This window comes from Paenibacillus aurantiacus (genome assembly GCF_042431225.1).
In the GTDB taxonomy this organism is placed as follows: Bacteria; Bacillota; Bacilli; order Paenibacillales; family Paenibacillaceae; genus Paenibacillus_Z; species Paenibacillus_Z aurantiacus.
Genome location: NZ_JBHMDO010000044.1, coordinates 169,665 through 227,335, shown reverse-complemented (window position 1 = coordinate 227,335; position 57,671 = coordinate 169,665). Strand labels below are relative to the sequence as shown.

Annotated in this window: 52 protein-coding genes (2 of these 52 cut by a window edge); 1 reads left to right on the top strand and 51 read right to left on the bottom strand. The window is 55.1% G+C overall.

Annotation, left to right across the window (positions count from 1 at the left end; genetic code table 11):
• The 6 genes from ACFFSY_RS27940 to ACFFSY_RS27915 all read right to left on the bottom strand — a co-directional run.
• Positions 1–1,299, bottom strand: the 5' portion of a protein-coding gene (locus ACFFSY_RS27940) for a PAS domain S-box protein (RefSeq protein WP_377500349.1). Its footprint begins 243 nt before the window's first position; the window shows 1,299 of its 1,542 coding nt (coding positions 1–1,299); its start codon is at positions 1,297–1,299; the stop codon falls past the left edge of the window.
• A 195-nt stretch (positions 1,300–1,494) separates the two neighbouring features.
• Positions 1,495–3,690 carry a heavy metal translocating P-type ATPase gene (locus ACFFSY_RS27935; RefSeq protein WP_377500347.1) on the bottom strand — a complete coding sequence of 732 codons (2,196 nt, stop codon included), beginning with the start codon at positions 3,688–3,690 and terminating at the stop codon, positions 1,495–1,497.
• 164 nt (positions 3,691–3,854) lie between these two features.
• Positions 3,855–4,166, bottom strand: coding sequence for a rhodanese-like domain-containing protein (locus tag ACFFSY_RS27930; RefSeq protein ID WP_377500345.1), 312 nt, complete (start codon positions 4,164–4,166; stop codon positions 3,855–3,857).
• On the bottom strand, positions 4,163–4,549 hold the full coding sequence (locus tag ACFFSY_RS27925; RefSeq protein WP_377500343.1) for a DnaJ family domain-containing protein: 387 nt from the start codon (positions 4,547–4,549) through the stop codon (positions 4,163–4,165). The genes ACFFSY_RS27930 and ACFFSY_RS27925 overlap by 4 nt, the downstream gene beginning before the upstream one ends.
• A gap of 231 nt (positions 4,550–4,780) precedes the next feature.
• Positions 4,781–5,092 (bottom strand): YbjQ family protein, encoded by a 312-nt coding sequence (locus ACFFSY_RS27920; protein WP_148928073.1) that lies wholly within the window; start codon positions 5,090–5,092, stop codon positions 4,781–4,783.
• 56 nt (positions 5,093–5,148) lie between these two features.
• Complete coding sequence (locus ACFFSY_RS27915; protein WP_377500341.1) at positions 5,149–5,511, bottom strand: DUF3889 domain-containing protein; 363 nt, start codon at positions 5,509–5,511, stop codon at positions 5,149–5,151.
• A gap of 163 nt (positions 5,512–5,674) precedes the next feature.
• On the opposite strand from ACFFSY_RS27915, the gene ACFFSY_RS27910 reads away from it, so the two are divergent.
• A complete protein-coding gene (locus tag ACFFSY_RS27910; RefSeq protein WP_377500339.1) occupies positions 5,675–6,898 on the top strand; it encodes an MFS transporter in 1,224 nt (407 codons plus the stop codon).
• Between the two features lie 442 nt (positions 6,899–7,340).
• On the opposite strand, the gene ACFFSY_RS27905 is transcribed toward ACFFSY_RS27910, so the two are convergent.
• From ACFFSY_RS27905 to ACFFSY_RS27685, 45 genes are all read right to left on the bottom strand, one after another.
• Complete coding sequence (locus ACFFSY_RS27905) at positions 7,341–7,841, bottom strand: YlbF/YmcA family competence regulator (RefSeq protein WP_377500337.1); 501 nt, start codon at positions 7,839–7,841, stop codon at positions 7,341–7,343.
• Between the two features lie 18 nt (positions 7,842–7,859).
• Complete coding sequence (gene miaB, locus ACFFSY_RS27900; protein ID WP_377500335.1) at positions 7,860–9,455, bottom strand: tRNA (N6-isopentenyl adenosine(37)-C2)-methylthiotransferase MiaB; 1,596 nt, start codon at positions 9,453–9,455, stop codon at positions 7,860–7,862.
• 254 nt (positions 9,456–9,709) lie between these two features.
• Positions 9,710–10,279: a phosphate propanoyltransferase gene (pduL, locus tag ACFFSY_RS27895; protein WP_377500333.1), complete on the bottom strand. Its 570-nt coding sequence runs from the start codon at positions 10,277–10,279 to the stop codon at positions 9,710–9,712.
• Between the two features lie 201 nt (positions 10,280–10,480).
• Positions 10,481–11,347, bottom strand: coding sequence for a 2-oxoacid:ferredoxin oxidoreductase subunit beta (locus tag ACFFSY_RS27890; RefSeq protein WP_377500331.1), 867 nt, complete (start codon positions 11,345–11,347; stop codon positions 10,481–10,483).
• Positions 11,348–13,087: a 2-oxoacid:acceptor oxidoreductase subunit alpha gene (locus tag ACFFSY_RS27885; RefSeq protein ID WP_377500329.1), complete on the bottom strand. Its 1,740-nt coding sequence runs from the start codon at positions 13,085–13,087 to the stop codon at positions 11,348–11,350. It abuts the gene before it with no gap.
• A 183-nt stretch (positions 13,088–13,270) separates the two neighbouring features.
• Positions 13,271–14,218 (bottom strand): dipeptidase, encoded by a 948-nt coding sequence (locus ACFFSY_RS27880; RefSeq protein WP_377500327.1) that lies wholly within the window; start codon positions 14,216–14,218, stop codon positions 13,271–13,273.
• A 120-nt stretch (positions 14,219–14,338) separates the two neighbouring features.
• Entirely contained in the window at positions 14,339–14,599 is a 261-nt protein-coding gene (locus ACFFSY_RS27875) for a stage V sporulation protein S (protein ID WP_006286829.1), read from the bottom strand.
• Positions 14,600–14,755: 156 nt separating this feature from the next.
• Positions 14,756–15,550, bottom strand: coding sequence for a TIGR00282 family metallophosphoesterase (locus ACFFSY_RS27870; protein WP_377500322.1), 795 nt, complete (start codon positions 15,548–15,550; stop codon positions 14,756–14,758).
• Between the two features lie 99 nt (positions 15,551–15,649).
• A complete protein-coding gene (rny, locus tag ACFFSY_RS27865) occupies positions 15,650–17,191 on the bottom strand; it encodes a ribonuclease Y (protein ID WP_377500320.1) in 1,542 nt (513 codons plus the stop codon).
• A gap of 204 nt (positions 17,192–17,395) precedes the next feature.
• Positions 17,396–18,097 carry a RecX family transcriptional regulator gene (locus tag ACFFSY_RS27860; RefSeq protein WP_377500318.1) on the bottom strand — a complete coding sequence of 234 codons (702 nt, stop codon included), beginning with the start codon at positions 18,095–18,097 and terminating at the stop codon, positions 17,396–17,398.
• A 101-nt stretch (positions 18,098–18,198) separates the two neighbouring features.
• Positions 18,199–19,257: a recombinase RecA gene (gene recA / locus ACFFSY_RS27855; RefSeq protein ID WP_377500316.1), complete on the bottom strand. Its 1,059-nt coding sequence runs from the start codon at positions 19,255–19,257 to the stop codon at positions 18,199–18,201.
• A gap of 243 nt (positions 19,258–19,500) precedes the next feature.
• Positions 19,501–20,754 (bottom strand): competence/damage-inducible protein A, encoded by a 1,254-nt coding sequence (locus ACFFSY_RS27850; protein WP_377500314.1) that lies wholly within the window; start codon positions 20,752–20,754, stop codon positions 19,501–19,503.
• 75 nt (positions 20,755–20,829) lie between these two features.
• Complete coding sequence (gene pgsA, locus ACFFSY_RS27845) at positions 20,830–21,408, bottom strand: CDP-diacylglycerol--glycerol-3-phosphate 3-phosphatidyltransferase (RefSeq protein ID WP_377500312.1); 579 nt, start codon at positions 21,406–21,408, stop codon at positions 20,830–20,832.
• A complete protein-coding gene (gene rimO / locus ACFFSY_RS27840) occupies positions 21,405–22,733 on the bottom strand; it encodes a 30S ribosomal protein S12 methylthiotransferase RimO (RefSeq protein ID WP_377500310.1) in 1,329 nt (442 codons plus the stop codon). The genes pgsA and rimO overlap by 4 nt, the downstream gene beginning before the upstream one ends.
• Before the next feature lie 139 nt (positions 22,734–22,872).
• Positions 22,873–23,364: a YajQ family cyclic di-GMP-binding protein gene (locus tag ACFFSY_RS27835; RefSeq protein WP_377500308.1), complete on the bottom strand. Its 492-nt coding sequence runs from the start codon at positions 23,362–23,364 to the stop codon at positions 22,873–22,875.
• Positions 23,365–23,482: 118 nt separating this feature from the next.
• Entirely contained in the window at positions 23,483–24,454 is a 972-nt protein-coding gene (locus ACFFSY_RS27830) for a helix-turn-helix domain-containing protein (protein WP_377500306.1), read from the bottom strand.
• Between the two features lie 18 nt (positions 24,455–24,472).
• Positions 24,473–25,237, bottom strand: coding sequence for a DUF3388 domain-containing protein (locus ACFFSY_RS27825; RefSeq protein ID WP_377500304.1), 765 nt, complete (start codon positions 25,235–25,237; stop codon positions 24,473–24,475).
• 159 nt (positions 25,238–25,396) lie between these two features.
• Entirely contained in the window at positions 25,397–25,642 is a 246-nt protein-coding gene (locus ACFFSY_RS27820; RefSeq protein ID WP_148928091.1) for a DUF3243 domain-containing protein, read from the bottom strand.
• Between the two features lie 135 nt (positions 25,643–25,777).
• A complete protein-coding gene (ymfI, locus tag ACFFSY_RS27815) occupies positions 25,778–26,509 on the bottom strand; it encodes an elongation factor P 5-aminopentanone reductase (protein ID WP_377500457.1) in 732 nt (243 codons plus the stop codon).
• A gap of 14 nt (positions 26,510–26,523) precedes the next feature.
• The gene (gene yfmH / locus ACFFSY_RS27810) at positions 26,524–27,810 is read right to left on the bottom strand and encodes an EF-P 5-aminopentanol modification-associated protein YfmH (protein WP_377500302.1); all 1,287 of its coding nucleotides are present in this window, start codon (positions 27,808–27,810) and stop codon (positions 26,524–26,526) included.
• A 2-nt stretch (positions 27,811–27,812) separates the two neighbouring features.
• The gene (yfmF, locus tag ACFFSY_RS27805) at positions 27,813–29,093 is read right to left on the bottom strand and encodes an EF-P 5-aminopentanol modification-associated protein YfmF (protein ID WP_377500300.1); all 1,281 of its coding nucleotides are present in this window, start codon (positions 29,091–29,093) and stop codon (positions 27,813–27,815) included.
• 138 nt (positions 29,094–29,231) lie between these two features.
• Entirely contained in the window at positions 29,232–30,047 is an 816-nt protein-coding gene (gene sleB / locus ACFFSY_RS27800) for a spore cortex-lytic enzyme (protein WP_377500298.1), read from the bottom strand.
• A gap of 99 nt (positions 30,048–30,146) precedes the next feature.
• Positions 30,147–32,834, bottom strand: coding sequence for an FtsK/SpoIIIE family DNA translocase (locus ACFFSY_RS27795; RefSeq protein WP_377500296.1), 2,688 nt, complete (start codon positions 32,832–32,834; stop codon positions 30,147–30,149).
• Between the two features lie 67 nt (positions 32,835–32,901).
• On the bottom strand, positions 32,902–33,126 hold the full coding sequence (locus ACFFSY_RS27790) for a YlzJ-like family protein (protein WP_377500294.1): 225 nt from the start codon (positions 33,124–33,126) through the stop codon (positions 32,902–32,904).
• On the bottom strand, positions 33,123–33,875 hold the full coding sequence (locus ACFFSY_RS27785; protein ID WP_377500292.1) for a ClpP family protease: 753 nt from the start codon (positions 33,873–33,875) through the stop codon (positions 33,123–33,125). The genes ACFFSY_RS27790 and ACFFSY_RS27785 overlap by 4 nt, the downstream gene beginning before the upstream one ends.
• Positions 33,876–34,005: 130 nt before the next feature.
• The gene (locus ACFFSY_RS27780) at positions 34,006–35,685 is read right to left on the bottom strand and encodes a ribonuclease J (protein ID WP_377500290.1); all 1,680 of its coding nucleotides are present in this window, start codon (positions 35,683–35,685) and stop codon (positions 34,006–34,008) included.
• 478 nt (positions 35,686–36,163) lie between these two features.
• Positions 36,164–37,027 (bottom strand): 4-hydroxy-tetrahydrodipicolinate synthase, encoded by an 864-nt coding sequence (dapA, locus tag ACFFSY_RS27775; RefSeq protein WP_377500288.1) that lies wholly within the window; start codon positions 37,025–37,027, stop codon positions 36,164–36,166.
• 101 nt (positions 37,028–37,128) lie between these two features.
• A complete protein-coding gene (dapG, locus tag ACFFSY_RS27770) occupies positions 37,129–38,343 on the bottom strand; it encodes an aspartate kinase (protein WP_377500286.1) in 1,215 nt (404 codons plus the stop codon).
• 494 nt (positions 38,344–38,837) lie between these two features.
• Complete coding sequence (locus ACFFSY_RS27765) at positions 38,838–39,431, bottom strand: dipicolinate synthase subunit B (protein ID WP_377500284.1); 594 nt, start codon at positions 39,429–39,431, stop codon at positions 38,838–38,840.
• The gene (gene dpsA, locus ACFFSY_RS27760; RefSeq protein ID WP_377500282.1) at positions 39,428–40,327 is read right to left on the bottom strand and encodes a dipicolinate synthase subunit DpsA; all 900 of its coding nucleotides are present in this window, start codon (positions 40,325–40,327) and stop codon (positions 39,428–39,430) included. The genes ACFFSY_RS27765 and dpsA overlap by 4 nt, the downstream gene beginning before the upstream one ends.
• Before the next feature lie 525 nt (positions 40,328–40,852).
• Positions 40,853–41,296: a dUTP diphosphatase gene (gene dut / locus ACFFSY_RS27755; protein WP_377500280.1), complete on the bottom strand. Its 444-nt coding sequence runs from the start codon at positions 41,294–41,296 to the stop codon at positions 40,853–40,855.
• A complete protein-coding gene (locus ACFFSY_RS27750; RefSeq protein ID WP_377500278.1) occupies positions 41,289–42,542 on the bottom strand; it encodes a M16 family metallopeptidase in 1,254 nt (417 codons plus the stop codon). The genes dut and ACFFSY_RS27750 overlap by 8 nt, the downstream gene beginning before the upstream one ends.
• 93 nt (positions 42,543–42,635) lie before the next feature.
• Entirely contained in the window at positions 42,636–43,631 is a 996-nt protein-coding gene (locus tag ACFFSY_RS27745; RefSeq protein WP_377500276.1) for a polysaccharide deacetylase family protein, read from the bottom strand.
• A 141-nt stretch (positions 43,632–43,772) separates the two neighbouring features.
• Positions 43,773–45,881 (bottom strand): polyribonucleotide nucleotidyltransferase, encoded by a 2,109-nt coding sequence (gene pnp, locus ACFFSY_RS27740; protein WP_377500274.1) that lies wholly within the window; start codon positions 45,879–45,881, stop codon positions 43,773–43,775.
• Positions 45,882–46,166: 285 nt separating this feature from the next.
• Positions 46,167–46,436, bottom strand: coding sequence for a 30S ribosomal protein S15 (gene rpsO / locus ACFFSY_RS27735; protein WP_090574209.1), 270 nt, complete (start codon positions 46,434–46,436; stop codon positions 46,167–46,169).
• 170 nt (positions 46,437–46,606) lie between these two features.
• A complete protein-coding gene (locus tag ACFFSY_RS27730; protein WP_377500272.1) occupies positions 46,607–47,557 on the bottom strand; it encodes a bifunctional riboflavin kinase/FAD synthetase in 951 nt (316 codons plus the stop codon).
• Positions 47,558–47,629: 72 nt separating this feature from the next.
• Positions 47,630–48,550 carry a tRNA pseudouridine(55) synthase TruB gene (gene truB, locus ACFFSY_RS27725; RefSeq protein ID WP_377500270.1) on the bottom strand — a complete coding sequence of 307 codons (921 nt, stop codon included), beginning with the start codon at positions 48,548–48,550 and terminating at the stop codon, positions 47,630–47,632.
• On the bottom strand, positions 48,547–49,551 hold the full coding sequence (locus ACFFSY_RS27720) for a DHH family phosphoesterase (RefSeq protein WP_377500268.1): 1,005 nt from the start codon (positions 49,549–49,551) through the stop codon (positions 48,547–48,549). Before ACFFSY_RS27720 ends, truB begins: the two co-directional genes overlap by 4 nt.
• Positions 49,548–49,904: a 30S ribosome-binding factor RbfA gene (gene rbfA, locus ACFFSY_RS27715; protein WP_377500266.1), complete on the bottom strand. Its 357-nt coding sequence runs from the start codon at positions 49,902–49,904 to the stop codon at positions 49,548–49,550. The genes ACFFSY_RS27720 and rbfA overlap by 4 nt, the downstream gene beginning before the upstream one ends.
• A 7-nt stretch (positions 49,905–49,911) precedes the next feature.
• Complete coding sequence (infB, locus tag ACFFSY_RS27710; protein ID WP_446686138.1) at positions 49,912–52,884, bottom strand: translation initiation factor IF-2; 2,973 nt, start codon at positions 52,882–52,884, stop codon at positions 49,912–49,914.
• Positions 52,877–53,206, bottom strand: a complete 330-nt coding sequence (locus ACFFSY_RS27705; protein WP_377500264.1) for a L7Ae/L30e/S12e/Gadd45 family ribosomal protein — start codon at positions 53,204–53,206, stop codon at positions 52,877–52,879. The genes infB and ACFFSY_RS27705 overlap by 8 nt, the downstream gene beginning before the upstream one ends.
• Entirely contained in the window at positions 53,193–53,504 is a 312-nt protein-coding gene (gene rnpM / locus ACFFSY_RS27700; protein ID WP_148928113.1) for an RNase P modulator RnpM, read from the bottom strand. Before rnpM ends, ACFFSY_RS27705 begins: the two co-directional genes overlap by 14 nt.
• 47 nt (positions 53,505–53,551) lie before the next feature.
• On the bottom strand, positions 53,552–54,649 hold the full coding sequence (nusA, locus tag ACFFSY_RS27695) for a transcription termination factor NusA (protein WP_377500262.1): 1,098 nt from the start codon (positions 54,647–54,649) through the stop codon (positions 53,552–53,554).
• 60 nt (positions 54,650–54,709) lie between these two features.
• Positions 54,710–55,171, bottom strand: coding sequence for a ribosome maturation factor RimP (gene rimP / locus ACFFSY_RS27690; protein WP_377500260.1), 462 nt, complete (start codon positions 55,169–55,171; stop codon positions 54,710–54,712).
• Positions 55,172–55,613: 442 nt separating this feature from the next.
• Positions 55,614–57,671, bottom strand: the 3' portion of a protein-coding gene (locus ACFFSY_RS27685) for a PolC-type DNA polymerase III (RefSeq protein ID WP_377500258.1). 2,274 nt of this gene lie beyond the right edge of the window; 2,058 of the gene's 4,332 nt are visible here — the last part of the coding sequence; its start codon lies off the right edge, out of view; the stop codon is at positions 55,614–55,616.

Genomic DNA, 57,671 nt, shown 5'->3' with positions numbered 1-57,671 from the left:
TTTGATCAGAATCGTCACCTCGCCGTCGCGCAGCGCGCGCAGCTCGATCTCAATCCGTCCGCCGGCCGGCATCGCCTCGATTGCGTTCTTGAGCAAGTTGATGAACACCTGCTTGATTTGATTCTCGTCGCAATAGATACTTGTCTCCCCCGCTTCGCTCATATTGAGGCAAAGCTCGACGTTGTTCATGATCGCCTGCGTCTCGAGCAGCGTCATGACCGCATGGAAGATGCGGATGAGGTCGTAATGGCCGAACAGCTGATTCGCCTGCGGCTTAGCCAGCGCCATGAATTCCTGGACGATCTCGTTGATCCGGTCCAGCTCCGCAAGCATAATATCGAAGTAATCGTGATGCTTGTCGAACTTCTTCTTCAGCAGCTGCGAGAATCCCTTGAGCGATGCGAGCGGATTGCGGATCTCATGCGCGATGCCTGCGGCCATCTGACCGGCGACCGACAGCTTCTCGGAGTTGACGAGCGCCTCCTCGGCCCTTTTGCGCTCCCGAATGTCCCGGTACACGGTCTGCACGACGATCCGTCGCCCCAAGAAATTGTGGATGCGAATGCTGGACGCTTCGACGTCGATCGTCTCCCCGTCCAGGCCGATCAACTTGCTCTCCACGAAGTCGAGCGGATCATCGGACTGCATGACCTTCGAGACACGCTCCGCGGCGGCTAAACGGTCGTCCGGGTGCACGAGCGAGCCTACGCATTGATACAGCAGCTGTTCCTGCGTATCCGCTCCCAGCAGCTTCATCGCCGCATTATTAATATAGATAATGGTTTCGCCGTCCTGCACGATGATCGGCTCCGGCAAATATTTGATCAGCCGCTGATAACGCACGTCATTCTCGGTAGAGAAATCATCTGCCTGCTTCATGCTTGTCGTATCCATGAGCGTTCCCATGAGCGCGGGCTTGCCTCGATAGGTGATCATGTCCGCCTGCGTCTCGAAGTAGAATACGCTCCCATCCTTTCGCAGTCCCCGAATCCACTGCATCGTACTCCGCTCGCCGCTCAGCCGTCTGCGGGTCTCTTCGCGGAATTTCGTCATGTCTTCCGGGTGTACGAGCTCAGGCGCGGTTAACTGCAGCATTTCTTGCCGAGTGTAGCCAAACATCTCCGCGAGCCGACCGTTCACGTAGAGCAGCCGATCGTCGCTCGCCAAGAATACGCCCGTCAAGTAATTGTCAACTAATCCGTTAATATTGCTAGTCAAAATCGCATGAGGACTAAATAGCCCTCGTTGTTTTAATTGGGCGGCTTGCTGTCCGTTAAAAAAAGTGACACGACTTCTCATCGTCCATCCTCCGCTGTTTTGGGCAACCATGTTTATTACCATTCGCTGCCTTCTTGCCGAAAACCTTCGGCCCTTTTGGCTTATTTTGCCGCCAACGGCCACCGAAAGGCCCACTCGCCCATGTCGATAATGTGCGATTGGCGTCAAACACGGGCGTTCCTTGGCGACATTGGTTTGCATGGCTTTTTGCCGCGCTTAATCCGCGATCTTTCGTAGCTGACGGTTCAGCCGCAAAGCGTTGCCGACAACGGACACGGAGCTGAATGCCATCGCGGTGCCCGCCATCCACGGCTCCAGCCCGCCGAATGCGGCGAAAGGAATGACGCAAGCGTTGTATACGAAGGCGAAACCCAAGTTCTGCCGGATATTGCGTAGGGTTAGCCGGCTAATCGCGACCGCGTCGGCGATGCCGGTCAGCCTCGCGCGGATGAGCGCCATATGACCGGCTGCGAGCGCCGCATCGGTCCCGTTGCCCATGGCGATACCGACGTCCGCTGCAGCCAGCGCCGGCGCGTCGTTCCAGCCGTCGCCCGCCATCGCGGCACGACGGTTCTCACGCCGCAGCCGCTCGATCAGCATTTGCTTATCGGCCGGCAGCAGCGAGGCGTACACCCGCTCGATCCCCGCTTCCTGGGCAGCCGCCCAAGCGGGAGCCGGATGGTCGCCGGTTGCGAGGATCGGCTCGATGCCGGCCTTCCTCAGCCGCTGCACGGCGTCACGCGAGGTGCGCTTGATCGGGTCCACGAACGCCAGCGCGCCTGCCGCTTGGCCGCCCACGTAGACATAGAGCACGCTGCGGCCCGCCTGCTCCGAACGCCGGGCGAATGCTTCGATCGCAGCGGTCGGCACAAGCCCGCGCTCTTCGGCGAACACGGCGCTGCCCACCTCCACGCGACGACCGTCCACGACGGCTTCGACGCCCTTGCCGGCAATCTCGCGGAATTGCCTCTCGGCCGGCAGTTCCACCCCGGCTGCAGCCGCTTGCTCGAGCAGCGCCTGCCCGAACGGATGCTTCGCGCCTTGCTCCGCGGATGCGGCATCGCGCAGAAGCGCCCGCTTCGTCATTCCCGGCGCGAGCTGCATATCGACAAGCTGCGGTCTCCCTTCCGTCAAGGTGCCCGTCTTATCCAGGACGACCGTATCGAGTCCCGCCAAACGCTCGAGCACGCCGGCTTCTTTCATGACGATGCCCCGGCGCGCCAATCGTCCCGACGCGATGACGAGCGAGATCGGCGCAGCTAGCCCAAGCGCGCACGGACATGCCGCAAGCAGCACCGCCAGCGCGTGAAGCGAGGCATTGCCGAGATTGCCCGGATCCAGGAAGAGGAGCCAGATGAGCAGCGTCGCGGTCGCGAGCAGCAGCATCGCGGGCACGAAGATGGCGGAGAGCGCATCGACCCGGCGGCCGATCGACGATTTGGACGATTGCGCCTGCCTGGTCAGAGCGGCGATCCGGCTTAACATGGTGCCGTCGCCCACCGCTTGCGCGCGGACCGCAATCTCGCCGCCGACGACGATCGTGCCGGCGAAGACGGCATCCCCCTCGCCTTTGGCAGCTGGCATACTCTCGCCCGTCAGGAAGGATTCGTCGACCGAAGCTTGCCCGCGCACAACGATGCCGTCGGCCGCGAGCGGCTGCCCTTGCTCGGGCAGCATCGTCTCGGAGACGCGCAGCTCCTGTACGGGTATTTTCACTCTCGAGCCGCCGCGCAGCACCCATGTCTCCGTCAGCTGGAGCCGGCCAAGATGAATCGCGGCCTGCAGCGCCCGGTCAGAAATCGCCGCTTCGAGCCACTTGCCGAGCAGCACCGCGGTGATGACGACCGCCGACGTCTCGAAATAGAGCGGCCAGCCCGCAAGCATGGCGTAGTAGCTGTATCCGAAGGCCGCCGTTGTCCCGACCGCAACCAGAACGTCCATATTGGCCGTCCGCTCGCGCAGCGCGTAATAGGCATTGAAGTAGAATGGCATTCCAATGCCGAACTGCACGACCGCCGCCAGCACGAACTGCAGCAGCGGCTCCTGCACGAAGGCGGGGATCGGCACGGCCGACAGCCATTCATAATGATGGAGCATCGCGACCAGAAGCGGCAAGGAGAGCACGACGGAGAGCAGCAGCCGCAGCAGCAGCTTATCCCGTTCCGCCCCATCGTCATCCGTGCCGTAAGGCGCTGCCCGGAACCCCAGCTCGCTGACGCGCTCGATTATCCGCTGCGGTTCGATTACGCCGCTCGCATAGCGTATGCTCCCGGATTTGCCCGCATAGTGAACGGACACGGCATCCACGCCGGCAAGCTTGCCGAGTCCCTTCTCGATTCTGGCGGCGCAAGCCGTGCAGCTCATCCCGTGAATGGCAATGTCGAGCACCGCGTGCGGGTGTTGCTCCTTCATCTACCTTTCCTCCTTCCCGGATCCATCCTAGTTACTTACTATATGGCGCAGCGCGTTCGGACATGACCGATTGATAGAGGACTTGTTGCATTAGAATTGCGGCGTAAACCAAAAAGGACGCATGCACGGTAATCCGTACACGCGTCCTTCTCCTTATGATCGACCTATTCGCCAGTGACGACGTCGCCGCTCCAAGCCAGCATGCCGCCTTGGATGTTGACCACGTTATAGCCTTGCGGCGCCAAATAGCTGCACACTTTGCCGCTGCGACCGCCGCTGCGGCATATGACGTAGATCGGCTGATCGTTCTTCTCGATCTCATCCAGCCGTTCCGTAAACTCGGAGAGCGGAATGAGCTTCGCTTCGGCGATATGGCCATCCTGCCATTCGTCCACCTCGCGCACGTCGATCAAATTCAGCTTCTCGCCCGCTTCCAGACGTTCACGCAGCTCCGCCGCCGTAATTTCCTGATTCACTGCCGGTCATCTCCTTCTAATTTGCCCTTGATCAAATGCTCGTATTGCGCGAAAGCGGCATTGTCGTATAGCCCTTTCGCTTCCGCCATCATGCGGTAACGCAGCCGTTTCTCATTCAGCTGACTGCGCACCGGTTCGCGCTCTTCTTCGCTTGTGCACAGCGCAAGCAGCTCCTGCAGCGATACGATCTCCTTGGTCAGCTGCATCTCGGGCGGCAAGTAGCCGGAATTGCGCAAGATCTTGTAGCTCATCCGCAGCTCTTCGGGAACATGCGACAGATCCTCCAGCATCAGCGGCTTGCCTTTGCCATCGAAATGCTCGAAATCTCCATTCTTCATGGCTTCCCTTATCCGTTCCTCCGCGATAAGCCGGAATATATCCATTCGGAAGGCCTCCTTCGATTCGCCAATCTAGCGCGCGCCGACTGCGGCTAACGTCCTCTTCATATGCATTGTAAACCCGGTCCTGCCGCGTGTCCAGTCGAAAAGCCGTGCAGCTTGGCCCCGCATGCGAGCGACTGAACAGATACGAAGAGAAGCTTGTCCGCAATCGCCGCGCCGCATAAAAAAACACCCGCCTCAATAGCGAGTGTTCCTGCTGCCCTGGTCTTGCGCCTACAAACGTACGGCCGTGCCGCTAACCGCAACCATCAGCATGCCGTCGCGAATGACTTCGTAATCGATGTCGATCCCGACGACCGCGTTCGCGCCGAGCCGTGACGCATGGCTGCCCATTTCGTTGAACGCAAGATCTCTTGCTTCCTTCAGCTTCGTCTCATAAGCGCCGGAGCGGCCGCCTACGATGTCGGTAATCGAGGCGAACAAGTCCCGGACGATGTTCGCCCCCATGATCGCTTCCCCGGTTACGACGCCGAGATAGTCTTGCACCGGACGCCCTTCAATTGTTGCCGTTGTCGAAAATAACATTTCCTATCCCTCCCAGGCCATAATAGCATACGATACGTGGGCGAACGGCTGCCGTTTCATACGATTCGGTAAATCGGCGGCCGCATGCCGCCAACCGACTTGCCATCCTCCGTGAATTGAAGCCGGATGACTTGCTCCGTTTGACGGTCGAACCAGATTTGAACGGTCACCTCGAATTGGCGGCGATCTTTGTTCAACGTCAGTTTGAACGTCTCCGATACGACGCCGTCCGAACCGATCTGGCGCCCCACATGCTTGTAATCCACGATGTCGGCGTGATAGCGCTTGAACGTCTCCTTCACCGCCATCCTGCCCCACTTGGCATAAGGCGGCTCCGCGCCGGCTGTCTCCGGCTGCACAATCCCCAGGACTAACCATAGCCCGGTTACGGCCAGTATCGCCCAACGATACGCGTTCATGCGCATCCCTCCTCCGATAGAACTCCTTGGTAGTTTGCCCCAATCCTTGTTGCGCATACCGCCATTCCAACCGTTCACGTTCAAAAAAGGATTGTCACGATTGCCGCCATCCGATACAGTTAGGGGGATTATCGCCCTTACATGGGAAGGAGAGGTGCGACACGTGCAAGCCCCATTATCACGGCTGGACGACCGTCCTGCGATTGCCGCCAGCCGCATGGACCATCTTGTCTTCATCGCCGTTACGCTGCTGTATTGGTCTACGCTCTACGTCTACGTACCGATTCTTCCGCCATTCCTGAGTGACCGCGGCTATTCGGGGGCCATCATTGGCGTCGTGCTTGGCAGTTATGGCTTCACGCAGCTGTTGATCCGTTTCCCGCTTGGGCTATACTCCGACAAGCTTCACAAGCGCAAGCCGTTCCTGCTGCTGGGCATGATATCCGGCGCGCTCAGCTGCCTGCTGTTCATGGTGCCGGGCTCCTGGGTATGGCCGCTGGCCGGCCGGATCATCTCCGGCGTGTGCGCATCTGTCTGGGCCGCCTTCACGGTTCTCTATGCAGCCTACTTTAGTTCGTCGGAATCCACGAAGGCGATGAGCAACATCAGCTTCATGACTGCCGCCGGCCAGCTCATCGGGATGATCCTCAGCGGCCAATTGGCCGGCGCGCGCGGCTGGAACGCGGCATTCGCCGCAGGCATCGGCTTTGGCATCGTCGGCTTGGCGCTGGCTTGCTTCGTCAAGGAACCGAAAGAAGGCGTGGAACGGGAACCGATCTCGCTTCATATGCTGCGCAGCGTCGTGCGCACGCGCTTGCTCGTGCACGTATCCGTTCTCTCGATTCTCGCCCATAGCGTTCTGTTCATCACGATGTTCGGCTTTACGCCGCTGCACGCGACGGCCCTCGGCGCCACGAAGAGCGAGTTGACCTGGATCGTCGTCGCGTTCATGGTTCCGCATGCGCTCACGACGTTCGTAACGGGGCGCTACCTGGCGCCCAAGTTCGGCATCTGGAACGTCATTGCCGCCGGATTCGCGCTGAGCGCCGTCTTCACGCTCGCGATTCCGCTCTCGGAGTCGCTCGGGATGTTAGCCGTCACCCAAGCGTTCAACGGTATCGCGCAAGGGCTGCATCTCCCGCTATTTCTGGCGCTGGTCCTTACGCCGTTCGAGACAGCCAAACGAGCGACGGCCATGGGCTTCTATCAAGCCGTATACAGCGCAGGCATGTTCGCCGGCCCGTTCGTCGCGGGCTTCATGAACGAGCAGTATGGCCTGGCGAGCGGGTTCTGGTTGGGTGGCGCGATCGCGCTGCTGTCGGTTGGGCTTACCTTATGGTGGAGGACGGCGCCAGCCGCCTCCGCCAATCGCACACTCTCCGGCTAGCCAGATGCGGTCGCTGACCACTCGCGCAAAAAGAGCGGCTTCTCCGATTCGTCACCTGACGCTCCGGGAAGCCGCTCTTCTCTTGTCATGCCTTACTTCGATTTTTTCTTCGCCGCCGAACGTCCTTGAAGCTCCGGACCGTTCGACGCCGGCTCTTTCTTCTGAGACCCGTTGTCGCTCATCGCCATTCCACTCCTTGCTTTTCGCTTCTTGGCTGCTATAAGCCTTCGTTAGGATCGGATACGGCCACCTCGTTTATTCGAAGGCGATATCCCCACTTTTTGCCGATCGCAAGCAGCAACCAAAAAAAAGCCGCCCCGGCTTCATCTTACGATGATGCCGGAACAGCTTAATTGTACTTCTCATCGGTCGGCCAATGGATGACCCCCAACCGGCCTACCGCTCGTATAAAGGTCGCTCGAATGAAACACGATGCACTAGTCTAGTCGCAATTCTCCGGCGCCTCTTGCTCGACGTCTTCCATGTTGATCTTCGTCGCCACCGTATCGCGGATGATCGAGACGACCGTCTGCAGCAGGTAGTTGATATCCGATTGGCTTTGCTGGAATTCTCCGATGATCGGGATGCCGTCCAGCTCGTCCTGGAGCTCGTCGATTTCCTTCTCGATCTTGGCGACCATCTCGGCATTCTTGAACGTGTTCTGGAACGCGACGAGTTCCTTCTGCTTCTTCTTGATCTGCGCGATCAAGCCTTGAATGCGCTCGTTGCCGTTAATCTGCTGCTCGGCGCGGCGGAATTGCTGCACTTCTTCCGCCGTGTAGAGCATCTCGGCCAGCTCTTTCGTCTTGGCCATGATATCCGCGCGCACGATGATATCCTCGGTGCGGAAGCTTGGCACGTTGCTCGTTGCATGTTCGTGTCCTTGAATATGGTCATGTCCACAGCCTGGCAGGGAGGCTGCAGTCGCTTGTTCGTTCGCCATTGTTGTCACTCTCCTCAATTATGAAACCGCGTCTTCCCTTATTGGTCCGCTCACGGGCTTAGCTTTAATATACCATGTCTGCGCGTCGGTCACTTCGACCTGAACGAATTCGCCGATCCACTCTTTCGGTCCTTCGAAATGGACGAGCTTGTTCGTCCGCGTGCGTCCGGCCAGTACGCTGGCATTGTTCTTGCTCTCGCCTTCGACGAGTACTTCCACGATCTGCCCTCTTAGCTTCTCGTAGCTCTCTCGGCTAAGCTCCGACAGCAGGTCGTTCAATCGGTACAGCCGTTCCTTCTTCACCTGCTCCGGTACGTTGTCTTCCATTCCCGCGGCTGGCGTGCCTTCGCGCGGCGAATAGATGAACGTATACGCCATGTCGAAGCCGACCTCCCGCACGAGCGACAGCGTATCTTCGAACTGCGCGTCCGTCTCGCCCGGGAACCCGACGATAATGTCGGAGGTCAGGACGACGTCCGGAATCGCCAGTTTGATTTTGCGCACCAGCTCCAGATACGTCTCGCGCGAATACTTCCGGCTCATCCGCTTGAGGATTTCCGTGCTGCCGGATTGCACCGGCAGGTGAATGTGCTCTACCAGGTTCCCGCGCTTGGCCAGCACGTCGATCAGATGATCGTCAAAATCGCGCGGGTGGCTCGTCGTGAACCGAATGCGCGGAATGTTGATTTTGCGGATATCGTCCATCAAATCGCCGAAGCGGTAATTGATATCCTCAAAATCTTTGCCGTACGCGTTCACGTTCTGGCCCAGCAGCGTAATCTCTTTGAACCCCTGACGCGCCAAATCGCGCACCTCGGCAATCACGTCTTCCGGACGGCGGCTTCGCTCCTTGCCGCGTGTGTATGGCACGATGCAGTATGTACAGAACTTGTCGCAGCCGTACATAATATTCACCCATGCCCGCATGCCCTCGCGTTTCTTCGGCATGTTCTCGATAATGTCGCCTTCCTTCGACCACACCTCGACGACAAGTTCTTTGCTGAACAAGGCGGTCTGAATCAGATGTGGCAGACGATGAATGTTATGCGTGCCGAAAATGATATCCACGAACGCATGCTTCTGCAGGATGCGCGCCACGACCGATTCTTCCTGCGACATGCAGCCGCATACGCCGAGAATCAAATCCGGGTTCTCCCGCTTCAGGTGCTTCAGATGGCCAAGCTCGCCGAACACCTTATCTTCGGCATTCTCTCGAATCGCGCACGTGTTCAGCAGGATGACATCCGCTTGTTTGCGGTCTTCGGTGGCCGTATAGCCCATTTGCTCGAACAAGCCTTTCATGACCTCCGTGTCATGCTCGTTCATCTGACAGCCGTACGTATAGATCAAATAATATTTATTGGCCCCGATCGTTCGCATCTCGTCCGGGATCGTATAGTCGTAATGAACCTGAATCTCTTCTTTGCCGCGTCTCTTCTCGTCTTTCAGGCTTGGCGCGGAATTGATCGTTATCTCCCTGCCGCTAACGCGGTAAGTCGTATGGCCGTCTTCTTCCTTTACCACTTTGGCGCCCGTAAAATCGAAGTATTTCGCGTAATCCTTCTCGCTCTTGACGGATTTCAAGTCCGGAGAGCCGTTGTTCTCCTGCTTCATCTGAGCTTCACTTCCTTTGGCACGCGGCGCAACTGCCCGCAAGTTCGTCTCTGTCCGATTGGAAAGGATTGCAACGCAATCCAATACGATATTATAGCATTATCGCATTTACATATCCAACCGAAAATATGAACGATCGCCGTAAAAACTCGTTGATGATCGGTTATGCAATGCCACCTTGGACTAAAAAAAGACAAAGCTCCCTACTCTGCCGGTCGGCAAAAGAGGGAGCTCCCTAATTCTATAGTTATCCGTTAACCGATAATCTCGGCCATGTCGCCCGTCTTGGCGCCAGCCGCGTTCGCTTCATCCGTATCGATATGCAGATCGAGCGCAAACTCTGGGGATACGCGCGCAATAACGTTCTCCAGCACGAGACCGCGTTCGCCTTGCAGGCGAACTGTCAGGCGCTGCTTGTCCGCAATGCCGAAGCGCTCCGCATCGTCCGTGTGGAAATGAATGTGGCGTGCTGCCACGATAACGCCTTCTGCGATCGTCACTTCTCCGGCCGGTCCTTTGATCGTGATGCCGGGCGTGCCTTCGATATTGCCGGATTCGCGCACGGGCGGGTTAATGCCCAGCGCGAACGCATCGGTGCGCGATACTTCCAGCTGCGTCGCTTTGCGAGCCGGTCCGAGAATGCGAACCTTCGGGAACGTGCCCTTCGGTCCGATGACGGCCACTTGCTCATTCGCCGCGTATTGGCCTGGTTGGGACAGCGGCTTCATCTCCGTTAATTGCGCGCCTTCGCCGAAGAGCACCTCCACGTGCTCCTGCGAGAGGTGAATGTGTCTGGCGGATACGCCTACAGGTACGAGTTTCATTCCATTCATCTTCCTTTCCAATCCATTGTCCGTACTTTAACTGTGTCCAAACTAAGGTGAAACGGCTGCCGCCGTCTGTTGCGGCGCGGCGCGTTACATTCCGGAGAAATACAAGATGGTTGATATGCGTGAAACCTATAAACCCTTGTATTTACATCAAAAGGCATACGGCCCAATCGGCCCGTATGCCCCTGGCGAGTCTTATTTAAACTCAGCAAGCAGTTTCTCAAACTGATCCTGCGACAGTTGGATGTCTTGATTAGCCAAGCCTTGCTCCTGGAAGCCGGCGACGAGATTCTCATACGATTGACGTTCCGTGTTCTGATAGATCAATCCTGTAAGCATGCCGTTCGTTTCCATAATCTTGTTCATCGCGGCCATCCGGTTCGTTGGATCGTAGTCCGGGAACTGATCCAGGTTGACGATGTTCTCTTTGAACCAGTCGTACGTATTTACTTTGTTGAATGTCACGCAAGGGCTGAACACGTTGATCAGCGAGAAACCTTTGTGGTTCAAGCCCGCTTCGATCAGCGCCGTCAGCTGCTTCAAGTCGCTCGAGAACGACTGCGCGACGAATGTTGCGCCAGCGGACATCGCGATCTCGAGCGGCGATAGCGTCGTCTCGATCGAGCCCTCCGGCGTAGACTTCGTCTTGAAGCCTTCGGCGCTCCGAGGAGACGTCTGGCCCTTGGTTAATCCGTAAATTTGATTATCCATGACGATATACGTAATGTCAAGGTTGCGGCGGATCGCATGGACAGTGTGGCCCATGCCGATCGCGAAGCCGTCGCCGTCGCCGCCCGATGCAATGACGGTCAACTCGCGGTTCGCAAGCTTGACGCCCTGCGCGATCGGAAGCGCGCGGCCGTGAATGCCGTGCAAGCCGTATGCGTTAATATAGCCGGAGATCCTCCCCGAGCAGCCAATACCCGAAATAACGGCAAGCTGTTCCGGCTCAAGACCGACGTTCGCCGCCGCCCGTTGAATCGCCGCTTGCACGGAGAAGTCGCCGCACCCTGGACACCAGTTCGGCTTGACGTTGTTGCGAAACTCTTTAAATGTAGCCATCTAGTTCAACTCCTTGCAAGCTTTGTACACTTCGGAAGGCAGGAACGGATTGCCGTCGTACTTCAGCACGCTTTCGATTTTGTCCGCTCCGCCCGCATACAGCTTCACTTGCGCCGCCAGCTGCGCCGTCGCGTTGTTCTCTAGAATAACGACCTTCTTCGCTTTGTCCAGCTCGGCTTTGACGATGTCGGCCGGGAACGGATGGACTTGACGGATCGTGATATGGTTGGTTGTAATTCCTTCTTCCGCAAGACGGAGTCGAGCTTCATCGATCGTACCGCCCGTGGAGCCCATGCCTATGATAAGCAGATCGGCTGCCGAATTCGGCGAATCCGCGCGGACCGCGTCGCGAATGACGAGACCATCAAGCTTCGTCAGACGCTTATCCATCATGCGCTGACGGTTACCTGCGTTCTCCGATGGACGTCCCGTCTCGTCGTGCTCAACGCCTGTTACGTGGTGAATAGCATATTTGTCGCCCGGAATGACGCGTGGCGATACGCCATCGGCCGTCAACTCATAGCGCTTGAACAGCTGATTCTGCTCGAGTTCAGGCAATTCGCTCTCGCGAACCAGCTTCCCGCGGTTGATCGCGATTGTGTCCAGGCTCAGCTCTTCGCAGGACTGTTTGCCCAAGGACAGCTGAAGGTCGGTCATGACGATGACCGGCACTTGGTACTGCTCGGAAAGGTTGAACGCTTCGATCATATCGTAGAAGCAGTCTTCAATCGAGGCAGGCGCGATGACGATCTTCGGAATCTCGCCGTGCGTGCCGTACACCATCGCGTTCAAGTCGGACTGCTCCTGCTTCGTCGGTAGACCGGTGGACGGACCCCCGCGCTGCGTATTCACGATGACCAGAGGCGTCTCCGTCATGCCGGCCAAGCCAATCGCCTCCATCATGAGAGACAAACCAGGACCCGCCGATGCCGTCATCGTGCGCACGCCCGCGTAGTTCGCGCCAATCGCCATGGTAACCGCCGCGATCTCGTCTTCCGTCTGGACAACGGTGCCGCCGAACTTCGGCAGCTTCTTAATGAGATATTCCATAATTTCGGATGCCGGCGTTATCGGATACGCGGACATGAGACGGCAGCCAGCCGCGATCGAACCGAGACCGATTGCTTCGTTGCCGATCATGAACAGCTTCTGTTTGCCGTCCGCTTCGTCAAGCTTGAAGGCATCGAGCGGTCCGCCAGCCTGCTCCAAGACGAATTCCGCGCCGCGTTTGACCGCTTCGACGTTCTTCTCGACGATCGCAGCGCCTTTGCGTCCGAACTCCTCTTCCACCGCCTTGTTGAACACCTCGAGCGGCAGTCCGAGCAGCGCCCACGATGCGCCCGATGCAACCATGTTCTTCATGAGCGAAGTGCCGAGTTCTTCGGCGATCTTCGTAATGGGTACCGCGAACAGCTGAGCGTTCACCGACTCTGGAAGAACGGGATTGAATTTCGCGTCCGCGACGACAACCCCGCCCGGACGAAGTTCATGCGCATTAAGATCGATGCTCTCTTGGTCGAAAGCGACCAGGATATCCAGGTCGTCGGAAATCGCGCGGATCGGCTGCGTGCTGATTCGGATTTTGTTATTCGTATGACCGCCTTTGATGCGGGACGAAAAATGACGATAGCCGTACAGATAATAACCGAGCCGGTTAAGCGCGGTCGAGAAAATACGGTCCGTACTCTCTACGCCTTCCCCTTGTTGTCCCCCGATCTTCCAAGACAGTTGACTGATCAATTAAAACATCTCCTCTTATTTGAACATACATATTAGGAATGTAGGCCATCATGTTTGGTGCATTTGTAAACAAAACAATATCTAAATTCTATGACTGCATCTGTTAAAAAGCAAGGGATTATGCAATTTTATATATAACAGTTTTCAATCGAATTCATATCGGAACGTGATAATTCTTGACGCTTAGTTCGCCTCCGGGAGATGCCGCTGCAACAAGCGGAATGCGTTATCCTTGAGGAAACCGGCGACTGTATCGTCCCTATACAATTTATGAAGCGCTTCCCTGAATCTGTACAGCTCGCCAGGGTGCGCCAGACCGGTTACGTGCGTATCGATGCCGTCGAAATCCGATCCTAGCATAATATGCGACTCTCCCCCCAATTCGCACATATGTTCAATGTGCCGCACGCAATCGTCCACCGTAGCCTTCCCGTCTTGGACGATAAACTGAGGCACGTATGTAATCCCGATCCTTCCATCCATCGCAATAAGGGCGCGGATTTGCTCGTCCGTCAAATTGCGTGGATGGTCACACAACGCCTTTGCATTCGAATGCGAAGCAATCAGCGGCTCGGCTGTCGCATCGGCCATGTCCCAGAACGATTTCTCGCTCAAATGCGACACATCCAGTAGGATGCCCAACCGATTGCATTCCCGAACGAACTCCATCCCTTTCCTCGTCAAGCCGCCACCCCTGGATTCCGTCGCGCCATCCGCGCCCCAGTTTGCGTTGTTCCACGTCAGTCCGCATGCTCGAACGCCCAGCCTGTACAGCATTCGCAGCATCGCCATATCGCCTTGCAGGCCGTCGGCGCCTTCGAGCGATAACAGCGCTCCGATGCGTCCGGACTGCTCCGCTTTCTCCAAATCCTGCTTCGTCTGGATGAGCATCATATTGGGCGCCGCCACTACTTTAGCGTAGAATAGATCGATGCTCTTCAAGATCGGCTCCATCGTTTTGGGCATCGTGCTGGATATGAAAATCGCGAACGTTTGCAGCCCCGCGCCGGCTTCGCGCAGCCTAGGCAGCGTGACGTCCAATTTTCCCGAAGTATCATGTTCGAACGAAAGCGTTTCGTCATCCAACAGTTTCCACAATACATCGCAGTGGAAATCTATGCTTCTTCCCATATCCGCCATCTTCTCCAGCTCCTTCGCTATTCATCTCCCCGCAGCCCTACATGCAAAGCAAAAAACCTGTCTACGGGGTAAACAGGTTCCATCGGAACACTCCTTATATAGGCAGCACCGCTATCTCGGCTCGACGATGAGCTTAATGGCGGTGCGGTCTTCTCCATCTATGACAATGTCGGTAAAAGCTGGGATGCAAATTAAATCGACGCCGCTTGGCGCCACGAATCCGCGAGCGATGGCAACTGCCTTAATGGCTTGATTCAACGCACCAGCCCCGATTGCCTGCAATTCAGCCGCGCCGCGTTCACGAAGAACGCCCGCCAGCGCTCCTGCTACGGAATTTGGATTGGACTTTGCTGAAACTTTTAAAACTTCCATGAAAAAGTACCTCCTCGGGAAAGATGGATGAATACCACTATTTAGATAGTATTCGAGAGAAGCAATAAAATTCCTTCTTTCTTCCCGGGAGTTCGCAAAGTCTTCCGAATTGCGAGAATTTTCATATATTCATTGCCGAGTTGCTATAGCCCGCGCTTACATCATCATTAGGTCGGTCTCGGTCAGCCGGATTTTCTGAATCCGCTTCGCCCTGCCCGTCGCCTCGTCCATATCGACGAGCACCGCGTGAAAATGCCAATCACCTTCATCCACCACGAACCGTACCGGCAGCTGCGTCTTGAACTTATGCAGCACCGCCGTCCGCTCCATACCCAGCACGCCGTTCATCGGTCCGCACATGCCCACGTCAGTCAGATACGCTGTGCCTTCAGGTAAAATGCGGTCATCGTTCGTCTGGACATGGGTATGCGTGCCGACGACCAACGAGGCGCGGCCGTCCAAATGCCATCCCATCGCGATCTTCTCGGATGTCGCCTCCGCATGAAAATCGACTAGTATACACTTGGTTCTCGGCCGCAGCTCTTCGATCAGCTCATCTACCTTCGCGAACGGGCAATCGATCGCCGGAAGGAACGTTCGACCCTGTAAGTTAACGATGGCGAGCTCTTTGCCGTTTGCTTTAATAACGGCAGCGCCTTGTCCGGGTGCGCCTGACGGGAAATTCGCCGGGCGTACCAGCCGTGGCTGCTCGTCGATCCATTCGAATATGTCTTTGTTATCCCACGTATGGTTGCCCATCGTAATGCCATGCACGCCCGCATCCAGCAGCTCCTTCACGATCGCCGCCGTAATGCCTCGGCCTGCAGCCGCGTTCTCGCCGTTGGCGATAATGATATGCGGGTTATACTTGGATTTCAGTGCAGGGAGCACCTTCTTCACGGCTGCCCGGCCCACACTGCCCACGATGTCCCCGATAAATAACACGTTCATGCTTCGTACCTCGCCCTCGTCTGCTCTTTCAATCTTCCCCAAAAAATCCGAAAAGTGGCTGCATCGGCAGCCACTTTCAGCAAATTCATGCCTATTCGATTACTTCGCGTATTCGACCGCGCGCGTCTCCCGAATAACCGTTACCTTGATATGACCAGGGTAATCGAGTTCGCTTTCGATCTTCTTCGTAATATCGCGCGCCAGTCGGAAGGCATCGGTGTCGTCGATTTTGTCCGGCTGCACCATGACGCGAACTTCGCGTCCAGCTTGGATCGCGTACGATTTCTCTACGCCGTCGAACGATTCCGTAATATCTTCCAGCTTCTCCAGCCGCTTGATATACGTCTCCAACGTCTCTCTTCTCGCACCCGGACGGGCTGCCGACAAGGCGTCCGCCGCGCCAACGAGCATCGCGATGACCGAAGTCGCTTCGCAATCGCCGTGGTGGGATGCGATACTGTTAATGACGACTGGATGTTCTTTGTATTTCTTCGCAAGCTCGACGCCAATCTCGACGTGAGAGCCTTCCACTTCATGGTCAAGCGCTTTGCCGATATCGTGCAGCAGACCTGCACGCTTCGCGAGCGTTATGTCTTCGCCAAGCTCAGCCGCCATAAGTCCGGTCAGATAAGCGACCTCCATGGAATGCTTGAGCACGTTCTGACCGTAGCTTGTCCGATAGCGCAGTCGGCCGAGGATCTTGATCAGATCCGGATGCAAGCCGTGAACGCCGACTTCAAATGTAGCTTGCTCGCCATATTCGCGAATACGCTCGTCCACTTCGCGACGGGATTTCTCCACCATCTCTTCGATGCGAGCCGGGTGGATCCGGCCGTCCGCGACGAGTTTCTCCAACGATGTACGGGCAATCTCGCGACGAATCGGATCAAAACCGGACAAGATGACCGCTTCCGGTGTATCGTCAATGATGAGATCGATACCGGTCAACGTTTCCAATGCGCGAATATTACGGCCTTCGCGGCCAATAATGCGGCCTTTCATTTCTTCGTTCGGCAGTGCTACGACCGATACGGTCGTCTCCGCCACATGGTCAGCCGCACAGCGTTGAATAGCCAGCGAGATAATATCGCGCGCTTTTTTGTCCGCTTCTTCTTTCGCCTGCGATTCGATTTCCTTGATCATTTGAGCCGTCTCGTGACGCACTTCCTGCTCCACGCTCTGGAGAATGATCGTCTTGGCTTCTTCCATCGTCAGGTTCGAGATGCGCTCCAATTCGCTTACTTGCTGCTTGTAGAGTGAATCGATTGTCTCTTGTGTCTCTTCGATCCGCTTCTCTTTGTTGGCGACTAGTTCTTCTTTGCGTTCCAGTGCTTCTATTTTCTTATCCAGCGACTCTTCTTTCTGTACGAGCCGTCGCTCTTGACGCTGTACCTCGTTACGACGTTCGCGAATGTCTCTTTCGGCCTCGGTACGGAGCTTATGGACTTCGTCTTTCGCTTCGAGGACCGTTTCTTTCTTCAGCGCTTCCGCATCTTTGCGCGCGTTGTCAACGATTTGACCGGCGGCATGCTCAGCGCTTGAAATCTTGGCCTCGGCGAGTAACTTCCGAATATAATAGCCTAGTCCAAAGAAAATCAAGCCAACAAGGAGAATGATCAGAAGCCAGATCCAGGTTGCCATATCTTTCTCACCTCCTCATTGCACCACCAAGGCAAACGCCCGGGTAAGTTATTTGGTTTTCGTTTGTGTTACGGTACTAGCCGGTTTTCATCCCGCTTCAACAATCATGTTTGGTGACGAAAATGATCGCTTTCGAATCAACTTTTGGAAGGAAAATTGATTCATGATAAAGGAATACAACATTCATTTTATCTGTTGATAAAATCAATTGTCAAGCATGTCAGGTTCATCCTCAACTTCGTCCTGCTGAATCGCCTGCCGCACCGCTTCCTTCACGACGCTGCCTGGAAATCCTCTGCGAAGCAAATAACCCATTAGCTTATGCCTCCGCTCTCGCGGCTCCCCTTTAATGTAAGGCCATTTCTTGATTGCGGCCCGTACGGCCACGGCTGTCTCTTCATCCTCGTCGAGCTCGTCCGTCGCTTCCTTGGCCGTCTCCTTCGTGATCCCTCGCATGCGCAGCTCCTGACGCAGCAGCAGCCTTCCTTTCGCCTGGCCGCGCAGCCGAGAAGCGGCAAAACGGCTCGCATAGTCGGCGTCATCCACTAGTCGCTCTTGCGTAAGTCTGGCGATCGCTTGCTCTGCCGCCTGCTCGTCGATCCCTTTGCGTGCCAAATACTGGGCCATCTCCTTATGTGTTCTCGGCCGGTAGCCCAAATATTGAATGCCCAGCGCATACGCACGGTGCTTCGTATCTTCTTCGGCGATCTGTTTCAGCTCATCCGGATGAATCTCCCGCCCCTTGAACAGACGGAACTTGATCATGATATCCTCGTGAACGCTGATGAACGGTTCATCCTGGTTTCCGTTCACGAATACGTTATACCGGTACTTCTCCTTACGAATCTGCTCGACGGATGTAATCCGGACCGTCTCCGTGCTTTCCACGTGCTCCTGTTCGTTCACTGCACACTTGCCTCCTTAATATGCCAAAAGCAGAACAAGGCGCTATGCGGGCCCTGTTCTGCTCCATATCCGGTCTTATGATAAGCTGGCGCTTCGGACGCTTACAGTTCGAGCTCCAGCTCGTCCTCATCCTCGTCATCCGTGCTGAAGCCGCCGGCGTCGAGCGCTGCTGCTGCCGCCAGATTGCTCGCTTCCCGAATTTGCTTCTCGATGACGCTCGAGATGTCTTTATGATCCTTCAAAAATTGCTTCGCGTTCTCACGGCCTTGGCCCAGACGCTCACCGTTAAAGGAGAACCAAGCACCGCTCTTCTGAACGATGTCCATTTCGACGCCGATGTCGATGATACTGCCTTCTTTGGAGATGCCTTCACCATACATGATGTCGACTTCCGCTTGTTTGAACGGAGGTGCCACTTTGTTCTTGACAACCTTAATGCGGGTACGGTTACCGACCATGTCGTTGCCTTGTTTGATCGTCTCTACGCGACGAACGTCAAGACGTACGCTGGAGTAGAACTTGAGTGCGCGTCCGCCTGGCGTCGTCTCAGGATTGCCGAACATAACGCCGACTTTCTCGCGAAGCTGGTTGATGAAGATCGCAATCGTCTTCGATTTGCTGATCGCGCCGGACAGCTTGCGGAGTGCCTGGGACATCAGACGGGCTTGCAGACCTACGTGCGAATCGCCCATCTCTCCTTCGATCTCGGCCTTCGGCACGAGTGCGGCGACAGAGTCAACAACGATAATGTCGACTGCGCCGCTGCGAACGAGCGCTTCCGCGATCTCGAGGGCTTGCTCACCTGTATCCGGCTGAGAAAGCAGCAGCTCGTCGATGTTAACACCAAGCTTGCTCGCGTACAACGGGTCGAGCGCATGCTCCGCGTCGATAAATGCGGCTTGTCCACCGGAACGCTGCACTTCGGCAATCGCGTGCAGGGCAACCGTCGTCTTACCGGAAGATTCCGGTCCGTAGATTTCAATAATGCGGCCTCTTGGGAATCCGCCGATTCCAAGGGCAATATCTAATGCCAGGGAACCACTAGAAACTGTTTCAACAGTCATGTTCGCGGATTCGCCAAGCTTCATAATAGAACCTTTACCAAACTGTTTCTCGATTTGACGCAAAGCCATCTCGAGCGCTGCGCGACGATCTGACAACGCATTCACACCCTTTTCGATTGATAGTTTCATGATACCTTGTTTCGTTCCCGATTACAATACTTTTTACGAACATATATTCTTATTTTTTTCTTCCAGACGGCGAAGGCAAAAAAAAACCGCGGCAAAGTATTCTTCGCCACGGTTCTTCCGTCAGTTACTGTCGATTATAGAGTAAACTCGCACAGCGGACAAGCGAATATCGTCAGTTGTCACAAGTTTGCCATAGTTCAGCTGTAATTTCTATTCCGATTCCTTAAGCAGCTGCCATAAACGGTATAATGCCGACTTCGCCGCGCGGGTACGGATTATGCTCCTGTTCCCGCTTAAATGCGCCGTGTGCACAATCGTCTGTTTCCCCCGTCTCGCTAGGCCGAAATAGACGAGCCCTACAGGCTTGCCTTCCGACTCCGACGGTCCCGCCACGCCGGTTAGCGAGATGCCGTAATCACTATCCGTCAGCTCTCTGACCCGCTCCGCCATGAGCGATGCCGTGGATTCACTGATCGCACCGGGCGCGCCCTCCCCTTCAAGCTGCGACATGGGAATACCGAGCAGCCGATGCTTCATTTCGTTCGTATAGGTGACGACCCCGCCGACGAATTCGCCGCTGCTGCCTGGAATATTCGTAATCAGCTCCGCGAACAGTCCCCCGGTCAAGCTCTCGGCGCTAGCCAGCTTATAGCGCGACAAGCGCAGCAGGCGCACGATCGCTTCCTCGAGCGGGATATCCTCGCGCGCAAACAAATATTGACCTACGCGCTCCGCGATCGTCTTCTCCACCACATTCAGCCTCGCCGCCGCTTCCGCCTCCGTCAGCGCTTTGGTGGAAATGCGAATCGCAACTTCTCCCTCCTTGGCATAAGGCGCGATGGTCGGGTCCGTCTGGCCGTCGATCAGGTCGATCAAAGCTGCTTCCAAACTCGATTCGCCAATCCCGGCAAACTTCAAAGTGCGCGAGAATAACCGCCGATCCTCCCCTAAGACCGATCTTAGCCACGCTTTGCCGGGTCCGTCGAACATCGGCTTCATTTCGCGCGGCGGGCCGGGCAGCAGCAAATAGTGCGTGCCATCCGCGGTCATCGCGTTGCCGACGGCAAGCCCCGCCTCGTTCGCAAGCGGCGTGCTGCCGACGATCGAGTTCGCCTGGCGCCGGTTGCTCTCCACCATATGGATGCCGCGCGCAGCGAAGAACTGCTCGATTTTGTCCATCGACGGACCATGAAGCTCGATCTCCGCCTTTAAATACTTCGCCAATGCATCCTTCGTTAAATCGTCTTGCGTCGGACCCAGCCCGCCCGTGAAAACGATGAGATCGGCGCGGCCGCGAGCCAGCTCGATCGCTTGGCGGATACGTCCTTCATTGTCGCCGACGACCGTTTGGAAATAAACGTCGATCCCGAGCTCCGCAAGTCCTTGGGAGAGGTAGGTCGCGTTCGTGTTCACCGTCTGGCCAAGCAGCAGCTCTGTGCCAACCGCTATAATTTCTGCGCGCATTCCGCATCGCTCCATTCCTAATATGATGAAAGCACCACCCCTTCGCATGGAAGAGATGATGCTTATACGCAAGGCCTATTCCGTCAGGGGAATAAGATTTTTGTTTTTGACGAAGTAATCGATGCCCGAATATACCGTAATAAGTGCGGCAGCCCAGCTGGAGATTTGGTCAAACGGGATATCGATAAACGTAAACGGAAAATTGTTCAGCAAGAGCGCGATGATCATCGTGATCTGCACCGCGGTTTTCCACTTGCCCCACGTGGAAGCCGCCAACACGGCGCCTTCCAGCAGCGCAATCTGACGCAGACCCGTTACGGCGAATTCGCGGCTGATGATGACGATCGCGATCCATGCATCGACCTTGTCCATCTCCACCAGGGAAATCAGGACAGCTGCCACGAGCAGCTTGTCGGCAAGCGGATCCAGCAGTTTGCCGAGATTGGTGACGATTTTGTTCTTCCGCGCGATATAGCCATCCAGACCATCCGTTGCGGCTGCAACGATGAATATCAGCGTGGCAAGGATTTGATTCCAGGTAATCGAGAAATCCTGGAAGCTGAGCTCGCTCAAATTCACGTTGATCAGCAGCAAGAACATGATGATCGGCACGAGAAAAATGCGGGCAAGCGTAATTTTGTTTGCTAAGTTCACGATAAGCCCTCCCCGGACATATCGAATTCGTAGGCGTGCGTAACCCGTACTCGCTGCATTTGTCCGATCGATGCAGTACAGTTCGTAATGAATACTTCGCCGTCGATCTCCGGAGCATCGTACTCCGAACGTCCTATGTATACATCGCTTCGGCCATCATAGCGTTCAACGAGCACGTTAATGTCGCGTCCGATATATTTGCCGCTATTGCCTTTGGAAACTTCGCGTTGAATCTCCATCAACGTGTTGGCCCGCCATTCCTTCACGTCATCCGCGACATGATCTGGCAGCCGAACCGCTGGCGTGTCTTCTTCCGCCGAATATGTGAATACGCCAAGCCGGTCGAATCTCAGCTCGCGAATAAATTCGCACAGCCGATTGAAATCCTCGTCCGTCTCGCCTGGGAAACCAACGATCATCGACGTGCGAAGCGCCACGTCCGGGATGCGTGCGCGAATCTTCTCGACCAATTCGCGGACGTCCCGCTGACGCCCTGGTCTGCGCATCCGCTTCAGGATCGTATCTTCGCTATGCTGCAGCGGCATGTCGATATAATTGCATATTTTCGGATTGGTTGCAATCGTCTCGATCAGCTCATCGGTGAAAAACCCCGGATACGCGTAATGCAGACGCACCCATTCCAAGCCTTCGATCTCGCTGACGCGATTCAGCAGCTCCGGCAGCTTGAAGCCATCGTAAATATCGGTACCGTAATTCGTTGAATCCTGCGCGATCAGACTGATCTCCTTCACGCCCTGCGCGACAAGACCTTCGGCTTCGGCCACGATCGATTCGATCGAACGGCTGCGGAACGCGCCGCGCATGATCGGAATCGAGCAGAACGTACACGCGTTGTCGCAGCCTTCCGCGATCTTGACGTACGCGGTATAACGCGGCGTCGACATGATGCGCGGCAGCTTCAGATCATAATCGAACGCCGGATGGCCAACCATCGCCGGCTTCTTCCCCCGGAGCGCTTCGTCTACGATCTCATTAATATGGTGAAAATCGCCGGTGCCGACGATCCCATCGATTTCGGGCATTTCGTCCATCAGCTGTTTCTTGTAACGCTGCGTCAAACAGCCGGATACGATGAGCGCTTTCAAACGTCCGGTCTCTTTCAGTTCAGCCATGTCAAGAATCGTATTGACCGACTCTTCTTTGGCCACGTCAATGAATCCGCACGTATTGACGATAATAACCGTCGCGTCGTCGGCTTGATCGACCAGCTGATATCCGCGTTCATGGATGAGGCCGGACATAATCTCCGAATCCACTAGGTTCTTCTCGCAGCCAAGCGTCACTACTTTAACTCGTTCTGTCATGGAACCGATCCCTTCAGTCAAGCTATCTTAACAAGTATAATACAAGCAAAATACGAATGTCAAAATAGCAGAAAGCCCCGGTTTCCGGCATCCGAAGACTTGGAAAGGGACTTTCGGCCTGTTTTATGTAGGCATCGGCTTAACGGAAATTGGTAAATTGCAATTCGATTTGCAAGTCCGCCCCGCGAAGCAAATTCATAACCGCTTGCAGATCGTCCTTCGATTTGCCGGTTACGCGAATTTGATCGCCTTGGATCTGGCTTTTCACCTTCAGCTTGGAATCGCGGATCAGCACATTAATCTTCTTGGAAACATCCTGCTCGATCCCGCTCTTCAGACGGATCTTCTGTCTGACGGTGCCCAAGGACGCCGCTTCGATTTTGCCGTAATCCAAATTCTTGATCGGAACGCCACGCTTGATCATCTTGGATTTCAGAATATCGAGCACCGCGCCAAGTTTATATTCGTCATCGGACGAGACGACCAGCTCTTCTTTCTCCAGCTTGATGCTGCTCTTGCTTCCTTTAAAATCAAAACGGGTTTCGATCTCCCGCTCCGCCTGCGTAATGGCGTTAATCATTTCCTGCATGTCCACTTTGGATACGATATCAAATGAATTTTCCGAACTCACGATGCGTCCAACTCCTTTAACGACTGTTTCGTCCCGTATTATACCTTATTCCCGTACGTAAAGAAAAGGCACCCTCCGCCATCGAACGCGGCCTGGTGCCTTCACGCTTCTCGCTGTCTTACTCGGTTACCGTATTGCTAGTCTGGCTGCCGGTTGCGTTCTCCCCAGCTGCTTGCCCATTACCTGTGCCCGTTGTACCTGCATTGGCGGTCTCCGCGAAATTCAACTGGAACCGATGCGATTTGCTCACTTTATTGCCGTCGTCGAGCAGATGGCCATCGACCTTAACCTCCACGATATTCGCTTTCGCGACGCTGATATAAGTCGGACCGGTAAACTCGCTCGTGATGCTCTCCCCGTCCTGCAGCGTCGTGTTCTCGACGTATTTGCCATTGCGGTCCTTGTTCCGAATCCCGATCCAGCAGGCGCCGCCGGTCGCTTTAATCTCGATTGTGTGTGTGCCGGTGGTGGCGATTTCGTAATAGTCCATACTGCCCGAGCTCTTCACGAGCGTTGGGATGGCGGGTGGCGGCGGCGTGACCGGTACGACCGGATCCGTGGTCACTGTCTCCGGCTTCGTCGCGTTCTGTCCGTTCGCGATGCCAGACGACGTGTTGTCCGGGTTCGTCACCGCCGGTTTCCCCGTGTCGATCTTATCGGTCAGCTTCGTCTGGTCGTCAGCGGTGTTCACGTCATCCGCCGGATTATTAATATAGAACACGTAGACGATGACAACGATCAGAATAAGGAACGACCACATGAGCGCCCGGAAGCCCCAACGGCTCCAACGGTCAGTCGTATGTACTTGCGAGCGGCGTGGACGCTGCACGGGTTCGACGGCCGGCTCCTGCGGCGGCGTTGGCATCTCGTGCTGATAAAGGCGAAGCACTTCTTCAGCGTCCAGCCCTACGGTCTCCGCATAATTTTTCACGAAAGCGCGTACGTAGAACGAACCCGGCAAAATGGAATAATCGCCATCTTCGATCGCTTCCAGGTAACGCTTGCGAATTTTCGTCAAGTCCTGTATATCATCGAGCGAATATCCGCGCTGTTCTCGCGCTTTTCGGAGCAGGGCTCCCAAATCCGACATGACCACACCTCCCTTATGTTAAAAATCGTTATAGTGTGCGGTGAAGGAATCGTAGTTGATCTCCTCGTCCGGCGTGTTACGAAGTTCGATAATATAATCAAAAGTGCTGTAATCATAGGCCGATTCCTTCACGAAAATATCCGGATGTTCGATGACCTTCGTGGAAGGCATAGCCATAATTTCTTGCAAGAGCGAATAATGCTTCTCGTTGGAGCGGACCGTGCTGACAATGCCGTCAATGATGAAGATGTTGTTCGGCGTCATCTCTTCTTCCGACAGTTGGCTGCGCACCGTCTGACGAAGGAGCGTCGAGGAGACAAAGGTCCAACGCTTATTGGAGCAGACCGATCCCGCGATAATCGACTCGGTCTTCCCTACCCGCGGCATGCCGCGCAAGCCGATGACCTGATTGCCTTCCCGCTTGAACACTTCGCCCAAGAAATCGACAAGCAAGCCAAGCTCATCGCGCGTGAATCGGAAGGTCTTCCGGTCGTCCGAATCGCGTTCGATGTAACGGCCGTGTCGAACGGCCAAAATATCGACCAAACGTGGCGAACGCAGCTTCGTGACGGTGATGTTCTCCACCTTCTGCAGCATGCGGCCCAAAATCTCGATCTTCTCTTCGTCGTTCGTCTGCAGCAGCATACCACGCGTGCGGTTCTCCACGCCGTTGATCGTCAAAATATTGACTTCCAACATACCGAGCAAGGAAGCGATATCGCCAAGCAAGCCTGGACGGTTCTTATGTATCTTATATTCCATATACCACTGTTTATACTCCATGAGACACCTCGTCCAAGGGAATCGGTCCCCTGCTTCCTTCAATTTGTTACGGTTCGAAAGATTATTCTACAATATTCGCCATACTCCTGCAATGGCAAGGAGAAATATTGCAGAAAAGCCTCCCTGAACCGGAGGCTTTCCGCAAATGGCGCTAGTCGGTTAGTTAACCAGCTTCACCATCAGCCTTGCAATCGTCTTTTTCTCTTCTTCGTTGCCCACATCCCAAATCTCTTTGAGGATGCGCTGCTCTTCGTTCTTCGGATCGACGCGCTCGTCAAGGAAAGATCCGATCTCGAAGGCCAGGTTCGAGATCGTCTCTTCATTCAATCCCATCTTCTTGGCTTGCTCGACGCGGTCGGACAAGAACTGTTTCCAGGTGTCGAAATTCGTCAGTACAGTTGTCATTGTCTGAGGCCCTCCTTAGCGTTTGACCGTTTAACGGCAACAGTCGTAGTGTACGCGCTTAGGAGTTCACTTATACGACGACGAGGGTCGCCCAAAAGTTTCATGTACGGCGCAAAAAACGAACGCATACTACCGTTATGTTAACCATCCGCCGTTCGGACTAATAATTTGCCCAGTAATATAGGATGATTCCGGAAGTGATAAGAAATATACGAGCGAAGCGATCTCTTCCGGCTGCGCGAACCGGCCAAGCGGAATTTCCGATTCAAGCGCTTCTTTCTCCCCCGCGTCCAGGTTGTCCAACATGACCGTGTCGACGGCACCAGGAGCTACGGCATTCACTGTCACGCCCGATGGGGCCAGCTCCTTGGCGAGCGCCTTCGTGAACGCGTTCATGCCGCCTTTGGTGGTCGAATACAAGACTTCGCAAGATGCGCCCGACATCCCCCATATCGACGATACGTTAATAATTCGACCGTATCGCTGGGCGATCATGGAGGGCATGAACAATTGCGTACTTAGAAACATGCCCTTCAAGTTCACGGCCATGACATCTTCCCACTCGGCTTCCGTCACGTCCGCAAGCATCCCATAATGGGCGATACCCGCGTTATTGACGAGAATGTCCGGCACCATCCCCGCCGCTTCCAGCTTCTCGCGCATCCGCAGCAGCTGTTCCTTCGAGCGCAGATCGGCAGCCACGGTCATGACGTTCGTAGCCCCCATCCGCATGCAGCTTCGGGCGGTCTCGTTAGCGGCTTCGTGCGATTGCATATAATGAATGACGACGTTCATAGACTCGGCCGCGAAGCGCCGCGCGATAGCGGCGCCGATTCCGCGGCTTCCCCCGGTCACAAGAACCGTCATTTCCTTTAATGTTTTCAAGCAGGGTCTTTCGAGACGATCGACACGGCCATCAAGTCCCAGTTAAAGTGTTCCCGCAGCCGTGCGTTAACTTCGTCCAACGTAATGTCTTCGTACACCGGCACCAGCTTGAATAAATCCGCGCCGCGGAAACGGTAACGGGTATATTCGCCTGCGATCGCTTCCGGGGAATTCAGAAGCCGGAGATAACTGCCGATTTTTTTGCGTTTCGTCCGCTCGAATGCAGCTTGGCTCAGTCCGCTTGCTTGAACCTGTTCGATCGAGGAGCGCAGCCTTGCCAGAAGCGCTTCCGGATCTTTCGTTTCGCCGCCAATGACGGAGAAGGCGTAATCTTCGGCGCTGTTGAACTCGTGTCCGAACGAATCCGAGATCAGATTGTCGTCGTATAGCGCGTGGTAAATTTGCGAACTCGAACCGAGCAGCGTGTCTAGCATCAATTTGGTTGCGATCTCCGTGCGGAGCAGCGCTTCGGATGCGAGCGGTGCGCGGTTCTCCTTGAACCCGAACAACACTTTCGGAAGCGATACCGGCAGCTGGGCCGTCTTGCGCGGCAAACGCACCGCCTCGGGCTCCGGATCGATGAAACGCTTAATTTCTCCTTGAGGTTCAAACGGCTTGGCTGCCTGGTTCCGACGGACGAGCTCCATGACCTTCTCCGGATCGACCCCACCGACGATAAACAGAAACATATTCGACGGGTGATAGAACGTTTCGTAGCAGCTGTACAACGTTTCTTTCGTTATCTTGCCGATTGACTCGGCTGTACCCGCAATGTCGATATGAATCGGATGGCTCTGGTACAAGGCATCGATCAGGCCGAAATAAACACGCCAGTCGGCATTATCCCGGTACATGTTGATTTCCTGCTCGATGATGCCCTTTTCCTTCTCCACGTTCTCGTCGGTAAAATACGGGCTCTGGACGAAGTTGATCAACGTCTCGAGATTGGCTTCGATCTGTTCAGTGGCCGAGAACAAATATACCGTCCGATCAAACGTCGTATAGGCATTGGCCGAGGCGCCTTGAGAAGCGAATGTGGCGAAAATATCGCCCGTTGGCTCTTCGAACATCTTGTGCTCTAAAAAGTGCGCGATGCCATCTGGGACCGAAATCTCCGATCCCCCGCCGACCGCGAAACGATTGTCGATCGAACCGTAACGGGTCGAGAACGTCGCATAGGTTTTGCTGAAGCCTTCCTTCGGAAGTACGACGACTTCCAGCCCGTTCGGCAGCACTTCGCGGTAGATCGTCTCCTGAACGCCAGGATAAGCGAGTTTCTCCATGCTTACGCCTCCTTTCCGTCACGCAGGAAGTATATGGTGTCCAGCTCGGTCTTGCGCGCTACGGCGGCGATTTGTTCGTTGGTAACCGCCTGCACTTGCAGCAGCAGCTCCTCAGTATCACGGACGCGCCCGCTTAGGACCGAGTTGAAATCGAAAGCGATCATCTCGCCGGCCGAATCCTGCAATTCACGCAGATGGTTGGCGATCATCGCCTTGGTCTGGCTCGTCTCCAGCTCGCTGTAGTTGCCTTCCCGCATGCTCTCGAGCTGTTCTTGAATAATCGCGGTCGCCTTCTCGAAATTACCAATTTCAATGCCCGATTGGATCGTACAAATCCCCTTATGACCATCCAGGCGGGACGCGGCGTAATATGCCAGACTTGCTTTCTCCCGTACGTTCAGGAACAGCTTGGAGTGCGGGTAGCCGCCCAATATTCCGTTAAAAAGCAGTGCCGCCGGATAATCGTCATCTGCATAGGTCGTATGCGTCCGCAGCCCCATGTTCAGCTTGCCTTGGCTCACTTCCATCCGCTCGATCACGGTGTTCACTTTACTTACATGCCGTGGGTCTGACGCTTTTGAATACCCCGCAGACTCGCCTTGCGGCATGCGGAAGGCGCTTGCGACGAGCTGCTCCACTTCAGCAAGCGAAGTATCGCCAACGACGTAGAGATCGAAGGCGGCGTTCGACAACCAATGGCGGTATTGCTCAGTCAAAGATTCCGGGGTTATGCCTTCGATATCGGCTCGTTGACCCAAAGCATGAAGCCGGTACGGCTCGCCGCTGCACATCTCTTCGATGCAGCGTTCGGCCGCATAGCGGATTTTGTCGTTCACGATCGCTTCCAGTCGTTTATTTAACGTATCTTTCTCCGCTTCTACGTACTTATCGCGGAACAAACCGTTCTCGAGCGCGGGTGCCGTCACAACTTCGCCCAGCAGCTGCAGCGACTCCGCCAACAAGGGCTGATCGGCGGAAACGAATTTGTCGTTGATGACGTCCATGCGGAATTGCACGATCTGCGCATCCCCGCGCTTATACACGTCAAAGCCGAAACCGGCTCCGTATAAATCGTCAAGCCGTTCGCGGAATGCGATCGTCTCCGGCGTCTTCTCTGTTCCCCGGCGGAGAACGAAAGGAATGAGCGCCGTCTGGGTAACGGTCTCTTCCGCAAGCGGCAAGCCTGCAAATAGTGATATGGAGAATGTCTTGAATCGTTCCGTAGGCAGCACATGCAAACGAATCCGATTGATTTGTCCTCGTTCAAACCGGGCTTTGGTCACGATTGCCGCATCCCCTTCCGTTCGAATTATAGCCTGCGCATCATAGTCAATCTATTCCAGGCCCATGGAATCTATTCCATTCTACCTGAATGGAAATGGAAGAAGCAACCCGCTTGGCGGGCTGCTTCAGCTTAGCGGCTACATGCAGAAAATATGTTTGCCGATCGTTTTCACTTGTGGCCGAGACCAGATCCATTTGCTCGTTGCGGTGTCCGGGTTGAAGTAATATATGCAGCCGCCGGTCGGATCCCAACCGTTAATGGCGTCTTGCACGGCTTTACGTGCACGTTCGTTCGGAGTTAACCAAATCTGCCCGTCCGCCACGGCCGTAAAGGCACCAGGTTGAAAAATAACCCCCGAAACCGTATTCGGGAAACTAGGCGATTTCAGCCTGTTCAGAATAACAGCCGCAACCGCGACTTGTCCTTCGTACAGCTCCCCGCGCGACTCGCCATAAACGGCGTTCGCCATCAGCCTGATATCGTTCTCCGATAAGCCCAGTCGGTTAGACTTGCTGAGCGTCGTCGCCGGCCCTGTCGATTCCGCGACCGGGCGCGATGCCGTGCCGCCAGTACCTCCCGTTCCGGTTGTACCGGATCCCGCCTTCGGCGGCAGCTCCGCGGCCGTCGGCTTGTATTTCTTCGTTGCTTCCCAAAGTTTCAGCTTCGTCTTCGACTCGACGATGCCATCGGATTTCAACCCGAACTTCCATTGAAACCAGGTCACGGCGTTTTTGGTCTTCTGCCCGAAGTCGCCATCGACTTTGCCATCGAAGAAGCCCAAGTACTTAAGCCGGCCTTGCAGCTCATAGACGTCCTTGCCGGACGAGCCGAGTTTCAATGTGGCGTTGCTAAACGTTTCGGCGGTTTTCCCGCCCCCTGCATGCCTGAGCGTGAACGCACCGAACAACAGAAGGACGATGACCAAGGTCACCGTAATTAAACGATTTCTCATCCTCAGGATCTGCCTTTCCCTTGCTAGTGGATTCTTAAGGAGCAAGCAAGCTACCTGTAGTATGAGAAAGCGCACTTCCTTCTATGCATGGATTTGGGATTAGGAGCTAATCTTTCCGGCATCGTATTGGTCAAGACTCATCAGTACTTCGCGCGGTTTGCTGCCTTCGTACGGACCGATGACGGCTTTGGCCTCCATTTGGTCAATCAGGCGGGCAGCGCGGTTGTATCCAACCCTCATCCGGCGCTGCAGCAGCGATACGGAAGCTTGTTTGGCTTCGAGCACGATCCGAACGGCTTGATCAAACAGCTCATCGAGCTGTTCATCCTGTTCGGAATCGGATTCGTCCAGCTCCGGCACCAAATCTTCTTTGTACTCTGCTTCTGCTTGGCCGCGCGAGAAATTCACGACCGCCTCCACTTCCGCATCGGATAAGAACGCCCCCTGCACCCGAATCGGCTTCGACATGCCAACCGGGAGGAACAACATGTCCCCCCTGCCGAGCAGCTTCTCCGCGCCGACCATATCCAGAATGGTACGGGAATCGACCTGCGAGGACACGCCGAACGCGATACGGGATGGAATGTTCGCCTTGATGACACCCGTAATGACGTCGACGGAAGGACGCTGGGTTGCAATAATCAAGTGAATGCCGGCCGCGCGCGCCATTTGCGCAAGTCGCGTAATCGCATCTTCCACGTCTCCAGCCGCGACCATCATCAGGTCCGCCAGCTCGTCCACGATGACGACGATGAACGGCAGGATCGCCGCCGGATTCTCCGCCATGAGCGTATTGTAGCCTTCGATATTCCGCGTGCCGGATTTGGAGAACAGCTCGTAGCGCTTCTCCATCTCGACGACGATTTTTTTGAGCGCGAGCGATGCCCTCCTAGGATCGGTTACGACGGGCGCCAACAGATGCGGAATCCCGTTATACATATTCAACTCGACCATCTTCGGGTCGATCATGAGGAACTTCACTTCATCCGGTCTGGCCTTGTACAATATACTTGTAATGATACCGTTGATACAAACGGATTTGCCCGAACCCGTGGCCCCTGCCACGAGCAAGTGCGGCATCTTCGCGAGATTGCCCACGATCGGCTGACCCGAAATATCGCGACCGAACGCAATGGAAAGCCGCGCGTTCACGCCCTGGAACGACGGCGTCTCCATGACCTCGCGCATCGTGACGACGGATACCTCCATGTTCGGGACCTCAATGCCGATGGCCGACTTGCCGGGGATTGGCGCCTCCATCCGGATATCCTTCGCCGCGAGCGCGAGCGCGATATCGTCGGTCAAACCAACGATCCGGCTTACCTTTACGCCGGTAGCAGGCTGGACTTCATAACGGGTAACCGCCGGTCCGCGCACGACGTCAAGCACCTTGGCCTTGACGCCGAAGCTCTCCAAGGTGGCCTCCAGCTTCCGCCTTGCGTCATTGGCTTCCAGTCCGTCACTTCCCCGTCCCCCGCCAGCCGGCTTGGATAATAACGAGAATGGCGGGAGCTGATAAGGCTTTTTCACCGGGAGCGGCTTAATAAGCTCCGGCTGAATATTGGAATCTTCCGATGCCAGCGCGGGACTATCGAGCAGCGACGGCTGGATTGCCATCCGTGTGCTTTCCTGTAGATCCTCGTCGTCGGCATCTTCGCGGTAATCGTCAAGATTATCGCCGCCGTCTTCCAATTCATGGGTGTTGGGCATCCAACCTGTGTCGACCGCATCGGGGATCACGTCAAGCGAAGCGACGTCTCGATCCGAAGACTGCTGCCATGGAATCTTGTCCGCTCTATCCGTGTCGTTCTCCGCCTCGTCCCGCTCCTGCAAAGCTTGCCAGCTTCCGATTGCGTCATCGTCCTCTTCATCTTGCCAGTGTGCCGATGGCTGGACGGCCTTCTTCCTCCCAGGGGATACAGCCCGCTCTTCCTCGATCATCCACTCGTGATCCGGGTCCGTGCCTTCACCCGATGTAACCGGCTGTTCCGAGAACCAAGAGAAGAATGGCAGCTTCCGCCTCGCTCTGCGAGCCGGCTCGTTCGGCAGTTCATCGTCGTCATCGTCCATATCATCGTCATCCAGCACGGCGGCAGTCGAGGCCGTTCCGCTCTTGGATAACTGCTTCGCGGGGCGTCCACCGGGCGGGAAAAGCCTAGCCTTCAGGAGCGAGAGCATGTGCCCGCCGCGTTTGCGTATAGCGCCTGCGATCTCGACGTAAGATATCCCCGTCATTAACATAATCGAGATGGCGAACATGACGACCATGACGAACCTCGATCCAAAATAACCGAACAGCATGTAGAGCAGCGTATACTGGATCGCGCCTGCATACCCACCGCTAATGGCCTGTCCTGCAACGGCTGTCTCGTCTGCCGATATCGCCGGATCTGAGTCCAGCAGCGCGGTTCTCACGTCGCTACCAAGCTCCTTCAGAATGAAGCCAGAGGATAGACCTCCTACGGGTTCGGTCTTCAGGTCCATCATCGCCATGGAGCTGTAAAGCGTCATCCCAAGGACGAACAGCAGCAGCCCGCTCTTGCGGCTTGTCCACCCCGTTGGCCACGCGCGTTTCACCATCACGACCAAGCCCACATACACGCCAACAAGCGCCAACACAAAATAAAACTTGCCCAGCAGCAGACCGAACAGTTTCGACAACGAGCGTCCTACTGCGGCTTCGCCGGACAAGGCTATGACCGAAAGCGTAATGAGAAGTATGCCATACACTTCATATTTGAGGCTCGTTCCGATCGAGCTCTTCTTTCGTTTCTTCCGTTTTGCCACATCCGTCACCTCTGGTTGCATTATACCATAGGTGGACAAATGTTCCTATGCCGACCGAACACCAAAATTACGCTTGGGGAGCCGGATAGGCGATTATTGTGCCGGGCGTATATTGCGGATTCAAATAGGCGTCCAACGGACATTCCAACAAGCGGACGATCTTCCCGATTCCCGGTGATACGGGTTCCACCTGCATCTTGATGTCGCCGATGACGATATCCACATACGGCCCCGGTTGTTCATTCATGCCGCTCAGCACAAGTTCAAGCGGCATGCTCGTATACAATGTCATTGCGGGAGACCTCCTGGCGCCTTGCTCCGCTTATGTTCGTCGATGAACCGGTTAAGGTCGCGAAGCGCATCCCCGATTCCTCCCACGGCATCGATTAACCCGTGCTTGACGGCATCCGCCCCGATTACGGTCGTCCCAATATCGCGTGTGAGCTCTCCGGTCTTAAACATCAATTCCTTGAATTTCTGCTCCGTAATATTCGAATGTGAGGTAACGAAACGCGTCACCCGCTCCTGCATTTTGTCCAAATATTCGAAGGTTTGCGGTACGCCGATGACGAGACCATTCAGCCGAATCGGATGAATCGTCATTGTTGCCGTCTCGGCGATGAACGATTTGTTAGCCGATACCGCAATCGGCACGCCGATCGAGTGGCCGCCCCCAAGCACGAGCGTCACCGTCGGTTTCGTAAGGGACGAGATCATCTCCGCGATTGCAAGACCAGCCTCCACATCTCCGCCCACCGTATTGAGCACGATCATGATGCCCTCAATCTTCGGATTCTGTTCGGCCGCAACCAATTGCGGAATCAGGTGCTCGTACTTGGTCGTCTTATTCTGTGGTGGCAGCACCAGGTGGCCTTCCACTTGACCGATGATTGTCATGCAAAAAATATTGGATTCGGCCGCCGGCGTCATCGTTTGCCCTAATTGTTGAATCGTGTCGACGATCGGATTCGGCGCTTTTTTCTCGCCGCCTTGCGGTTCAGGCTGCTCCGATTTCTCGTTCGTTGCTGCATATTCCCACATTGTGGTTCCTCCTGTTTTGTGAACTGTGCATAGTATGGGGTGAGGTACTGGAATTATACAGAGGAGGGAGAAAATAAAAAGGCTCCTTCCCTCTCGCATTAACGCGAAAGAAAAGAAACCTCAATATCTTTTATACTTCCATAATGATTGGCAAAATCATCGGACGACGACGTGTTTGTTCGTAGAGGAAGCGTCCCAACGCATCCTTCACGTTCGTCTTCAGCGAAGCCCATTCGTTGACATTGTCGTTCATCAGCTTATGCAGCGTCGACGTGACGATTCGGTTCGCCTCTTCCAGCAACCCTTCCGATTCGCGCACATAGACGAAACCGCGGGAGATGATGTCCGGACCGGACAGAATCGCGCCATCCTGCTTGCTCAGCGTGACGACCACAACAAGAATACCGTCCTGCGACAACAGCTTGCGATCACGGAGGACAATATTGCCGACGTCGCCAACGCCAAGCCCATCGATCAACACATTGCCAGCCGGCACTTTATTGCCTTTACGTGCGTTGCCGCCTTGGAACTCGACCGTATCGCCATTATCGACGAGGAAAATGTTCTCCTTCTCGATGCCGACGGACTCGCCGAGCAGCGCGTGCGAACGAAGCATACGGAATTCGCCGTGGATCGGGATGAAAAATTTCGGGCGGATCAAGTTAATCATGAGCTTCAGCTCTTCTTGGCTGCCGTGACCGGAAACGTGTACGCCGGAGATGGAGCCAGGACCGTAAATCACGTTCGCGCCAAGACGCATAAGCTCGTCCACCGTCCGGCCTACATAGCGCTCGTTGCCTGGAATTGGCGTTGCCGCGATAATAACTGTATCACCTGGCAAAATGTCGATTTTGCGATGCGTATTGCGAGCCATGCGAGTCAATGCGGACATCGGCTCACCTTGGCTTCCGGTCGACAGTACGACAACGCGGTCCGCTGCCATTTTGTTTACTTCTTCCGGTTCAATGATCATGCCTTCCGGAATATCCAAATAACCGAGTTCGGAAGCGATCGTAACGACGTTCACCATGCTGCGACCAACGACGGCGATCTTCCGGCGGGTTGCCATTGCCGCGTTGATGACCTGCTGGATCCGGTGTACGTTGGATGCGAATGTCGCAACGACAACGCGCTGCGGCGATTTGCGGAAGATGTCCTCGAGCTCGGGACCGATCATGCTCTCCGAAGGCGTGAAGCCCGGACGCTCCGCGTTCGTGCTGTCCGACAGGAGCGCCAGAACGCCGCGTTTGCCGATATCGGCGATCCGCTGCAAGTCTGCGTATTGATTATTGACCGGCGTATGGTCGAATTTGAAGTCACCTGTATGTACGACCGTCCCCTCCGGCGTGTCCAAGCAGACACCGACCGAATCCGGAATACTATGGTTCGTCTTGAAGAAGGACGCCTTAATCGAGCCCAACTGCAGCTCGGATTCCGAGTTAATGAGAATGCGCTTCGTCTCGCCGAGCAAGCCCGCTTCTTTCAATTTGCCTTCGATCAGGCCGAGAGTAAGCTTGGTGCCGTATACCGGCACGTTCAGGTGTTTCAGCACGTATGGCAAACCGCCAATATGGTCTTCGTGGCCGTGCGTGATAAGAATGCCGCGTACTTTGTCCCGGTTCTCCGTCAAATACGTAATGTCCGGAATGACAATGTCGATACCGAGCATGTCCTCTTCCGGGAACTTCAATCCCGCGTCTACCACGACGATATCGTTCGCATATTGAACGACATACATGTTCTTACCGATTTCACCTACACCGCCCAATGCGAAAATGAGCAGTTTATCCTGGTTGTTTTTCTTCGACAAGTGGATCTGTACCTCCTATGAAAATTGCATAAATGTAATCCCCTACTATTCGTCCAATGCGAAAAAACGGGGTCGTATCTCTCATTCGGGTCATGATGGACGCCGCTCAAACCTTAATCGAATTGCTAAAATTTGCCGCACATCGTCACTTGAGAACATTATACATGATTGAAATTAAGAAACACAAGTAAACGTATTCTTCAAGGTGAAACGTTTGGCGCCTTCCTTTAACAGCGCTATGCGGTTCATTCGGGAGAAATACAAGGTGATTTATAGGCGTGAAACTTATAAATTCTTGTATTTCAAGGTGAAACGTTTGGCGCCGCCCTTTCACGTCGACGTACGTTATATTCCGGAGAAATACAAGATGATTTATAGACGAAAAATTTATAAATTCTTGTATTTCTCGCAACAAACGACAAGACCGATGCAGGTGCACCGGTCCCGTCGCGGTTCTCTCTCCAATTGTGGACGTTGGCTACGGCAACAGCTTGCGCAGAGTGTCGACTTCCGCCTCGTTCGCCGCCACGAGCGGCAAACGTACCCCGCCGACCGGCTGGCCGACCAATCCGAGCGCGGCTTTCACCAGCACCGGATTCGGCAGCTCGAACAATCCTTTGAAGACCGGGAAACATTCGGTATGCAGCGCAGCCGCTTCTTGTACCCGGCCGTCCAAATAAGCTTCGATCATTGCCTTCATGCGGTCGCCGATTACATGGCTCGCCACGCTCACGATCCCATGTCCGCCAATCGCCAGAACAGGCAGCGTAACGCTGTCGTCTCCGCTATAGACCAGGAACCCATCCGGCGCGCCTGCGATGATTTGGGAAACCTGTTCGAGCGACGCGCACTCCTTGGTCGCCACGATATTCTCGATTTGCGCCAAGCGAAGCGTCGTCTCGGCTGTCATGCTCGCTACCGTGCGGGACGGTACATTGTAAAGCACGACGGGCAGCTTCGTCGATTCGGCGATCGCTTTGAAATGGTGATAGATGCCTTCCTGCGTCGGGCGATTGTAGTACGGTACGACGAGCAGAACGCCGTCAACGCCGGCTTGTTCCGCGATACGGGTCAAATGAATCGAATGCGCCGTATCGTTGCTACCCGTCCCCGCGATGACGCGAGCCCGTCCTGCAGCACGCTCCACGACAAAGCGGAAAAGCGCTTCCTTTTCGCCGTCCGTAAGCGTCGGGGACTCGCCCGTCGTGCCAGAGACGACCAGACTGTCGCTTTTTTGCGCGTCGATCAAGTAATCAACCAGACGACCCGCTGCCTCCCAATCGATCTCTCCGTTCCCGTTGAACGGGGTTACCATTGCCGTAATTAATCTTCCGAATTGCATGCGGTCTCCTCCTAGATCCTACAGCCGACTCCTACCTGTGCGGCCCTGGCATGAACCTTGCAAATTATCCGACCGCCGCATCGCGGCGTTCGGTCAATCATCTATTCGTGAAGAGCGAACTTAGCATGCAAGGCGCGCAGCGCTCCAGCCATATCCGACTCTCTTACGAGTACCCAAATAGTCGTGTTGGAATCAGCCGATTGCAGAATCGGAATTCCTTGCTCTGTTAATGCTTCTACGATTCGAGCCATAATCCCCGGCACACCGTTCATGCCTCCGCCAATTACGGACACTTTGGCACAACCTCTTACCGCGATCGGCGAGAAGCCGCCCGATTCCAAGATTGTCACCGCCCGCTCCGCATCCTCGTCGAATACTGTATATACCGCGCCGCTTGGCGTCACGTTAATAAAGTCGACGCTGATTTGATGTTTGGCCATCGCTTGGAACACATGTAGCTGTACATCGGCTGGCCCTTCCGTCGCATGAACCGTGATCTGCGTCACGCCGCTAACATGGGCGACGCCCGTTACATGCCGGTCTTTGACCAAAGCCGCTTGCCGAGCGTCGTTAATATCGGTTACGAGCGTACCTTCGTCTTCTGAGAAGGTCGAGCGAACACGCAGCGGCACTCGCGCCTGCTGGGCGATCTCGACCGCTCGAGGATGAATGACTTTGGCGCCTAGGCGGGCCATGTTGCAAATCTCCGCGTAACCGACGACAGTCAGCGGACGAGCATCTTCGACTATTCGCGGATCGGCTGTCAAGATACCGTTGACATCGGTGTAAATATCCACGCGCTCCACCTGAAGCGCCGCGCCGAGCGCCGTTGCCGATGTATCGCTTCCGCCCCGACCAAGCGTTGTCAAATCCCCATCTTCGGTCACGCCCTGAAACCCGGTGACGACGACCACCTTGCCCTCACTCAAATGCCGTTCAATCTTCTCCGTCCGTATCTCTAGAATACGGGCACGACCGTACTGATTGTCCGTGATAATACCTGCGCCGCCGCCTGTAAGAGCGACAGCAGGGATTGAACGGCTCTGTAGTAAACTACACAAAGTGGCCGCGGAAATAATCTCTCCGCAGCCAAGCAGCAAGTCTCTCTCCCGCGATGGCAGCGAATCGCCATTATCGCGCATGAAACCGAGCAGCGTATCGGTTGCGTAAGGTTCGCCTTTGCGCCCCATCGCCGACACGACTACGACCAGCCCATACTGCTGATTGCGTTCGCGCTCGATATGCTTGATGACAAGCTCGCGCGCTTCCGGCGTGGACAATGAAGTGCCGCCGAACTTCTGAACTAAGATGGGCATGTTCAAACCTCCGTATCGACCGAAAGACGAATGTCAGACCGTCGCGAAAGGCAACCTGCTGTAATTAGCAAGTTCTTATTAGCTTGCGATGTTCCGGTGATTTGCATAGCGATCCAGGCCCGCGCCTATAGTCAAATCCACCGAACGATTCACATGTTAAAGCCGCGCTGCGGCTCGAGGGCCGCAGGCGCAAATGACCGGCAATTCCAGCCGGTTCCCCTTCTGCTTCGGCGGCCGAGCAGACTCTTGATCCTGCTCGCCGTTCGTCAACGAGAACCCCATTAGGAGCAATGGACAGCAGTGTCTTCACGTCTTCTAGGTCGTTATTGTTATGTTGTGCTGCGTAGACAGATTCCGATTGTCCATAGACAACAGCTATACGTGCGCATCTCCATAAAAGTCGAAGGGCCAAACGTCATCTCCACTAGGAGATCGACGCCGCCCTATGCGAAATTATAAAGATAAATAAAATTCGGAATACTTCGATTATAAAATTAAATATGATACCGCTCCAACAGCAGAGGCTGCAGCTGTTTGCCTTGAAGCGCCGCTTCGCATGTTTCCGGAACTAAGTCCATGTTGGCCACGAGCGAATTCGGCTTCTGAACCCAATTGTCCTGCCCGTATGGAACGAAATAAACATTCTTCGTTACGAGCAGCTTTGCGATATTCGCCGCATTAAGCCCCAATCCGTCGTTCGTCGAGATCGCGATTACTAGCGGACGCTGGTTACGCATTTGCGACTTTGCAGCCATAAGTACCGGACTATCCGTCATCGCATTCGCCAATTTGCTTGTTGTATTGCCTGTGCAAGGCGCGATAACAAGCACGTCGAGCAGTTTGGAAGGTCCGAGCGGCTCGGCTTGCACGATCGACGTGATCAACTCATTGCCCGTGATCGATCTCAACTGCTCCTGCCAGCTGGCGGATGTGCCGAATCGCGTATCCGTCGTCAAGAACGAATGCGATACGATCGGGACGACATTCGCCCCTTCGTCGACAAACCGCTTAATAACCGGCATGACCTCTTCAAACGTACAATGAGATCCCGTCAGGGCATAGCCTACCGTTTTTCCTTGCCATTTCATTGCGCATTCCCCCGCTTACTGGTCTCTTCCATGATTAGCCGACTGAGCACTTCCGCAATGATTCGTCCAGCGGTTTTGGGAGCGACGATACCAGGAAGACCGGGGGCGAGCAACGCTTTAATACCCCGCTTCTCGGCAAAACGGAAATCGGTTCCGCCTGGCTTGGAAGCAAGGTCAATAATGACCGCTCGCGATGGCAAATTTGCGATAATTTGCGCTGTGACTATCATAGTCGGAATTGTATTAAAAAGCAAGTCAATATTCCCCACCTGGGGGAGTAGATCCTTCAGGTAGAATGGCTCAAAACCCATCTCGTACGCCCTTGCAAAATGCTCTTCTTTCCGGATGCCTACCTTCACTTTCGCCCCTAAACCCTGCAGCGTTCTCGCAAGCGTAAGACCAGTTCGGCCGATGCCGAGCACCATGCAGGAAGAACCATGGATTGTAATATCCGTGTTCTGAATCGCCATCATTAGGGCGCCTTCCGCCGTCGGAATCGAATTGTAAATCGCGACATCGTCACGGTCGAACAGTTCTACCAGGGCGATATTGTGCTTGCCGCACAGCTCGCGCAAATAAGGCTTCGCCATCCCTGCATAAACCGTGCAATGCTTCGGCAGCTTCGACACTTCTTCGCTTGTCAAGATCAGCTCCTGATCGCTGAATACCGTCATGACCCGTCCGTCATCATCCGTGCCAACGGCTGGTAGTATAAGCGCATCAGCCGCTTGGAATAGTTCCGGGCTAAATTCGGCTTGAATGGCTCCGTCAAGAGGAGTACGCAATTGGTCAAAGCCGGCAACCGTTACGGAAGCGTCCAGCTCCGTCAGCTTCCGAATCACTTCAAGCTGGCGGGCGTCTCCTCCGAGCAGCACGACTTGAACCCCTGTCAGCATTCAGAAATCACTCCTTTCCCCGTGGCTTGCAGCATCCGAACGTCGGTTTGCCGCATCGCCATTAGCGCACTTGGCTATAGACCATCTTATGCAGGAGTGTAGAATGGGTGCGCGCCCGGGGGAGGTTCGATTTCCCGCAACTAAGGCGAAGCGCCCCGCAGTTAAAAGAAAAGCGGTCGTCCCAAAAGGGTTAAGTACTTGTCTTCTAACTCCGAGGACCCCCTAATTGCACAAAAAATAGCGCTACAAGGGACTTATCCCTGTAGCGCCATTTGCCGTTTGCGATCCACCGCGGCTTTCTTGAGAAGGTTGTGTCCTTTGGTTTTGCTTCGAGTCGATGTTCGAGCTGCTGCACCGCCTGTTCCAGCTTCTCGTTCTTCATGACTGCTGTACCGCGCAGTGGATGCGGTAACCCATCCCTTGTAATTAAAAACGGAGGTGTTCCCGACGTCATCTTTTTGATGACTTTTGGGACACCCCCTTCTTTTCCCACTATTGTCGTGGTCGACATCTCGCTTGAACCGGCTATACGCCCGTGTGGCCGAAACCACCTGCACCGCGCACCGAATCCGGAAGTTCGTCAGCTTCCTGAATCGTGACCACCGGCACGACTTGGAATACCATCTGTGCGATCCGTTCGCCGCGTTCGATCGTGAATGGCTCCTGGCCAAGATTGACGAGCAGCACTTTCACCTCGCCGCGATAATCCGCGTCGATCGTCCCCGGCGTGTTCAAACAGGTGATACCGTGTTTATATGCCAGCCCGCTTCTTGGTCGAATTTGCGCTTCCAGCTCGCCGGGCATCGCCATCGCGAAGCCAGTCGGGATAAGCTTGCGCTCGCCAGGCGAAAGCGTCACGGGCTCGCTGACGGCAGCTCTCAGATCGAAGCCGGCCGCAAGCTCGGACATTTTGCTCGGTAATTCGAGCTCTTCGTTACCGGGAAGCCGTTTGAACAATACGTTATACAAGGCAATCCCTCCCGATCGAAGCCGCCGCTTTATCGTTGCTGCCCACCATGGCCACCGCGAATGGGACGGCTAGCAACCGTTTCGTCACGTCGCGAATATCGTCCATGCTTACCGCATCAATGCGGGCAAGCAGTTCGTCCAAGGTATAATGCCGCCCAATCATCAGCTCGTTCTTGCCCAGCCGGTTCATCCGGCTGCTCGTGCTCTCGAGACTGAGAATGAGGCTGCCTTTAAGCTGTTCTTTGCCGCGATGCAGTTCCGCGTCGGTCAACCCTTTCGCCGAAAGTTCCTGCATCATCTCGATCGTCAGGTCGAGCACTTCCTTCGTCTGCTTAGGCGCGGTGCCAGCATAAACGGTGAACAAGCCGCTGTCCGCATACGAGGTATGATAGGAATAGACGGAATACGCAAGCCCCCGCTTCTCACGGATCTCCTGGAATAACCGTGAGCTCATGCCGCCGCCCACCGCGTTATTCAGCAGTATCATCGCGTATAGCTGCGAATCGGCGATCGATAAGCCCGGGAACGTCATGCAAATATGATTCTGCTCCGTCTTCTTCTTATGGAAGAGATACGTTCCCTCGAATGCCGGCGCCGTAATCGGGCTTTCGGTCCCACGGTTGGCGAACGCGCCGAAATGGCGTTCCAGTAATTCGATTAACGCTTCCTTCTCCACGTTGCCGGCCACCGCGATAACCGTGTTGTCGATCCGGTAATTACTCTTCATATAATTACGAAGCGTATCGCTCGTCATTGCCGTCAACCGCTCTTCCAGACCGAGAATGGAATAGGCTAGCGGATGGTCGCCGTACGATGCACGCGATGCCTCGTCGTGGACCTTGTCATCCGGGGTGTCCTCGTACATGGCGATTTCTTCAAGAATCACGTTCTTCTCTTTCGCTAATTCGCCGTCATCGAACTGTGAATTGAAAAACATATCCGATAGCGCGTCGACGGCGAGCGGAAGATGCTGGTCCAGCACTTTCGCGAAATAACAGGTATACTCTTTGGCCGTGAACGCGTTCACGTTGCCGCCGATGCCGTCGAACAAGTCGGCAATGTCTTTGGCGGTTCGTTTCTCCGTGCCTTTAAACAGCATATGTTCGATAAAATGCGAAATTCCGTTATTCTCCGGCGTTTCGTTGCGCGAACCGGTCTTCACCCAAATTCCGAACGACACCGAGCGGCAGGTAGGGATATACTCCACGACAACCCGCAGTCCATTGCTAAGCGTGTATGTATTCAAGGCTATTCCTCCTCGAGCATCCTCTCTATAGGAAGAGAACACTCATCATCATGAGCATGATCCTTAAAAATCAATGATATCACTATAACAAAATTAAGGCGCGGTCACAACTTGCGGCACCCGGGCAGAGGATAGCGTATCGGAGACAGTGCCAAGCGCATATCCTTTCGCTTTGATCGCTTTAATCATGCCTGGCAGCGCCCCGCTCGCTGAATCGGTAGGGTGCATCAGAATAAGCGATCCTGGTTCGATCCGGCTGCTAATTTTGGCGATGATTGAGCTCGGCGACGGGTGCTGCCAATCAACCGTATCGAGTGTCCATAGTACGGTTTGCAGCCCTTGACCATATGCCACGTCGACGGTCGTCTGGTTATAGTCGCCAGATGGCGGAGCAAACCAGCGGTTCTGGACGCCGAGTGTGGATCTCAACAGCGCTTCTGTTCGCGTAATTTGAGACAACTGAGCCGTTCTAGACAGTTTGCTCATGCTCGGATGCGAATAAGCATGGTTGGAAAGCTCGTGGCCTTCCGCTTTAATTTGTTTCGCCAACTCCGGATTATTCTTCAGCCACGTACCATCGAGGAAAAAGGTCGCCTTGACGTTCTCTTCCCGAAGCGTCTTCAGGATCGGGTCTAAATACGCGTTGCCCCATGCGACATTGATCATGAACGATGCCATCTTCTTGTTCGGATTGCCGCGATAGATGGGGACTGCCCCCAAATCATCGAGCCCGACGGCCGGCGGAATTTCCTTATACACGTAATCGTCCGGCGTACTCAGGGGCGCGTGTTTCATCCGCTCCAGCGTCCGATCCACGTCAAGCTCGAGTCCGTTATACCCGGGAATCGCCTTCCAAACGCGATCGATTCGCGCATCGACCGGCGCAACGCGCGTTTTGGCCGCTTCTTCTTCAATCGTCTTGCGGAGCGCTCGCTCATCCGGTGACATGGCCAGGTTCGCGAACGCCTCTCGCGCTCCGATCCCCTGCTTTACGCCTTGTATATAAGCCGACCAGTCCCCGTTCCACTGAACGGCGAGCAGCAGCGTGCCCATCATCATCGCCATCGCGATTGTCTTCCCCAGCTTCATGACGTTTGTCCCACCTTTCTCCTTCATCCTATTACGGCTTGGACCGAAATATGAGCGGCGGGGGTTCTTCGCGCAACAAAAAAAGAGACAGACAGGATCTGACTCTTTCTTCTACGATACTTATAGTAGAGCGGCGTCGTCCTAAGACTGCGCCTGCTCTGGTTGTTGCGCCACCAGCAAAACTTTACGGGACAGGTTCACGCGACCTTGGTTGTCGATCTCTGTTACCTTGACGGTAATTTGATCGCCGATTTTCACTGCGTCTTCTACTTTTGCTACACGTTCAGTCGACAGCTGCGAGATGTGAACCAGACCGTCTTTACCAGGCAAAATCTCCACGAACGCGCCGAATTTCTCGATACGCTTAACGGTGCCCAGGTAAATCTCGCCGACGATCACCTCGCGGACGATGCCTTCGATGATCTGCTTCGCGCGCTCGTTCGCCGCTTGGTTGGACGAAGCGATGAACACTTTGCCATCCTGCTCGATATCGATTTTGACGCCAGTCTCTTCGATAATCTTGTTGATAACTTTGCCGCCTGCGCCAATGACATCGCGGATTTTGTCCGGGTTGATGTTCATAATGACGATCTTCGGCGCATATTGGGACAGCTCCGTACGAGGTTGCTGCATGACTTCGTTCATCTTGCCCAAGATGTGCATGCGGCCTACACGCGCTTGCTCCAAGGCTTGCGTCAAAATCGCACGATCGATGCCATCGATTTTGATGTCCATTTGGATCGCGGTAACACCTTCCGGCGTTCCGGCTACTTTAAAGTCCATATCGCCCAAGTGATCTTCCATGCCTTGGATGTCGGTCAGAATGGAGAAATGTTCCCCGCTCTTGATCAGACCCATGGCCACACCGGCAACCGGCGCCTTAATCGGTACGCCTGCGTCCATCATTGCAAGCGTGCTCGCGCAAATGCTTGCCTGGCTCGTCGAGCCGTTGGACTCAAGCACTTCGGACACAAGACGAATCGTGTACGGGAATTCGGATTCCGGCGGAATGACTTTGGAAAGCGCGCGCTCGCCCAGTGCGCCATGTCCGATCTCGCGACGGCCCGGAGGACGGAGCGGTCTTGCTTCGCCTACGCTGAATGGCGGGAAGTTGTAATGATGCATGAAGCGCTTGGTCTCTTCCAGGTCAATGCCGTCGAGAATTTGCACATCACCTAGTGCGCCGAGCGTGCAAATGCTGAGCGCTTGCGTCTGGCCACGCGTGAACAAACCCGAACCGTGCGTACGCGGCAGAAGCGCAACATCGCATTCGATCGGGCGAATCTCGTCAAGCGCGCGTCCATCCGGACGAACCTTATCGTGCGTAATCAGTCTGCGCACTTCTTCTTTGACGATATCGTACAGCACTTCCTTCACATCGCCAAGCAGTTCCGGGGTCTCTACATATTCAACTTCGAAGTGCGCGATCGTCTCGGCGTTCACCGCATCGATCGCGTCTTGGCGCGCGTGTTTCTCGTGAATGCGAACGGCTTGTACAAGACGTTCCGCAGCGAAAGCACGCACTTGCTCGTTCACGGTGCCGTTCACTTCATGAAGTTTAACTTCCATCTTCGGCTTGCCGGCAACGGCTACGAGCTCTTCGATCTTCGCGACGATGTTGCGGATTTCTTCATGGCCGAACATGATCGCCTCAAGCATAACGCTTTCCGGCACTTCGTTCGCTTCCGCTTCCACCATCATGATTGCGTCTTTCGTTCCTGCTACCACGACGTAAATGTCGGTCTTCGCTTCCTGCTCGACCGTTGGGTTAATAATAAACTTACCGTCAATTCGTCCGACGATGACGCCACCGATCGGTCCGTTGAATGGAACGTCTGAGATGGATAACGCAGCCGATGTACCGATCATCGCCGCGATTTCCGGCGGGCAGTCTTGGTCGACGCTCATGACGATATCCGCGATTTGCACTTCGTTCCGGAAGCCTTCCGGGAAGAGCGGACGAATCGGACGGTCGGTCAGACGGCTAGCCAGAATGGCTTTCTCGCTCGGACGGCCTTCGCGTTTAATGAATCCGCCTGGAATTTTGCCTACCGCGTACAGTCTTTCCTCATAGTTCACTGTAAGCGGGAAAAAGTCCAGGTTCTTCGGTTCATTCGACGCCGTTACCGTACAGAGGATAACCGTCTCTCCGTAACGAACCGTTACTGCAGCATTCGCCTGCTTCGCCAGTCGTCCTGTCTCCAAAATAAGTGGACGTCCGCCTAGCGACATTTCTACACGCTGTACCATAAAATCCCTCCTTGCCGCACCGGGCTGATCGCCTATGGCTGCAGCTCTATCAGTTTGAAACGTTGATATAAGAAAAGCTCCCGCGATGACTTGGAGCTTATCAATTAGGATCGATCCGTCCGACATGAAGCGGATCGGCGATAACCCCATTATGTAGCTTTTCATCCGAAGCGGCTAAGCATACTACACTGCTGCTCTCGGATAGGTCCTTTACGTTACAAAAAGCAACCCGGTGAGGCCATCCTTACGGATGGCCTAACAACCAGGTTGCTTTTTCCCCGCATGTTATCGGCGAAGACCGAGTTTTTCGATCAGTGCGCTGTAACGTTTAACATCTTTGTTTTTCAGGTAAGCCAGCAGTTTACGGCGCTGACCAACCATCTTAAGCAGACCGCGGCGCGAGTGGTGATCTTTCTTGTGCGTCCGAAGATGATCTGTCAAGTTAACAATGTTTTGCGTCAGGATAGCGATTTGAACTTCCGGGGAACCGGTATCGTTCGCATGTGTTTTGTGCTCGTCGATCAGTTGATGCTTGCGTTCTTGCGTAAGTGCCATCCTTGTTCACCTCCTTGTATCATAATCGCCATTCGCCTCGCCGATCGTCCCGGTGAAAGCACGATGGCCAAGCAAAGGTTCAGTGCGCAGCGTTTGGAAAAATCCGCTTCAACTACGCAACGTTAAAGAGTATATCACAACCGTCACCGAAATGTAAATGGAGGCCGCTCTTAAATCGATGAGAGAATCGAGCGGGCTTCTTCCGCGTCCGCATTGATTTGCGCAATGAGCGCTTCGATCGATTCGAATTTGCGCTCCGAACGCAAGAACGCGATAAATCGCAGGGCTACCGTCTTGCCGTATAAGCTTTCATTAAAATCGAATAAATGCGCTTCGAATACCGGCTCGGGCAAATGATCGTGAAAGGTCGGCTTCACGCCAATGTTGAGGACCGCGTCATAAAGCTTGCCGTCCACCTCGACCTGGATCGCGTACACGCCGGTCTTCGGCACCACGTAAGCGCCTCCTGGCTGGACGTTCGCCGTCGGGTAACCAATCGTCCTTCCACGTCCTTCTCCCTGCACAACCGTGCCGCGGACCGCGTAAGGCGCCCCAATCAGCTCCGCCGCCACCTGAGGCTTGCCTTCGGCCAGCATGGCCCGTATCCGCGTGCTGCTTACCTTCTCACCATCCAGCAGGTAGGGCTCGACTACGCTCACGTTGATCGCTTCTGGCTCGCAAAGCTCGCGCAGGACCGACGCATTGCCCGCTCCTTTGGCGCCGAACGCAAAATCAAAGCCCACGACGACGCGCCGAACATGGAGCGGGAGCAAAATATCGTGAACGAACATGCCCGGCGTAACCGCCGCGAACGCCAGGTCAAATTGAACGACATACACGATATCGACGCCAAGACGCTCGAAGCAATTCAGCTTATCATCAAGCGGCGTAAGCGCCGTTGCGTATGGTCCGGCATTCTGTCCAAGCACTTCCTTCGGATGCGGGTGAAACGTCATGACGGCTGCTTTCACACCGCTATCGCGGGCCGCTTCGACCGCTGTGCGAATGACGTTCTGATGACCGCGATGTACGCCGTCGAAATGACCGATCGCGATCGTTGTCGGTTCAGCGGCTTCCAGCTCGCCGGCTGCTAGCGGATAATGCAACGAAATGATTTTCAAGAGCTACACCTGCTTTACGTTCTTCGTCAAAATGATCGCGAACCGCCATGCGATGCATGTGCGGCCGCTATTTTATACGGGCGTAAATACTTTAATCGGCTTCAGCGACTCGCTATCCGCATCGGGTTCGTAAACGCCTAGGAAGGTCCCTTCGTGTCCGTAAAGACGAATGAGCGGCGACTCCAAGAGCTCGGCTTCCGCGATTCGAACATACTTAAATGCGATTCGTTTCCCTTGCAGGGCATTGCGCGCCGTTATCTCGCCCACGTCGCCTCGTGGCATATAATCGAGCGGCACATCCGCGGAGATGATCTTCTCTGCTAAGCCGCCGCTTGCCTGAAGTTCTCGGAGCTGCTCCATCGTCACGCAATCCGCCTGAGTCAAGCCGCCGGACATCGTGCGCACGAGTTCCTTCATCGTCGCCGGCACACCGAGCAGCCGGCCGATGTCCACGCACAAGGTCCGAATGTATGTACCTTTGGAGCAAACAACCGCGAATCGAATCTCGGGATAGGTCTGTTCCAAGTCCGCGCTTATGAGGTCGATCTCATGAATCGTTACTCGCCTGGACTTGCGTTCAACGACCTTCCCTTCCCGGGCAAGCTCGTACAAACGTTTCCCATCGACGCGAACAGCCGAGAACATTGGCGGTACTTGTTCGATCTCTCCGACGAATGAAGCCAGTGCATCGCGGATTTGAACCTCCGTTAACTGGATGCCAGGTTGATCTTCAAGCACCGCACCGGTCATATCCTCGGTATCCGTTGCCAGACCGAGTTTGAGCACCGCCTCGTATGCTTTCGGGCGTTCCTGGACATATTCCACCACACGAGTCGCGCGTCCGATGCAAAGCGGCAGTACGCCGGTTACTTGCGGGTCGAGCGTGCCGGTGTGACCGATCCGCTTTATTCTTAATATCCCTCTTGCCTTCGCCACGACGTCGTGGGACGTCCAGCCGGCGGGCTTCCATATTGCCAGAATGCCGTCCGTCATGCCTTTAACGCCTCGCTAACCGCCTGTACGATCTGTTGAACCGCGTCTGTCATCGACATGTCCAAACGGCAGCCTGCAGCCCGCACGTGACCGCCGCCACCGAACGTCTGCGCGATCGCCGAGACGTTCGCCGCTCCCGATGATCGCAGGCTCACTTTCACACAGCCGTCGGCCGCTTCTTTGAACAGCATCCCGACATCAACGCCTTCCACGTTGCGCGCATAGTTGACCAGTCCTTCCAAATCTTCGCTCGTCGCCCCAGTCGCCGCGAGATCGGCGTGGCCCACCGTAATCCAAGCGATCCGGTTATCGGACGAAAAAGTCAGGTTGGCAAGTCCGCGCTGCAACAGCAGCAGCTGGGCTTTCGTCATTTTCTCGAGCAGATGTTCAGCCAGCAGATGACCCGATACGCCAAGCATTAGAATTGCGGATGCAATCTGCATGACGCGCGGAGACGTGCTGGAATAGCGGAAGCCTCCCGTGTCGGTCAACAAGCCCGTATATACGGCGGTCCCCGCTTCCACGTCGAGTGAAATTCCGGCATGCTCGATCAAATCATATAAGATCTCAACCGTTGCCGCCGCGTCTGCCCGAATCAAATTAACGGTGCCAAAATGGTCGTTGGTCGGATGATGATCGATGTTGAGCAATTCGCAGCCTGGCGCGAATCGTTCGGAGATGAGGCCGATGCGTTTGTAATCAGCACAATCCACCGCAATGACCCGATCGAAACGAATCTCTTCGGGTACTTCGTTCATGTTCTGAATATGCGAAGTCCCTTGCAAATATCCCAAACGCAGCGGCACGGCGCTCTCGTTCATCATGACGAATGTTTTGCCCAGCTTGGCTAGCAGCCATGCTGTCACCAACGTAGAGCTGATCGCGTCTCCGTCAGGCTGGACGTGCGACACGATTAGGTAATGTTCGCCTTCCTGCATGAACGCCAATGCCCGGTCCAATTGCCCCGCGTATGCAGGAAATGACGGCATGCCCGCCGTCATTGTCCTTTACCTCCGTCATTCAGTTGGCCGAGCAGCGATTCAATCCGGCTGCCGTACTCGATGCTGCTGTCGAACTTAAAGATCAGCTCCGGCGTATGGCGGAACCGGATCCGCTTGCCGAGTTCGGAACGGATGAAGCCAGTGCTTCGCGAAAGCGCCTTGAGCGTCTCTTCCTTTTGCTCGTCATTGCCGAGCACGCTCAAGTAAACTCTCGCTTGGGACAAGTCCCCCGTCACCTCGACCCCCGTCACGGTAATAAAACCGATCCGGGGATCTTTCAGTTCCGTCTGAATGATGGTGCTGATTTCTTTCTTAATTTGTTCACCGACACGCCCTACGCGAATTTTCGCCATAGGTTAATCACCTCTCAACCTTTTCCATGACGTAGGCTTCGATCGTGTCTCCCTCTTTCAAGTCATTGTAACGGTCGAGCGTAATACCGCACTCGTAGCCTTGCGACACATCCTTCGCATCATCCTTGAAGCGCTTGAGCGTCTCAATTTCGCCTTCGAATACAACGATACCGCCGCGGATCAAACGGGCTTTGGCGTTACGGGAAACTTTGCCCGAAGTAACCATACACCCTGCAATCGTACCGACTTTGCTGACTTTGAAGATGTTCCGAACTTCAGCTTGACCGATAACCACTTCTTTGAAGACCGGATCAAGCATCCCTTTCATCGCATGTTCAATTTCGTCGATCACGTTGTAGATGATGTTGTGCAGACGGATGTCGACTTTCTCCTGCTCCGCCGTCGCCAGCGCTTGCGGTTCTGGACGAACGTTGAAGCCGATAACGATCGCGTTGGAAGCGGAAGCGAGGTTGATATCGGATTCCGTAATCGCGCCTACGCCGCTGTGAATGATTTTGACACGAACGCCTTCAATATCGATCTTAGCCAGGGAGCCCTTAAGCGCCTCTGTCGAACCTTGCACGTCGGACTTGATAATGACGAATAGATCTTTAATTTCGCCATCTTTGATATGTTTATACAGGTCGTCGAGCGTGACGCGGGAATTCGCGCCGAGCTCGGTTTGACGATGCTTGATCGCACGACGCTCAGCGATTGCGCGTGCCTTGCGCTCGTCTTCGAAGGCAAGGAACGGATCGCCCGCGAGCGGTACTTCCGTCAGACCGGTAATCTCGACCGGCGTACTTGGACCTGCTTCCTTCAGACGACGGCCCTTGTCGTTAACCATGGCGCGTACGCGGCCGAAGCAGTTGCCGGCTACGAACGCATCGCCAATCTTGAGCGTGCCGTGTTGGACAAGCACGCGCGCCACCGGACCTTTGCCTTTGTCCAGCTCGGCTTCGATGACCGTACCGCGCGCCCGCTTATTCGGGTTCGCCTTGAAGTCGTTCACTTCGGCTACGAGCAGGATCATCTCAAGCAGGTCCTCGAGGCCAATGCGCTGCTTCGCGGAGACGTTGACGAAGATCGTATCGCCGCCCCACTCTTCCGGCACAAGTTCGTACTCGGTCAATGCTTGCTTGATTTTATCCGGATCTGCTTCCGGTTTGTCGATTTTATTCACCGCGACGATGATTGGCACGCCGGCCGCCTTAGCGTGGTTAATCGCCTCGACTGTCTGCGGCATGACGCCGTCATCCGCCGCCACGACGATGATCGTAATATCCGTTACTTGGGCGCCGCGGGCGCGCATGAGCGTGAACGCTTCGTGGCCTGGCGTATCAAGAAACGTAATTTTCTTATGGTTAATTTCGGCTTGGTATGCACCGATATGCTGGGTGATACCGCCAGCTTCGCCTGTCGTTACGCTAGTTTTGCGGATCGCGTCGAGCAGCGTTGTTTTGCCATGGTCAACGTGACCCATAATCGTAACAACTGGCGGACGCGACTCAAGCGTATCCTCTTCATCCTTCTCTTCGAAGGTTTCGAAGGCATCTTCTTCAACAGGAATTTTCACTTCGACTTCAACGCCGTATTCGCCGGCAATCAGCTGAACGGTCTCGATATCCACCTCTTGGTTAATGGTTGCCATTACGCCGAGGAAGATCAACTTCTTAATGACTTCGGAAGCGTCTTTATGGAGCAGCTTCGCCAAGTCGCCGACCGTCATATCACCGCGAACGATAATTTTCTTCGGCGTATTGTCGATTTTCTCCCTGCGCTCCATTTGTTGGCCGCCCTTGCCCCGGCCTTTGCCGCCACGGTTACCGCCTCTGAAGTTGCCCGTGCGATTATCGTCGAATCCGCGGTTGTTGCCGCCGTAATTGTTGCCGCCCGGCTTCGAAGATTTTCTTGCGCCGCCCGCGCCACGATTACCGCCTTGGCCCCCTTGGCCGCCTTGAGTGCGTCCTCCGAAATCGGAACCGCCGCCTGCTGGAGCAGGACGGTCAAACGAACGGCCTTGGCCACCGGCACTGCTCTGACCTTGCGGACGACTGCCTTGGTATCCGCCGCCTTGACCGCCTTGGCCTTGCGGACGACTGCCTTGGTATCCGCCGCCTTGACCGCCTTGACCTTGCGGACGGCTGCCTTGGTATCCGCCACCTTGACCGCCTTGGCCTTGTGGGCGGCTGCCTTGGTATCCGCCGCCTTGACCGCCTTGACCCTGTGGACGGCTGCCTTGGTATCCGCCGCCTTGACCGCCTTGGCCTTGCGGACGGCTGCCTTGGTATCCGCCGCCTTGACCGCCTTGACCTTGCGGACGGCTGCCTTGATATCCGCCGCCTTGGCCTGGACCGCGATTGCCGCCTTGGCCGCCTTGGCCGCCTTGACCTTGTGGACGGCTGCCTTGGTATCCGCCGCCTTGACCTGGACCACGGCTTCCGCCTTGGCCCCCTTGGCCGCGGTTGCCTTGGTAACCGCCTTGACCTTGCTGACCCGGACCGCGGCTTCCGCCTTGGCCCCCTTGACCTTGTGGACGACTGCTTTGCGGACGATTTTGTCCGCCTTGGTTTGGTGTGTTTGAGTTAGTTTTAATGGACGTATTCCCCTGTCGTTCGTAATTCGATTCGGCTTGCGCCGGTTTCGTTTCTTGCACATTCGCGGTCTGCTCTTGCGAGCGCTGCTGCACAGGACGATTCTGCTGGCTTTTGGATTCCTGCTGAGACGGACGAGCGGCGGATGCCACGCTTGCGCCTTCCTGCGCCCGTTTCACTGCCGCATTCTGTTTAATATTTCGGAAGAAGCCTTCGACTTTACTCACCATTTCGTTTTCCATCACGCTCATATGATTATTCACGGGCAGATCAAGACGCTTTAAAATCGTGATGATCTCCTTGCTGCTCATGTTAAGCGATTTGGCATACTCGTAGACGCGCAATTTATCTTTGTCTTTATCCTTGCTGTCTGGCTGTTTAGTCAATACTCTCCACCTCCGAAGATTGGATTAAACTTCGTTCGATGCCCGCAGCAAAACCTCCGTCCGTCACGGCGACCAGAACCCGCTCTGCTTTGCCAATGGCGCGTCCGATCGACTCTCGGTCGAGCGCCTCGATATGCTTTGCGTTATAGGAGGTACATTTGTCGCGATACTTTTTCTTCGTATTCTCGGATGCATCGGCTGCTACGATGACAAGCTTCGCTTTGCCTTGACGAATCGTCTTCAGGACGGTTTCGTCGCCAGTCACCAGCTTACCCGCCCGCATGGCCATCCCAAGAAGAGAAAGCGTCTTATTCATCATCATCCGCCCGATCTTTCGCCGCGATGAACTCATCCTCGACCGCGATAAAATCCTGCTCGAGCTGATCGTATATCTCCGTGCTGACCGGCTGTTTCAATGCACGGTCCAGCGCTTTTGATTTCTTCGCCAGCTTAAAGCAAGACACTTTGCCGCACAAGTAAGCGCCTCTCCCTGCTTTCTTGCCCGTTAAATCAATCAAAACCGCTTCGTCGGGCGTTCGGACAACCCGAATCAGCTCTTTTTTCGCCAGCATTTGCTGGCAAGCTACGCATTTGCGCAGCGGGATTTTTCTTGGTCTCACCGCTACTCCCCCTAACCGATTACTTTGACCCTGTCCGGGCCTTTCGCTTAATCGATCGAGACGGAATCCTGGTGCATCGTGCTCATCGGCGATTTCGGGCGGCCGAACTCCTGCTCAGCTTGCGTTTCGCTTTTGATATCGATTTTCCAGCCGGTCAACTTCGCGGCAAGGCGCGCGTTCTGGCCTTTAATGCCGATCGCAAGCGACAGCTGGTAGTCCGGCACGATGACGCGAGCCATTTTCTCCTGCTCGTACACGATTACCTCAAGCACCTTGGACGGGCTTAGCGCGTTGGCCACATACTCTTCGACATTCTCCGACCAGCGAACGATGTCAATTTTCTCGCCTTTCAGCTCCGTGACAATCGTTTGTACCCGCATTCCTTTTTGTCCGACGCAGGAACCGACCGGATCTACTTCCGTATTGCGCGAATGAACCGCGATTTTGGAGCGGAAGCCCGCTTCGCGCGCGACTGAGCGAATCTCGACGACGCCGTCGTAAATCTCCGGCACTTCGAGCTCGAACAGACGCTTCAGCAGCCCGGGGTGGGTACGGGAGAGGAAAATTTGCGGGCCTTTGGTCGTGTTCTCCACTTTCGTGATGAACGACTTGACCCGGTCCCCGTGCTTAAACTTGTCGGTCGGCATCAACTCGGTCAATGGCAGCACGGCTTCCACTTTACCAAGGTCGACGAACAGATTTCGCACGTCTTGACGCTGGACAATCCCGTTGACGATATCTTCTTCTTTGTCGATATACGCGTTATAGATCAGACCGCGCTCCGCTTCGCGAATGCGCTGGGTCACGACCTGCTTAGCCGTCTGGGCTGCAATGCGTCCGAAATCGCGCGGCGTGACTTCGATCTCCGCGATGTCATCGAGTGTATAGTGCGGGTTGATCGCGCGAGCTGCTTCGACCGAAATTTCCAGCCTCGGATCGAGAACTTCATCGACGACCGTTTTACGCGCATATACTTTAATGACGCCGGAGTGCCGGTTGATATCTACCCTGACGTTCTGGGCGGTGTTGAAATTCCGTTTGTAGCTCGAAATCAGTGCCGCTTCGATCGCTTCAATTAAAATGTCTTTCGCAATGCCTTTCTCTCTTTCGATTTCCGACAGCGCTTCAATAAACTCCATGCTCATTGGAAATGAGTTCCCCCTTTCAATTCGTGCCGTTCGCCCATCCCGCGTAATTCCGAATAATTAGAATACGATGGCGAGCCGGGCGCTTGCGACTTTGGCATATGGAAGGGTATGTTTCTTTTTGCCGATTTCCACAACCATCTCATCACCTTCGAAAGCAAGCAGCTTGCCTTCGAACTCTTTGCTTCCGTCGATCGGCTCGTAAGTGGTGACATACACGTGCTTGCCGACCGCTTTGCGCACGTCTTCCGGCTTCTTGAGCGGACGCTCGGCCCCCGGAGAAGATACTTCAAGGAAATAGGCATCCGGTATCGGGTCGTTCTGATCCAGCTTCTCGCTCAAATACTCGCTGATCCGTCCGCATTCATCGATATCGATATTGCCTTCTTTGTCGACGAACACGCGCAAAAAGTAATTGCTGCCTTCCTTGACATACTCGATGTCGACAAGCTCAAAGCCATTCTCGTCGAGAAAAGGCCGAACCATCTCTTCGACGACGGTTTTGATTTTGGATGTGCTCAAACGTGTGCCTCCCTCATACAGCTGCGTTGTACGTATGTACGTTACTTCCGTGCATGACCCGGCATGCTCCCGACGGCGACGCTTGTCTTGCGGCCTACAGGCTTATATGCAATCGCATGCGGCGTCACCCGCGGCATGCGCCTTGTCCATGCATAGCGGCAACGGCTGCCTAACTTGAACCGATGCAGATATACCCCTCTTGCCCGCGCAGTCTAGGTGAAACGGCCGAACCGTCTATGACAGCGCTGCGCGTTTCATTCCGAAGAAATACAAGATGATGGATAAGCGTGCAGCTTATTCGTGCTTGTATTTCAAAAAAGCCGCGGACAAAACGTAAAGAGTGGGTTTCCCCACTCTTCTGCGAAAAGAACGTATCATCAGCATTACCATAACGAGTATAGCATAACCATGTTGTGGTGACAACCGTTCGAGGCTTGGCCAACTAGAACAGCGACAGCTGATTCGACTCCGGCAAGCCCCGGAAACAACCCATCCCCGTGAGCACTTCCACGATCGTTTTGGATGCTTTGGATTTCTGCTGGAAGTCCTCGATAGACAGAAACTCGCCATGCTCGCGCGATGCCGCGATGTTCCGCGCCGCGTTCTCGCCGATGCCGGCGATCGCGCCGAACGGCGGAATGAGCGAATTGCCATCAACGATAAAGCGGGTTGCGTCCGAGCGGTACAGATCTACCGGCTTGAAGCTGAACCCACGCGCGGTCATCTCCAGCGACATCTCCAGCTGCGAGACGCTGTTTTTCTCCTTCGGCGTGGCATTGAATCCTTTAGCCTCGATTTCCGTCAAACGGCGTAAGATCGCATCGTACCCTTGGCAAAGTAATTCCAAATCGAAATCGTCCGCACGCACGGAGAAGTAAGTCGCATAAAACTCGATCGGATAATAAAGTTTGAAGTAGGCCGTCCGCACGGCCGATATAACGTAAGCGGCGGCGTGCGCTTTCGGGAACATATACTCGATTTTCAAGCACGAGTCGATATACCATTGTGGCACCTTGCACCGCTTCATCTCCTCGATCCACTCCGGCGTCAAGCCTTTGCCCTTACGCACGCTCTCCGTAATCTTAAAGGCGAGCGATGCGTCCATGCCTGCTTTATAAATAAGGAATAACATGATGTCATCACGACAACCGATAACGGTCTTGATCGTACATGTCTTGTTCTTGATCAGTTCTTGCGCATTGCCGAGCCATACGCCCGTCCCGTGAGATAGACCCGAGATTTGGAGCAAGTCCGCGAAGGACGACGGCTTCGTCTCCTCGAGCATCTGACGCACGAATTTGGTCCCCATCTCCGGAACGCCGTAGGTCGCGACCGGAGTGCGAATCTGGCTCGGAAGAACGCCGAGCGCGTCGGTCGAGCTGAATATGCTCATCACCTTCGGGTCGTTCATCGGAATCGTCGTCGGATCGACGCCCGTCAAATCCTGCAGCATCCGCATCATTGTCGGATCATCGTGTCCGAGAATATCGAGTTTGAGCAGGTTCGAGTCGAAGGCGTGATAGTCGAAGTGCGTCGTCTTCCATTCCGCGTTGACGTCGTCCGCCGGAAACTGAACAGGAGTTATATCGTCTACCTCGATATAGTCCGGCACAACGACGATGCCGCCCGGATGCTGGCCCGTGCTCCGCTTCACGCCGGTACAGCCAGCAGCCAGCCGGTTCAGTTCCGCGCCGCGCCACTTCTTGCCGGTATGTTCCTCGTATTTCTTCGCGAAACCGTATGCCGTCTTCTCCGCGACCGTGCCGATCGTCCCTGCGCGGAACACGTTCTTCGGTCCGAACAGCACCTTCGTATAGTTATGCGCCGTCGGCTGGTATTCGCCGGAGAAGTTCAAGTCGATATCGGGAACCTTATCGCCCTTGAAGCCGAGGAACGTCTCGAACGGTATGTCTTGGCCTTCGCCTTTAAGCGGTCTGCCGCAGTTCGGGCAAATTTTGTCCGGCAGGTCGAAGCCCGATGGATAGCTGCCGTCGAGGAACCATTCGCTGTACTTGCATTCTCCGTTCAGACACTGATAATGCGCCGGGAGCGGGTTAACCTCGGAGATGCCGAGGAACGTCGCGACGACCGAAGATCCGACGGATCCCCGGGATCCGACAAGATAACCGTCTTGGTTGGATTTCTTCACGAGCCGTTCGGAAATCAGATAGTTCGCGGAGAAGCCGTATTTGATGATCGGCACCAGCTCTTTCTCCAAACGCGCCACCACAACTTCCGGAATTGGTTCGCCGTACAATCGTTTGGCCGTTTCATAGCAAGTGTTGCGAATCTCTTCCTCTGCCCCGTCGATGATCGGGCTGAATAGGCCGTTATCGGTCGGTCCCCCGGTGGAAGGGAACATATCGTATGGCTCGAATCGGTCCGCCAGCTCGTTCGTGTTCTTGATGACGACTTCATGCGCGCGAGATTCGCCAAGGAAAGCAAATTCAGCAAGCATCTCCTTCGTCGTGCGGAAATGAGCATCCGGCTTGTTCTGATC

Excerpts from the sequence above, each read along its gene's own strand:
- ACFFSY_RS27905 (WP_377500337.1), bottom strand. The coding sequence starts at position 7,841 with ATGGCGAACGAACAAGCGACTGCAGCCTCCCTGCCAGGCTGTGGACAT.
- ACFFSY_RS27880 (WP_377500327.1), bottom strand. The coding sequence starts at position 14,218 with ATGGGAAGAAGCATAGATTTCCACTGCGATGTATTGTGGAAACTGTTG.
- yfmH (WP_377500302.1), bottom strand. The coding sequence starts at position 27,810 with ATGGAGAAACTCGCTTATCCTGGCGTTCAGGAGACGATCTACCGCGAA.
- pduL (WP_377500333.1), bottom strand. The coding sequence starts at position 10,279 with ATGAAACTCGTACCTGTAGGCGTATCCGCCAGACACATTCACCTCTCG.
- ACFFSY_RS27790 (WP_377500294.1), bottom strand. The coding sequence starts at position 33,126 with ATGACATTGTATACGAGCATGCCGCTTGAACTTGTGCTGAGCGGCATG.
- rimO (WP_377500310.1), bottom strand. The coding sequence starts at position 22,733 with ATGACAGAACGAGTTAAAGTAGTGACGCTTGGCTGCGAGAAGAACCTA.
- sleB (WP_377500298.1), bottom strand. The coding sequence starts at position 30,047 with ATGAGAAATCGTTTAATTACGGTGACCTTGGTCATCGTCCTTCTGTTG.
- ACFFSY_RS27925 (WP_377500343.1), bottom strand. The coding sequence starts at position 4,549 with ATGGATATATTCCGGCTTATCGCGGAGGAACGGATAAGGGAAGCCATG.
- ACFFSY_RS27920 (WP_148928073.1), bottom strand. The coding sequence starts at position 5,092 with ATGTTATTTTCGACAACGGCAACAATTGAAGGGCGTCCGGTGCAAGAC.
- ACFFSY_RS27745 (WP_377500276.1), bottom strand. The coding sequence starts at position 43,631 with ATGAAGCTGGGGAAGACAATCGCGATGGCGATGATGATGGGCACGCTG.
- ACFFSY_RS27890 (WP_377500331.1), bottom strand. The coding sequence starts at position 11,347 with ATGGCTACATTTAAAGAGTTTCGCAACAACGTCAAGCCGAACTGGTGT.
- nusA (WP_377500262.1), bottom strand. The coding sequence starts at position 54,649 with ATGAGCATGGAGTTTATTGAAGCGCTGTCGGAAATCGAAAGAGAGAAA.
- miaB (WP_377500335.1), bottom strand. The coding sequence starts at position 9,455 with ATGAAGCAGGAGAACAACGGCTCTCCGGACTTGAAATCCGTCAAGAGC.
- pnp (WP_377500274.1), bottom strand. The coding sequence starts at position 45,881 with ATGGTACAGCGTGTAGAAATGTCGCTAGGCGGACGTCCACTTATTTTG.
- rpsO (WP_090574209.1), bottom strand. The coding sequence starts at position 46,436 with ATGGCACTTACGCAAGAACGCAAGCATCAACTGATCGACGAGCACAAA.
- ACFFSY_RS27830 (WP_377500306.1), bottom strand. The coding sequence starts at position 24,454 with ATGTCGGATTTGGGAGCCCTGCTCCGAAAAGCGCGAGAACAGCGCGGA.
- ACFFSY_RS27705 (WP_377500264.1), bottom strand. The coding sequence starts at position 53,206 with ATGATGATGAATAAGACGCTTTCTCTTCTTGGGATGGCCATGCGGGCG.
- rbfA (WP_377500266.1), bottom strand. The coding sequence starts at position 49,904 with ATGGCGAAAATTCGCGTAGGGCGTGTCGGTGAACAAATTAAGAAAGAA.
- ymfI (WP_377500457.1), bottom strand. The coding sequence starts at position 26,509 with ATGACGGTTCTTGTGACCGGGGGAAGCCGCGGAATCGGCGCCGCTATC.
- dapA (WP_377500288.1), bottom strand. The coding sequence starts at position 37,027 with ATGCAATTCGGAAGATTAATTACGGCAATGGTAACCCCGTTCAACGGG.
- ACFFSY_RS27850 (WP_377500314.1), bottom strand. The coding sequence starts at position 20,754 with ATGCGCGCAGAAATTATAGCGGTTGGCACAGAGCTGCTGCTTGGCCAG.
- ACFFSY_RS27915 (WP_377500341.1), bottom strand. The coding sequence starts at position 5,511 with ATGAACGCGTATCGTTGGGCGATACTGGCCGTAACCGGGCTATGGTTA.
- ACFFSY_RS27875 (WP_006286829.1), bottom strand. The coding sequence starts at position 14,599 with ATGGAAGTTTTAAAAGTTTCAGCAAAGTCCAATCCAAATTCCGTAGCA.
- ACFFSY_RS27785 (WP_377500292.1), bottom strand. The coding sequence starts at position 33,875 with ATGTGGGAATATGCAGCAACGAACGAGAAATCGGAGCAGCCTGAACCG.
- ACFFSY_RS27720 (WP_377500268.1), bottom strand. The coding sequence starts at position 49,551 with ATGACGGCGGGCATGCCGTCATTTCCTGCATACGCGGGGCAATTGGAC.
- dpsA (WP_377500282.1), bottom strand. The coding sequence starts at position 40,327 with ATGCTGACAGGGGTTCAAGTCGTGCTGCTCGGAGGAGACGCCCGCCAG.
- ACFFSY_RS27935 (WP_377500347.1), bottom strand. The coding sequence starts at position 3,690 with ATGAAGGAGCAACACCCGCACGCGGTGCTCGACATTGCCATTCACGGG.
- ACFFSY_RS27870 (WP_377500322.1), bottom strand. The coding sequence starts at position 15,550 with ATGAACGTGTTATTTATCGGGGACATCGTGGGCAGTGTGGGCCGGGCA.
- ACFFSY_RS27825 (WP_377500304.1), bottom strand. The coding sequence starts at position 25,237 with ATGGAGTATAAACAGTGGTATATGGAATATAAGATACATAAGAACCGT.
- ACFFSY_RS27820 (WP_148928091.1), bottom strand. The coding sequence starts at position 25,642 with ATGACAACTGTACTGACGAATTTCGACACCTGGAAACAGTTCTTGTCC.
- truB (WP_377500270.1), bottom strand. The coding sequence starts at position 48,550 with ATGACGGACGGCATTCTGGCAATATGGAAGCCCGCCGGCTGGACGTCC.
- ACFFSY_RS27765 (WP_377500284.1), bottom strand. The coding sequence starts at position 39,431 with ATGAAATGGCAAGGAAAAACGGTAGGCTATGCCCTGACGGGATCTCAT.
- rny (WP_377500320.1), bottom strand. The coding sequence starts at position 17,191 with ATGGCAACCTGGATCTGGCTTCTGATCATTCTCCTTGTTGGCTTGATT.
- dapG (WP_377500286.1), bottom strand. The coding sequence starts at position 38,343 with ATGCCCATCTTAGTTCAGAAGTTCGGCGGCACTTCATTGTCCACGCCG.